This is a genomic window from Nostoc sp. PCC 9305, from assembly GCF_963920915.1.
In the GTDB taxonomy this organism is placed as follows: domain Bacteria; phylum Cyanobacteriota; class Cyanobacteriia; order Cyanobacteriales; family Nostocaceae; genus Nostoc.
Genome location: NZ_CAWUDN010000031.1, coordinates 1 through 57,671 on the forward strand (window position 1 = coordinate 1; position 57,671 = coordinate 57,671).

Sequence of the window (57,671 nt, forward strand, 5' to 3'; positions counted from 1 at the left end):
GGGGGATCTTCAACGATTTTGGTTTTATACAAAGATGTGTGTACACCGTAGCCTTGTAGGAGAGAGGCTTTGAATTTTACTCCCTAGCGCTAGTAGGAAAGAAGGTTGGGGTTAGGTCTGTATTAGACTCAACGGAGAAACGCTATAATGCCCAATGCCCAATGCCCAATGCACCATGACTACCATTCATCCTGCCCGAATTACCAAGGTTCTTCCAGACTCAATAGCCGCAGAGATTGGTTTTGAAGCTGGGGATGCGATCGTTGCAATCAATGGTACACGTCCCCGTGACTTAATTGATTATCAGTTTTTGTGTGCTGATGAAGTCTTGGAATTAGAAGTTTTAGACGCTACTGGTAAAACTCATAGCCTAGAAATCGAAAAAGATTACGATCAAGACTTGGGGCTAGAATTTGAAACTGCCCTATTTGATGGCTTAATTCAGTGCAATAACCGCTGTCCTTTTTGCTTTATCGACCAACAGCCACCAGGTAAGCGCACCAGTTTGTACTTTAAAGACGACGATTACCGCCTAAGCTTTTTGTACGGCTCTTATCTTACCCTGACCAATTTGCCAGAAAGAGAATGGCAGCGAATTGAACAAATGCGCTTGTCTCCGTTGTATGTTTCTGTTCATGCCACGGAGCCGGAAGTTAGAATTAGACTACTGAAAAATCCCCGTGCGGGACAAATCTTGCAGCAACTCAAGTGGTTTCAAGAAAGACGGCTACAAATTCATGCTCAAGTAGTTGTTTGTCCTGGTATAAATGATGGCGAACACCTGGAGCAAACCTTAAAAGACTTAGCATCCTTTCATACTGGTGAAGTGCCTACGGTGGCATCAGTGGCAGTTGTGCCAGTCGGATTGACAAGATTTCGGCCTCCAGAAGACGAACTCATACCCGTAACCAGAGAAAAAGCGAAAGAAGTGATTTCTCAAGTGCGAATACTCTCGCAACAATTTCGCCAAAAGTTTTCCTCTAACGTCGCTTGGTTAGCTGATGAGTGGTTTTTGATTGCAGGTGAGGAATTACCGAGCGAATCTGAATATGAAGAGTATCCCCAAATTGATAATGGTGTTGGTTCAATTCAGTTGTTTATCAAGCAATTTGCAGCCGCGGCAACAGAATTACTACCGCCAAAAGTTTATCCTCAGAGAAAATTAACTTGGGTAGTCGGCAACGCAGTAGAAAACGCCTTTAAACCTATCTTGAAACGGTTAAATTCTGTTGAAGGATTAAAAGTAAATATGCGTGCTTTATGTAGTGATTATTGGGGACAAAGTATCACTGTCACGGGATTACTAACAGGTCATGATTTGCTGTTGAACTTACAAGGGCAAGATTTGGGAGACGGAATTTTACTACCAAATGTAATGCTCAAACATGGTGAATTAGTATTTTTAGATGATATGAGTATTGAAGAATTAGCCTGTAAATTGGAGACAAAAATTTTACCAGTAGGAGGAGTTGAAGATTTAATCAACACCTGTATTATTTAAGCTGTTTTTGTTAGCTCTTTAGTCTATAGCGGTTCCCCGGTAGATGAAGTATATATCAAAATATCACCCCCAACCCGTATTCTTGTCAAGAAAAGGATTTAGGGGTGGATTTATCTGTCGTAAACATTTTTTGAATTGGTATAACTTCAAGCCTTCCAACTCAAACTAATTTTTTTGTATTCAAACATTTGGATGTTAAATCAAAATTGATAAACTTTAATTAAATATAAATAAAAATTTTACTTACTTTTACATCAATACGATTGATTTAAGGGTTATTGATGTAGATAATTGGTCTTTCTAGACTCGATAAATTGCGTCTCTACATCAGGAGTTTCGGTTTATCTGAACTGGATTGACTTTTACATTTTGGTGGTTGTAATTGCCACTGTTTAAATTATTATCTTCTCCCTATCTAGAAGTTTCTAGACAAACTAATGAGAAATTATTGTTTGTTAGTTTAATTCTGGCGCTCGTCAAGAATACTAATTAAACTTATTGCACAAATACAAAATTTGCCTTCATCCGCCAACCCCTTCTCACAATTTTGGGAGAAAGGAAGCCGAGCCAATTTCAAAGTCCCTCTTCCAAGCTTGGGAGAGGGATTTAGGGTGAGGGCTTTAAGATGCACTAGTATTACTTTTTTAACTTACAAAAACCCCGAAAAACAGATAATTAGAATAAGAGTGGCATTTTTTATTTTAGGTTTAAGTGAAAACTCTCTGCAATTGCCCAAAAGCCTATGGAAATTGGTAAACACAAAATTTTCTAAAAAGCTAGTCACCAATGGAATGAAATTCACAATGTAATAGCTAACAATTTCTATAGAATCGCCTGGGCAATTTGAGTATCCATCTTGGCATTTTTTACTGCTTTTGATAGGCTAGATTGATGAAAGTCATTCACTAAGTACTTCTACGAAAAGCTTATAGAAATCTACTTGATTTTTGGAAAGCCAAAGATTAGGTTTACTTAATTCAAGTGAGAATATCAGTAAACTTACTAGAATAAAGCTAGAGTCCTATATTGTGTACTAATGAATTCTGACTAATAACTAAATTAATTAATAATCAAGTGAGGAGTCACTGGTGAAGTATCAGGAAAGCCAAAAAGATATAAGTTTAAAAATTAAAAAAGCTAGAAAATTATTTATTTTAAGTTGTGAAATTGTAGTTTTAAGTTTTTTGAGTATTTTGCCAGTAACGGCGGCGACTGAAGAACCCATATTGAGCGTAGTGTATGGGCAAGAAAATGCAAATCAATGGAGAGGGATAAGCGATCGCTTACAGACAATAGGGGTGAAATATTGTGTAATTTCCCTAAATGATGTCAAGAGTGGGGCAGATTGGGGCGATCGCCGGGTATTATTTTTGCCAAATGTTGAGACATTAACACCAACTCAAGCGATCGCGCTAGAAGACTGGATGAGTAAGGGAGGGCGTTTGATTGCTAGTGGGCCTGTCGGTAGTCTGTCATCCCCAGGAGTACGGCAATTATTGCGATCGCTCTTGGGAGGTTATTGGGGATTCAGCCTTAGTGACACAGAACAGATTCAAGCTGCAAAAACCAAGATCCCAGAATGGACAAACCAAACTGGACTCTTTGGTAAAGTGCGCGGCGGCGTTGTGATTCCTAATGATATGGGCGCTGAATCTCCTGCTGTTTGGAATTCTAAAGATAATCCGGCCGCAGTCGTGACAACTGAGCGTTCTACCTTTTTGGGCTGGCGTTGGGGAACAGATACAGCCTCCGCAGCCGAGTTGGATAATGCCTGGTTAAAAACTACTATCAATCACTATTTGACCGCACTAGCGCCATCAAATCGCACCAAAAAAATACCAGGAGGTTCCCAAAGCTGCTCTACGACTGTGGCGGCTGCGCCCTCAGTGCAGGGGAGCAGAGGGGCGGAGGGGCAGGGGGGCGCTTCATCTCTCTCATCTCCTCCTAAAACTGCTACTGCTCCCATACCTAGATCGCTGCCTATGGTCAAACCCCCAAGTTCTCAGGAGGCTATTGACCAATTAGAACAAGCAGTACGTTTGGATGTTGCACCCAACTCCAATGAGCCGATTGATAACAACCAAGCGATCGCTCTCCAGCAAGAGTTAGAAAATCTGATTGGTCGAGTGGAAAGCGCTCATTTAGCGGTGTTAGCTGATGCAGCTAATGTTGGCGAAACAATATCTGAGGGTGAGGGGAAACAGTTTTCTAGGCATTTGAATACTCCCCAGTCTGTCAAAGAACAGCCAACACAATTGGCCTCAACCAAACTGGGGGCGCTAGCCATAAGTAAAGACCAAGCATTAGCACAAGCAAGGCTAATTGCCAAAAATTTACCCCAATTGATTGCTCAAAAAAACTATGCTTTGGCTCGTCAGCAATGGCTGGTGGCTAAAACGACTTTGTGGCAGCAATTTCCTGTCGATCGGAAACTAGCTCAACCAGAAATTCGCGCAGTTTGGCTAGATAGGGGAACGATTGTTCGCGCTGGTAGTAAGGCGGGACTGGCACAGATTTTCGATCGCCTCGCCCAAGCCGGGATTAATACTGTCTTTTTTGAAACTGTTAACGCTGGCTATCCAATTTATCCTAGCCAAGTCGCAAAAGAGCAAAACCCATTAATTCGTGGGTGGAACCCACTGGAAGAAGCGGTGAAATTAGCCCATGAGCGAGATATGGAATTACACGCTTGGGTTTGGACTTTTGCTGCTGGCAATCAACGCCATAATGAAATTCTCAACCTTAATCCTAATTATCCAGGGCCAGTACTGGCGGCTCATCCCGATTGGGCAAACTACGATAACCTGGGCAACATGATTCCCGTTGGTCAAAGCAAGCCATTCTTCGATCCAGCCAACCCCGAAGTGCGGCAATACTTGCTCAAGCTGTATGAGGAAATTGTCACTAAATATAAGGTGGATGGTCTACAGCTAGACTACATTCGCTACCCTTTCCAAGATCCATCAGCAGGTCGAACTTATGGCTATGGGAAAGCTGCAAGAGCGCAATTTCAGCAACTTACTGGTGTAGATCCAGTGAATATTTCTCCTAGCCAAGCAGACTTGTGGCAAAAATGGACAAAATTTCGCACCGAGCAAGTTGATAGCTTTGTCGCTCAAGTATCACAGCAGTTGCGACAAAAGCAACCAAATTTGATTTTGTCGGTTGCAGTATTTCCTTTGCCAGAACAAGAACGGATTCAGAAAATTCAACAAAATTGGGAAACTTGGGCAAGACGGGGAGATGTAGATTTAATTGTTCCCATGACTTATGCTCTCGATACTTCTCGGTTTCAACGACTGGCCCAACCTTGGATTGCCTCTAAACAATTAGGAGCTACCTTGTTGGTGCCGGGAATTCGCTTACTTTCTTTGCCAACAATTGGGGCATTCGATCAACTCCAGTTGGTAAGGGACTTGCCAGTTAGTGGTTATGCACTATTTGCCGCAGAAAATTTTAGCAACGATCTCCAAAAAATCTTTAGTAGCACCCAAGGTAGGATTCAATCCACAACAAGTGAACCGATTCCTCACCGCCAGCCTTTTCAAACTGCCGCCATCCGTTACACCGCGCTACAACGGGAATGGAAATTTGTTTTCCAAAATGACCAACGACAAAGGTCATCTCAGAAACTTTCAGATTTTAACAACCAGGCAGAAGTTTTACGCAGTGCTTTAAATCAGCTTGCCGCTTCACCTTCTGCTAATAAGTTAGTCGTTGCGAGAGCCTCTCTAACTCGGTTCCAGTCTCAATTCCGGGTATTGATGAGCCAAGAAATTAAGTCGAATTCCTATCAAGTCAAAGTTTGGGAAAATCGACTCGTAACTATAGAAAGGCTATTACGTTATGGCGAACGGCGGGTGCAGTTGCGTCCTTTGTGAAGAGTCAGAGGCGGGGAGCAGGGGGGACAAGGGGACAAAAGAAAACTCCTAACTCAACACGGGCTAAACGCCCCGCTTCCGCTAACAGCACTCGGAACTGTTTTGCCCAGTGCTCAATACCCAACTAGCTGGATATAAGCTAGTTTGTAATTCTTAACACACTTTTTGTAGTGTTTGTATCCCAAATATTACTACTTGTTTAGCGTCAAAATATTGGAAAATACTTAGATAAGCAGCTTTAGATAACTATTATTTGATGATAGCTATCGTGAAAATCTATGCAAGCTTTACCTCAGCTCATCAGGCTACAAAGCTTAGAGTTAAGAATTGACTGTTTGCTCCTGATGGTTGTGTTAAAAACATCACTATTAGAGTAGATGCTATTTCTACAACGGGCTACGCTTACGCACTGATGTAGCACGGCGTAAAAGTATCTTGTCTTTTCATCTTCGCAGGTAGTAGGGTACTTCACCAAGCATGATATGGTACTGTTTGTAGCTTCTGAAACTAGCTTTAAAACAGCCAATACTTTTGAAGTTATGCATACCTTAGTCATGACATTGAACATGTCAGAATTTTCGGAAGTAGCCTCAGTGCTATCACGGTTGTGCCAGCAGCAGTTGGAACTACTTCTAGTTGTAAGTAAGCAAAGTAATATTGTCGGTAATATTACTCCTGAAAGTATCTGTATCTGTCAAGCACTGGCACAAAAAACAGAGACAACTAGAGGTAATGCTAGTATTGTTTCCTTTGAGGTAGAACATCAGATTTTCATTGAGAGACAATTACTCAAGTCCCAATGGTTACTAGCACGCGCTATAGTACGTAAAGCTACGACAGGCAAATACACTCACTTCATTGAAGTTTATGAGGAAGATTTGGACTTGTACCATAAGTCTAATAGGATAATGCAGACCAATACGCCCAAATATCACATAATCATGACTGAAATGTTGAATGATGTGTTGATTATCGGCCAATTAGAAGTAGGAAAATTAGAGTGTAGAGCAACATCCTTCAATTTAGTTGAACATAGCCAACAATCGCCAGAACAAATACAGATGAATCTGGGCTATCGGCGCTTGATTTTTTTCACCAGTCAATATAAATTTGTAACCTGCTGCATTGATGAAAAACTGCTGGCACACATTTTGACTAACTTGTTTTCAAATGCGATTAAATATTTCTCCTCTGATGGCATTTTTAAGTTTAATCTTCTTATGAGGGATAGACAAACTGCATTTGAAGTTAAAAATTTGCAGAATTGGGATTTTCCAAGCATGTATAATGTATCTTCTTTAATCATTTTATCACACTATAAATGGTGTTAATATACTAGTTAGTGTATTAGAAATGGCATTTTTAAAAAGTGTGTAAATATCTAAAAAGGTAAAATGTTTATTATAAATACAATGACATTTGTAATAAATATTTCTGGATGTTGCCATTAAATAAAAAAATATACGTATGAGGTAATTTATGCCCAAAATCTTAATAATAGAAGATGAAGAAGCAGTACGTGAAAACATTTTAGATTTGTTAGAAGCTGAGGACTTTGAAACTATTGCTGCGGCTAATGGCAGAATCGGGGTACATTTGGCTATCTCCGAAGCTCCTGATTTAATTCTTTGTGATATGATGATGCCAGAAATTGACGGTTATGGCGTGCTAACAGCATTACGTCAAGATCCATCAACAGCAACAATTCCCTTCATATTTCTCACTGCCAAATCTGCCAAATCTGACTTCCGTCAAGGTATGGATATGGGTGCAGATGACTATATAACTAAGCCATTCACTCGAGCTGAGTTATTAAGCGCCATCATGAACAGGTTGGAAAAATACGCTACTTTAAAAAAGTATTTATCTCCTCAGAGTGTCATTAATAACTTGTCTCCAAAAATGCAGTTGTTAGAAATTAGCTTACACCGAGCTATAAAACAACATAATTTTCAAGAATTTGAAATTTATTATCAACCAATAGTCGATATTGCCTCTGGAAAAATAGTAGGTGCTGAAAGTTTATTGCGCTGGCAAAGTCCAGAATTAGGAATGATTTATCCAACAGAATTTATTCCGTTAGCAGAGTCTACAGGTTTAATTATTCCGATTGGAAAATGGGTATTAAAAAGGGTATGTAAACAAATTAAAAGCTGGCGTAATGCTGGAATTAATTCACTGATGGTTGCTGTAAATTTGTCAGTAATTGAATTTAATCAGCCAGATTTCATTCATAATGTAGTTAATTTTATATCTGTGAATAATCTAGAACCACATGACCTAGAAATAGAACTCACTGAAAGTATGATTATGCAAGATGTAAATAGTGCGATCGCTACTATGAGCAAATTGCAATCTTTGGGTGTAAAAATTGCGATCGATGATTTTGGTACGGGTTACTCTTCTTTGATTTATCTGAAAAACTTACCAATTAATACATTAAAAATAGACCGTTATTTTATCCATAATGTTGCTAACGATTCGCAAAAGTCAGCCATCGCTAAGGCATTAATTCAGATGGCTCATAATCTTAATCTAGATGTAGTAGCTGAAGGTGTAGAGACAGAAGCAGAACTAGGTTTTTTACGCCAACACAAATGTAACTCTATGCAAGGTTTTTTATTTAGTCGTCCCTTACCAGCAGCAGAATTTGAAAATTTTTTGTTCACTAACAAATGCTTGTATGTGTAAATATTGGTCATTGGGCATTGGGCATTGGGCATTGGGAATAGAATCTAGTTACTAGTGCTTTATTTTGGAATTATTAATAGGTTGACTAACTAAGAAAAATCAAACTTTTGACTGGCGACAATTATTAAGCCTAAAGTCTAGAGTAGGAACATTGTGTATAGTGTCTACCACCATGAAAGTTCCTGCGCGTTTTTTGCTGCCAGTTTTTTTAATGACTTTGGCAGCAGCCTGTAACCAGACTCGCGCTAACTCAGATAATCCTACACCTCAAAAATCTGTACCTTCTACCCAGCTGACACAGAATCCTACACAGGCAAAAAATATTGTCCGTACTGAAGCACTTTCACCTACACCCATCCGCATCAATCTGAAGAATTTACCAGCACCCTTCGCAACAGACAGCGCCTCCAAGCGGCCTGAAGTTGTGCCCATTCCCCAAAATCCGGTGCTGCGCGTACCACCAGGCTTTACAGTAAACGTCTTTGCCGAAGGTTTAGATGCCCCACGCTGGCTAGCTTTAACTCCCAGTGGTGATGTATTAGTGACTGAAACCGGGCAAAATCGCATTCGTCTGTTGCGTGACAGCAATGCTGATGGTGTAGCTGACGTTCGAGAAACATTTGCTAGTAGTGACAACGGACTCAATAGACCCTTTGGAATGGCTTTTGCAGGTAATTCCTTTTTTCTGGGAAATACAGATGCTGTGGTGCGTTTTCCCTATACTCAAGATCAAAACAAGATTACAGGTAAGGGAGAAAAAATTGCCGATTTGCCAGCTCAAGGTTATAACAACCATTGGACGCGTAATGTCGTTGTCTCGCCCGATCGCAATAAATTATATATTTCAGTTGGATCGGGAACCAATGTAGATGAGGAACCCCTACCACGGGCTTCGATACAGGTGATGAATTTAGATGGTTCCCAGCAGCAAACTTTCGCTTCCGGCTTGCGTAACCCTGTTGGTTTAGACTTTCATCCTATAACTAAGGAACTTTATACCACTGTCAACGAACGGGATGGAATTGGCGATGATTTGGTTCCAGACTATCTAACACGCGTTAAACAGGGGGCATTTTACGGCTGGCCCTATGCTTATCTAACACCAAACAACCTCGATCCACGCCAAAAGACGGATGATAAAAGTAAACGTCCTGATTTAGTAGCCCGTACTCAAACACCAGACGTACTGTTCCAGGCACACTCCGCAGCATTGGGTTTGCAGTTTTATGATGGTAAAACATTTCCGAAAAAATACCAGAACGGTGCTTTTGCCGCTTTTCGTGGTTCTTGGAATCGCGATCGCGGCACTGGTTATAAAATTGTATTTGTTCCCTTCGATGCTAAAGGGCGATCGCTTGGCTACTACGAAGATTTTCTCACAGGATTTTTGTTAAATCCTTCTGTACCCAGCACTTGGGGACGGCCTGTAGGTTTACTCGTGTTGCCAGATGGCAGTTTACTACTAACAGAAGAAGCTAATAATCGGATTTATCGGATTCAGTATACGGGTGGTTAACCAATTCACGCATTCAAACATTTAGAAATTTACGGATAGGATCTGTTGCCTAAAGTAAAGTTAGAGCAGTTGTCATCAATAAAGACGTTGTGACTGCATCTCCCTACACAGGTTTATCTCGTTTACGGTAAATTACTGATAAATACTAATACTTATCTGGTTGAGAAATAAATTATGACTCCCAATGAAAATAATACTCAGTCAAGTATCAACGAATTGTCTCCACATTCAGGTACACGATATTGGGGTGAGGTAGAGGTAATCGAAGAGGGAGAAACCTATAGAATTAGTCGTGTGGAAATCAAGCCCAGGCATGGAATTAAACCACAAATTCATTATCATCGCAATGAACATTGGGTTGTAGTTTCCGGTGTGGCAAAGGTGACTTGTGGCGATGCGGAAATATTACTGAATCGAAACGAATCAACTTATGTCCCCGCAGCAACACTACATAAAGTAGAAAATCCTGGACATATTCCGCTAATTATTCTGGAAATTCAAAATGGTGAATATTTAGGTGAGGATGATACTGAACGCCCTTATGACTTAAATTTGGTCAAACCTGTAGCTGAAGCACAGTAAGGGCAGGAGGCAGGGGAGCAGGGGAGCAGGGGAGCAGGGGAGCAGGGGACAAAAGAAAACTCCTAACTCTAGCCCTTTCAAGGTGGTGAAATTTGGAACGAAGATTGGTTATTTCAACTTTCAGAAAGCCCAAAATCTGAGCGGAGAATTCAAGATGTAGCGCTGAAACAACATATGTTCATTTGTCACCTTGAAAAGGCTACTCCTAACTCCTAACTCTTAACTCTTAACTCCTAACTCCTAACTCCTAACTCAGCACTCAGAACTGTTTTGCCCAATCAAAACCACCCTTCTTGTTCCAAGGTTTCAATTAGCTGTAAGCCACGGGGATCGCCCACTCCTAACAGTGAGGCTTTGGCGTCTTCCCGGACTCCCAAATCTTGGTCTTCGGCAAAGGCTTGAATTAGGGCATCGATCGCTGTGGCATAAACTACATTAGAAGGCAATTCGCGGCACAGTTGACCAATTGCCCAAGCACTGTTACTTCGCACCGCTGCTACGGGATCTTGGACTAAGGCTTCAATTAATGGTGGTGTTGCTCCTATAACTGCTTCATAACCTACTTCTGCCATCTGTGCTAAGGCACTAGCAGCCCACAAACGCACTGCGGAAATGTCGGTTTTGAGGGCGTTTGCTAAAGGTGCTAAAGAACGGCGATCGCGACAGTTTCCTAAAGCCCAAACTACACCTTTACGCACATAGCCATTCCAATCACTGTTTAGTTGAGCAATTAACGGACTCACTGCTTCTAAACTGGGATTGCGTCCGATGCCATAAGCTGCACTTACCCGCACTAAGGGACAGGTATCAGTTAACAGGCGAATCAGATGGGGGGTAGCACGGGCATCTTCTATATCACAAAAAGCGCGTGCCGCTAACATTCTTTGCTGGGCCTGAGGATTTTCCAGCAAGGCTAGCATCACTTCTGGATCGGGCTTGGCCACAACTGATTCGGCAGTTAGCGGCTCTATTTTATCTAAGGGGCTTTCTAGCTCCTCCTCAATATCGAGTAGGCTTAGATCGTCTTCGTCATACATAATTTGATTTCAATCCCGAAAAGGGATTAACACATAATCCCCCGCGCCAATAAGTTAAAGCTTTATATATATTAGTTGGGTTCTTATACATTTTCCTTTCTTCCTCGTTGAGTTTTATCCAAACGAGAACCTCCATAACTCAGATGCAACAGTAGATTATCGCTATTCTTGAGTTTATTTTTCTGCACTCAGGAATTTTACCATCCATAGGGATTGGGTTTGATAACCTAACTGATTATAAAGATTCAATGCAGGTTTGTTTGATTGAAAAACTTGCAGGCCAATTTGGCGATCGCCTCTTTGAATAGCCCAATTTTCCACATATTGCATCAAGGCTGTACCAATACCCCGTCGCCGATGTTCTGGTACAACGTAGAGGATAAAGATGTGAGCATGACGGTTCCCATGTACTTGATCTATTGCATTACCCACCCAGAGGCAGGCGATAGGAGGATGGGGGGCAGAGGGGCAGAGAGGCAGAGGGGCAGAGGAGAGAGATTCTTTATTGCTCCCCTGCTCCCCTGCTCCCCTGCTCCCCTGCTCCCCCTCCTCCCCTACCCACCATAAGGGCGTATCGCTAGAAAAGTATTGCTTAACTGTTTGCTCTAGGTGGGAAAAATCCTCATTTGGAAAAATATCCTGGTAAGTTCGCTGCATGAATTTAAGCAACAGCGATCGCTCCAAAAGGGAGCCACGGCGAATAATATATCCAGGTAATAGTTGCTCAGACACTGCTGATATTTATTGACTTAGCTAGCTAAGTTATGTGCTGCTGGGGGTAAATCAATTGAAGTAGGTTGAGAAGTTACCTCTACCTGTTCAATTGGTGCGGGTGCTGCCATATCGGACGGTAAAAAGATCCGGGCGCTGACTGCCACTAGGGCAAAAACAAATACCAGTACTACAAGCAGTGGAGCGATGTATTGACGAAAAATAGCCATATTTTAATTGCAAGAAGCTAGGAACTTTTATGAGAACCTAGCTAAAGATTTGTGAAGTATTCTTGATTTATTTTAGCAATTTTCTGTGCATGGGAATTGGGGATTGGGGATTAATTATTCTTCTCTGCTCCCCTGCTCCCCTGCTTCCCACTCCCCACACCCCTACTCCCGCTGGCGATCGCTCTCCAAGTCATCAAGTACTCTTTCGCAATACCAGTTCTCCGGCATCCCAGGATAAGTTTCCTTTGCCTGTTCAATTAACCGTTCGGCTGCGGCAGTGTCACCAGATAATTTAGCGATTAGCCTGTTTTTGAGATAGCTATCAGATGAACCCTCTTCTACCTGGGTTGGTATCCCTTGATTTATGGTTGATGGAGTTGATGGTCGGGATTGTTCTCTTCGCAATTGCCAAAATAAAACGTAATAAAGTGTACCAAAAATTAAAATTAGGCTGAGTGTTCCAAAAAAAGTTAGGAGGTTAAATGCTAGAAATCCCAGAACTAACTGCGAGAGAACATAGCCAAGTAATAAACCAGTCAGTAAGAGAATAAATGTGCCGACAGCAATAACTACTTGATTCCCCATATATCCTCTTCTTCGTCGTCAAGTCCTGGTCTGGATAATACTACCACTGGCTTTGGATTCCAAGGGGCAAAGAATGGCAATAATAATAATCCCGGCAAAGCAGCTATTGCTGTAATTAGAAAGAATGTAGACCAGCCTGTAGTTTGTGCCCATGTACCTGCTGGAGCCGTGAGAATATCTCTACTAAAAGCCTGCAAACTCGAAAGTAAGGCGTACTGTGTAGCTGAAAAGCTTTGGTTACAAAGACTCATCAAAAATGCTACAAAAGCAGCAGTTTCTAAACCAGCACAGAATTGTTCTATATTAACGGCAGCTAACATTAGATAGAAGTTTTTACCGACTACTGCCAACGCAAAGAAAGCCAAGTTGCCGACAGCTTGCAAGATGGCGAATATCCACAGCGATCGATTAACACCAATTTTGGTCATTATTGCTCCTGCTGCCAAGGTGCCAATAATGGTGGCGAAAATTCCCAGCGCACCAGGAAATGCGATGTCGGTTTGAGTGAAATGTAAACCTTTATCTAACAAAAATGGGGTAGATACATTCTTTAGCAAAGAATCCCCCAATTTGTAGATCGCAATGAATACCAAGACTAAAAGTCCTTGTAGCCACCCATGACGCTGGAAAAATTCAATGAAGGGTAATTTGACGGCGGCGGATAAAGTCTGAGGCGGGCGATCGCGCAGGACTGGTTCTGGTGCAAAAATAGAACTTACCAGTCCCACGAGCATCAACAGCGACATCAATAAGTAAACAGCTTGCCAAGGCATCCTATCTGCCAAAAATAGGGTTACATAACCGGTTACTAGAATGGCAATGCGATAACCCAATAAGTAAATAGATGCTCCAGCACCTCTTTCTTCTACTTCCACGACATCAGTGCGGTAAGCATCAACTAAAATGTCTTGGCTGGCGCTAAAAAAGGCAACGGCTACAGCAGCAATTATTAAAGGTTGTAGCCCTTGGGATGGGTGTTGTAGAGCCATTACAGCTATACTTAACAGTAATGCTACTTGTGTAATTACCAGCCAACCTCTACGTCGCCCCAAAAAAGGCGGTACAAATCTATCTAGTAAAGGCGACCAGAGAAATTTTAAAGAATAGGGCAGCTTTACTAAACTAAAAGCGGCGATCGCTGCCAAGCTAATCCCTTCTTTGGTCAACCAGGCTTGTAATGTCTGACTGGTTAAATATAACGGCAACCCTGATGAGAAGCCAAGAAATAACAAAGCTCCCATCTTCTGGCTGCCAAAAATTCGTAGCAGCGATTTATTTACTTGCACAATCTTGAAGATTCCTTGTTATTTAGTTGAATTGCAGTTATCTTGCCATAACTGCTGTCTAATTTCGTGTAAGCACACAAACCTGCTAAGATTTTCTTTATTTAAGATACATATCAGCAATGCTCTAACATTGTGATTATTCCTTAATTTTCCTTAATCGAATAAACCTGATGCCCTCTGATTTCGACTCTGTGGGCAGCAAGGCATTTTTTCCAACCTTCACGAGTGCCGATGTCGCTTTTGTCCTTGAGCAATCCTAATTCCTGTTCTTGTTGGGTGAGTTTAGCAAATTCTTCGTAGCGTGGGTAGTTGCTGGTAACAAATGTTTCCTTACGGTGCAAAATCGGCGGATTTGCCCTAGTTTCATAATCTCGGTGAGTGACGAATAGGGTTTTTAAATCAATACCGATGCTGGCTTTTAACGCTGGATGGGGATCGGTATCGAATTCGGGGTAAGACAGATAGGATATTTGCGGCTTATCGGTGTGATATTTGATTAATGTAGCTTCATCGACACGCCCAATGGTACGACTAGCGCAACCTTCACAAATTCGTAGTACGGGGTCAAGGGCTGCAAGTGCCGAAACATGGACGTAAAGCGCACCGCGTGTATGTTTACCAATTTTACTTTTTTCGCACGCAGTTTGAATCACCCCAGATTTACCTAAGCTGAAAAGCTTTTGGTCAGCTACTTGACAAGCTTCCTCATAGCTACTAAAAAAGGCTTTGATATCGTGACGCATTTCTGGCGCTAACTTTTGCCATGCAGGACGTTTATCAAAGTGAGTCAGGGCAAGATAAACTTGGATATCTAGAGAACGACGATAAGCGATCGCATCCCATTCAGCCTCATCAGTAGCTTGCAAAACTACACCAAAGGCGCGGCGGAAGTTACCAAATTCGCTCAGTAATTCCTGTTCATTTTCCAATTCGCCTTTCACAGGTAGTCTACCGCGCTTGGTAAAGAAAGCCATGAGTGGTTGCAGCTGTTCTTGATAGTCTTCAAACCGCTTAACGGGAATGCGGACTCGCGGTGTAGAAGTCGCAGAAAAGAAGCGGATAGCTTTGTAACTTTCTTTTTCAGCTTCATCTCGAAAAACAAAATAAACGCCTAGTGCGATCGGTACTGCATCAACATTTAGGACTTCATCAATATAAGTTTTGAGTTCTTGTTGTTCGTAATATTTCTGAAAAGTATTGCGGCGCGTCACAATGCCATCATTGTAAGCAAGTTGGGTTTTGCTGGGAGCGTTAATCAGGATTTGAGCCGCGACAATTAAAACTTTTCCGGTGAGTTCCCAAGCTTTGATCAGGCTTTGACGGCGTTCCTCTGAGTCTTCAATAACGTTGAGGACATAACCCAGGTTAACTACATCGGCGGGAGTGTGTGGGACATCAGGGTAGTAGTAAGGATCCCAGCCTGCGCTGGTGTAACCTAAGTTTTTTACTCGCTGGACATCACCACCGTAGCCGCAACCGTAGTCAAAAAAAGTGGTGTCTTGATTGAGGATTGACCCTTCTATAGCCAATCGTACAGGGCGAGAGATGTCGGGGCGAGCGATCGCAGCTCTATGACGCTCAATTTCTAGCGCTTCAGGCATAATACTAATTCGTAATTCGTAATTCGTAATTCGTAATTAAGACAGTTAGCAGCTAATATTCTTTCAAGGTTTAACAGCCAGTTCAATTAAATCTTCAATTTTCTTGATATTTGGATCGCCTGCTAAGTAGCCAATACCGCGATGTAAATGTAAGCGGAATTGGGTGGCGAGGGTTTCTTTATCGGTGGGATAGCCATCGTTGTGACAGCGTTGCTTGAGGGCGAGAAGGAGCATATCGGACATTTCGCCGCCAAAGACGCGCCAAGTCATTTCGACGTTGCTATCTTGGGGAATTGGGACAGGGGAGGGTGTGGTTGATTCTGCGAGGGAACGACAAAATGCCCAACGGCATAAGATATTCCATTGGTCGATTTTGGTGCTGCGCTTAAGTTTGGTAAGTTGGTCTTTGGCTGTTTGGGAGAGTTTTATTCTTTCGATTGGGGATTCCATAATAATTCGTAATTCGTAATTCGTAATTCGTAATTGATTTAAACTGAGACTGTAATTTTTATTTTAGATGGGGGAAACATAGATATTAAGATTTAAAAGACAAATATGGTAACTAATAGTAGCATTACTGACCGGACAAGAAGTTTTGCGGTAAGAATTGTTAAAGCTTGTTGCTTTTTAGATGAAAAACCTGGAGTTTATCGAATTCTCTCTAAACAATTACTTCGTTCCGGTACTTCGATTGGTGCAAATGTTCGAGAAGCACAGTCTGCCCAATCTAATAGAGATTTTATCAATAAATTAGAAATTGCTTTGAAAGAAGCAAGAGAAACACAATATTGGTTGGAAATATTAATTGAATCCGAATTAGTGGATAGACAAAAATTTCAACTACTTCTCCAAGAGGCAAATGAAATTGGCAAAATTCTAGTTGCCTCCACCAAACGACTCAAAGGTAAATAATTACGAATTACGAATTACGAATTACGAATTACCAAAAGTAGCCTTGTTGTATAGTTGTTTGGCGGGTGGAGGAGTCGTATTTGAGAAGGTATTCGCGTGCGATCGCTTCATTTTCTCGCAGTGTTGCTACTTCTTTCTTGCCAATCTCAGTATCCGTAGATAACAAAATCACTTGATGGCTGGCGGATGGAAAGTAACGTTCAACTAAGTTACTGCGGTGAGAGGAGTCTAGTCTACCTAGTGGCGTATCGATTGCTACTGGTAGGCGATGTCCAGAGACTTTCGCTAAACCCCAGAGGAATGCGATCGCAAGTAGTTGTTTTTCGCCTGCTGATAAACGATGTTTAGGAACAGGTTTACCATTTAAATCATAAAGCAAAACGCTAAAAGTCTTAGTATCAATAGTGATGCGATGCACTAAATCTGATTTATGGAGAAGATAAAGAAAGCAGTTTTTAACTTCCTCCTCTAATTTATTGAGTTTTCGCAGAGTTAATTTTTCACGAAAAATCTTAATTGTGTTTTGAACTTTCGCTGCTGAGGTAATAATATGTTCGCTATTTTTATGCTTAATATTTTCTACAGTATAATCACTTAATTCTCTTTTTGACTTAGTAATAATAGTTTCTAATTCAGCTAAACGACGGCGGATTGTTTCGTAATTTGCTTTAGCTTCAACAACTTGATTTTGTGCCGCTTCTAGTGCTTGACGCAGCTTTGTATAATCTTCTGGTGCTGCTGCTGTTTGCACTTGCCTTTCTAGAGTATGAATTTCTTCTTCTTTATTTTTGAGAATAGCTAATTTCTCTTTTGCAGAAAGTTTAGAATTTTGTAAGTGATATATCAGATTATCTAGCTGACTTAAAGTTTCATCATCAGCTAATAGCCAAGGTGCTTCTGTCTGGAAAGTCTTTGCGTATAGACTATCTACATCTTGGATTAAAAAGGATTGGATTTTTTCAACTTGTATCGGAGAAATTTCTACTTGATTGAGCCAAGCAAGTAAACGCTGATCTCGTTCAATTAACAAATCTTTAGAAATTTGCACCTGTTGATGGCGAAATTCCTTTTCTCCCTGTGCTTGCGCCTGAGTAAGCAAATTGGGAATTAATGCCAGAGGTAAAACATCAGCTGCTAATTCACACATCGACTGACGTACTTGTTCGATTTCCGCAGTTTTTGTATGCTGTTGTAGTTCTAGTTGATTGCGTTCGGCTGCAATCTTCCCACCTTCAGAAATAAATTTATCAAAGGCTTCTTGCTGCTTTTGTTCTAATTCTTCTACCTGATTTTTGAGAATTTCTACTTTCTCTTCTGTGGTTTGATAATCTTCTTGCTGTTGGGTTAACCTAGTTTCAATTTCCTCTAGATTTGCTAAATCCTTACTATTACCAACTTCTTTAAGTTTACGGTTAACTAAAATATCTAAATCAACTGCTAAACGATCTGCTAACTCTAAACCTAAAAGTCCACGAATTGCGTCTACTACAACTGGTGGTGGTGTTTCTTGTTCTGCGAGTTCTTTAACTTGTTCACCATCAAAGAGAAATAAGTTAGAAATACCTAATGGCAAAAGATTTTCAATATATTCATCCCAGATATTAACTAAAGCATCAGGCCATGTATCACTGTCGCCTAAAATACCTAATGTATCTTTACCGTCTTTAGGATTTTTTGTCCAACTACGGACAACACGGTATTTTATTGGTTTATCGTTTTCAATATGTTCAAAAAGCAACTCAATCCGGGTGTCTGCAACCGGATCAATTTTGTTGTTAACACATTGATTGAGGAAATCGTTATAACTTAAATTACCACGGGTAGAACATTGGGCACGAGCGCCATAAAGAGCGAGACGAATGGCATCCATCAGCGTGGTTTTTCCGCCGCCATTCATGCCACCTAATAGGATAATTGGACGCGAGTTTTCCTCATCAGTTTTTGGGTTAAGATTGATTACCTGTTTCCCACTGTAAGGGCCAAAGTTTTGTAATACGAGTTCAAGAAATATCATTTATCTGATTGTGGGTTTATGTAAGATCATGGGCGAATGGAATTCGCGGTTACGCAAGCAAAGTTTATCAAATACCGGGCGAATGGGATTCGCGGTTACGCAGGTAAAGTTTATCAAATACCGGGCGAATGGGATTCGCGGTTACGCAGGTAAAGTTTATCAAATACCGGGCGAATGGAATTCGCGGCTACACAGGCAAAGTCCACCTTCGTGGACTAAATCCGTATATAATTTTTGGTTTATTTGGGAGTTAGTTCCCAGGTGGGAATGATTGATTTTTGGCTATGGTGGGTAGCTTGGTTTCTGATGTAATTGGCTATATTATCAATGGCATCATAGGCAATCTATCCCACGTCGCCCAAACATAATGCACATACAATTGTGTAAAACTTGATCTCATTTCTCTTTAACCCACGAAGGTGGGTTTCGTCTGTGTAGCCGCGATTTCCAATCGCCGGGAAATCTTATTGAATTATTACGTAAAACTTGCTCTCATTTTTCTTCAACCCACGAAGGTGGGTTTCGTCTGTGTAGCCGCGAATTCCATTCGCCCGGTATTCACCCGGTATTCTATTATTCTTCTGAGTTTTCCTTTTTAAATTTCATACTTGCCCAAGTTACCTGTTCATCACTTTCACCTACCTCATTGATTGCAGCAACATCGCCCAAAGTCATCTGCTTGACTTTTGCAACATCACCTTGACTAACTGCTTCGCTTAATTCACGTTTCAAACGAGCATTTTTAATCGCATCTTCTGGAGAACGGGAACTCGTATTAAAACATTTTTCTAGGGTGTCGTATATCCCCACACGACGAGTTTTTTTGCGATACTGGCGTTCTGTGTCTAACAATTTCGCCATGAGTTCCAAGTGCATCGCGTCACCTTCACAGATTTCTTCTAATACTATCCATTCATCACGACCTAGTAGGCTATAGTCTGCACCAGGACGGGGATCTTGAAATTCTTCGCCTGTCACTTCTTGATAAATCCGGGGTAAGCTATCATCAAATTCGTGCTTTTCTTCTAGCCAAATGCGGCGGATTTCGCTCATTTCTTCTAGAGTAATTAGGGTGATGTCGCGCATACTTTCTGGCGCTGTAAGACGGGTTTTTGTTTGCGCTTCTAATAATCGTCTGAGCCAATGTTCCCGCCAATATTTGGTATAGGGGCCAGGGATTGGTTCAATGGAAGTTTCCCCGTTTTTATTGCGTTCAAATAGTTGGACATCTCCCCAAATTCTTCTAAAATCTCTTTTTTCTCGGTCATCTTTGATATCTAGTTCATTACGAATATCTAATAATGGCTGCATCCATTCTTTTTCTTCATCATTTTGGATCATCGCCTCCATTGATTTATCCTTATTCACTAATGTGCAAACCCAACAGCCAAATCGGGAATCACCACAGCTAGGAGTAGAAGTATCAACAACTAGTGGACATTCATTATCGGCTGTTGCACCTCGATACATAGCAAATAATTCTTTATTACTTTGTCCCCAAGGATTATCCCACTGATTCAGGTATATCCAAACATCGTTATTACTCCAATCTTCAATAGGGGTATAGATTAAGGAGTTGGGTAGGCTGGCATTAGGACTCAGGCGATCGCGTACTCTATCAATTTGATGCTTTTTCATTGTGGCAGCACGTTTGACGCTTTCTGCTTTGCGAGTACCCAATACAATACAATTCTTGAATTTCAATGTTGAGAGCTTGGATGTAATCCACTAACTCTGCTACAGTACGTGTTTGCTGACCTTTATTTTCTGCTTGTTGTGCTGTAGTCATTTCTCCTTCTCTCTGGAAACACTGGCGTAATATCTGGGCGAATAGAATTCACGTCTAGATAGACAAAACCCATCTCCGTGGGTTTAAGAAAAGTTTTTAAAAACTTTACTACTAATATCCAAATTTTTGGATAATTAAACGACATAATCCTATTCTGTTTTTAAAATTTAACATGAAAGATAGTGCATCTGACCCAACGGCTGACATCGCTAGAGAGTACCTGGAACGAGAAAACAAGGAAAAACAGGTACTAGCTTTACTCCTGGAGAAGTTTTTAGGGAGAAAAGATCAGATTCTCGTTCAAAAAACCGAGATGGGTGGTACGGAGGCTTATGTTAGTTCTGTTACCTTGGAATGGTTTGCAGGTCGGGTTCACTTCGCCTCTGGCTTACCTTTGTTTCAAAAAAAGTATAATCCAGAGACTGATAATGTCGAGATTGACGCGGATAGTATTGATGAAATTCAGCAGCGTCCCCTTGATTGGTCACGTCAAGCGCCGCTAGTACAGTATTTAGCGGCTCGACAAAATCACAAGTTTCCGCCAGTGCTAGTAGTAATTAATCAACCGTGGGTGGATAATCCTAAAGCTGCTGAGTGGGATAGCGAAGGACGCGCCACAAAGTCTACTACTGATTTTATACCCTTAGATAAAGACGCTAAAGTAGGTCTACTAAGTATTTCTGAAGATGATGTAACTATTTATGCACTAGATGGTCAACACCGATTAATGGGTGTACAGGGGTTGATGGAGTTAATTAAAACTCGCAAACTCCAGCGCTATAAAAAAGATAAAGGTGCTGATGACAGTTTTATTACAGTCAATGATTTGATAGAAAAATACCAAGTAGACCTTGCTTACTTGCAAAATTTACCCAAGGAAAAAATTGGTATTGAGTTCATCTGTGCGGTAGCGGCTGGGGAAACTCGCACCGAGGCGAGGCGGAGAGTGAGATCGATTTTTGTTCATGTCAACCTGATGGCTGCACCCTTGACTAAAGGGCAACTAACACAGTTGAATGAAGATGATGGTTTTGCGATCGTTGCTAGAAAAATTGCAGTTACACATCCACTATTAGAACAACGACAAGAGCGTAATCCTCGTGTTAATTGGAATAGTGCAACAGTCGCTTCCAATTCTACAGTTTTGACCACTTTGCAAGCTCTCCAAGATATGTCTGAGCGATATTTGGCTCAAAAGTTTCCTCACTGGAAACCCTTGGAGAAAGGTTTAATTCCCATGCGTCCAGAGGATGAAGAAATTGAGCAGGGAATTGAGGAATTTAAAAAGCTATTTGATTCTTTGGCTAGTCTTTCTAGTTATAAAATTTTAGAACACGAGGATACACCAGCTTTACGGCGCTTCAGCTTTGAGAAAGATGGAGGTGAAGGAAATATGCTTTTTCGCCCAGTTGCTCAAGTTGCATTAGCGCAAGCTTTAGGAATTTTGGTTTTTAAAAAAGGTTTTTCCCTAGCAGATATTTTTAAGAAACTGCGGAAGTTTGACCAGCAAGGTGGTTTTAGTGGTATGGAATATCCCCAATCTCTCTGGTATGGGATTTTGTATGACCCAAATAAAAAGCGAGTGCAGGTTGCTGGACGAGATTTAGCGGCGAAGTTATTGGTTTATATTCTGGGTGGAATTCAGGAACAGATGGAACGTGCTGAACTTCGTAAGGCTTTAGCGGATGCTAGAACTGTTGAAAATAAAACTATAGGTTTTGATGGCGAGTTTGTTGAACCGAAAGCCGTAGGACTTCCACATATTCTCAACTAGCAAAGTTAAGTAGGGATTTTGCAGTGTGGTTTTTACCGATGCTACAGTCCATAAGGGTTGCATATCATGTTTGCTAACATCTACTAATTTATATTAGGTATTTATATGGCTCAACCGATTGAGGACGACAATAATAGCATTTCTCCTCAGACAAAAGCTCAGTTTAGCTCCTTTATTGAGCCATTCTTCTCACAATATCATCGCGATCGCTGCTATCCGGGGCTGATTTTTCAGCAGGGAAAGCGGACAATGCTGCAAATTAATGTACCTGCGAGTGACTTTTCTGGTCTTCTCCAAGCTAAACCATCCACTGGGAATGATCCTGATTCTGGTAAAAATCGCCCAGTGGTTAAAGGTCATGCTGATGAAATTAAAAAATATATTGTTGAGCGTTCCCGAAAAGAAAAACCTTGGATTGTAGGAACGCTGACTGCTAATGTAGCCCCAAAAGACATAACAATTCTTGAATTGGGGAGGGGCATTTGTCTGGTTGTAATTCCTCGTGGAGTCAAGTTAGATATAACTGATGGACAACATCGTAAACATGCAATTCACCAATTAATAGAAAGTGGTGAAAGCAACTTAATCAGCGATGATGATTTTGGGATCACTCTAGTTTTAGAGGGTGACTTTCAACAGTGTCAGGCAGATTTCAGAGACATGGCTCAAACAAAACAACTAGATAAATCATTATTATTATCATTTGGTGAGTTCTCTGGTCGAGTTGGCATTACTAAAGAGTTAATAAAACGAGTGCCAATGTTTGAGGGTAAGACAGAGAAAATTAAATTGAGTCCTGCTACTAAAGATAAGTTAATCTACACAATTAATTACATAGCTAGGTTTGTAAGTTGCGTTTTTACTAACGATCCAAGTAATCAGCTTCGAGATTATGATGTTTATCAAGCATCTGATGCTTTGGTTATTTGTCTTAATAAATTTTTCTCCGAATGCAGTAATACTGAATATATTTCTGATACGACTGTTGAAGAACTAACACAAGATGAAGTAGGCACATTTAAAGAAGATTGTATTCTAGGTATAAGTGTAGGGCTGGAAGTTTTAGGGCGTTTATTGCACTATATATATGATGCAGAAAACAATTATTTTAATGAAGAAAAAATTTCACAACTCGCACAGCTAGATTGGTCAAGAGAAAACCAACTTTGGAAGGATAACGTAATTAGAATAGATGCCCAACCTAAAAATCCAGACAAGCCATATAGAATATCTGCTACTGTTAGTGCAGTAACAAATGCAGTCAAAACAGTAAAAAGTACACTGGGGTGGATGTAAAGTTATTGCTTTTAACTATTATTTAAAAATCAAGATAGGAATTTGGTTAGATCAAATTCCTCATCTTGCTGCTCTGCATTCGTTCTTTCATAACTAAGAATCAATAAAAGTCGCTCTGAATAGTCTACTGCTCCACGCAGTTCATTTTGTATAATCTCTAAACCAGCATTAGCATACTCTTCAAAAATGTGAATGCGTTGCTCATCAGCTACATTATCATCACTTATAACCTTAATATTTTCTGTTTCGGTGATAGCTAACAAATTAATTAATAGAGTAAAGCTGCTAGTAAAATAATCTTGTCGCAGTGGGGATAAATCTTTAGAAATTATGTCTAAAGGAACACGCTTTTTATTTTTAACGCCCAATGCTGCTGCAAACACCATGACTTCTACATAAGTTTGAAAAGGCCCAGTTGTGTCTTTTGATGCGACTAGAGATTTCACTAACTCAGCCTTATCTTTAGCAACCCTGATTCTGTTTGCAGCCATTGTTTTAATATCTACATTGTTGCTATTTTAACCGAAAGTTGGAAGTGATAGTAATTATTAACGCATTATTTTATACTAGTATGTGGGCGATCGCTAAACAAACAAATTATCCACTAACATAGTCCATCCTGGCACTGCGGGTTCAGCTTCAGCCACTTCATCACGGCGATAAACTTGCGGTTCTCCAGGATTACTAGCACGATATACTCTAATAACTTCCTCTTTCAGTACATCCACATCCCAAACTACCAATGTACCAGCCGCAAAATAATCACGGCGTTTACTAGCCATTTCTTCCTCAGCCTTATCACCGTAATCATTTTCGCTTCTTACCTCAGCAGCAAATATAGGCGCACCATTAAGAAACTTCCCGCCTGTAGGTTTGCCAGTATAAAACGCAGCATCAGGACTTAAAGAACGGCGATTAGGGAGATTGACAATAAAACCGACATTATCAGGCAAAGCGTAACCACTTTTTGTCAGACGTTCATAATCCCGTAGACTTGCATAAATTTCACCACCTGCACGTCCTGGTAAAAATCCAGTTGGAGACATCAGCACCAATTTCCCATTGACAATCTCTGCTTTACAATTGTCAGGTAAATGGTACAAATCTTCAATAGTTGCTTCAGTTTTAATACTCATATAATAATATCTTCTAATTAGTTAGCGATAATCTCAATTTCACATCTTTTATTCTCTCCGTGCCCTCTGCGCCTCTGCGGTTCGTTTCTCCAAAACTTATATTGGAAACTGAACATCCTCATAAACCAAAGAAATCGGAAAGCGGAAATCAACGCTAGTTAAATTAACCTCATCCCCTTCTTCATAAGGATGTAATTCCCAAATCCCTTTGTCATTTATACGAAAGCAATCTAAACTGATTTTTTCAGCATCAACGAGGACATATTCTTGTAAAGTCTGAATCCGCCGATACTGAATAAATTTACGACCTCTATCGTAAGCTTCTGTACTAGGGGAAAGAACCTCAATAATTAAACAAGGATACTGAATAAATTTAATAGCTTGTTTATCTCTTGGATGACAACTCACCACAACATCCGGGTAGTGAAAAGACCCTTTCTCTGATACACCTACTTTTGCATCTGCTATATTGACACGACACGCACCCCCTCGAAGGTGGCTTTTTAATGCCGAAGCCAAGTTGAAGGCTATATCATTATGGGGAATAGTGCCTCCAGTCATAGCGAAGACTTCACCATTGATATATTCGTATTTAATCTCTTGGTGTTCTTCCCATTTTAAGTATTCCTGTGGAGTCATATACTTTCCGTCTGGACTCGCAACCATAACTTTATCCTTTAAACATTACGTTCAACTGCGATAATTTCAGTATACTCAAACTCATTCGGACTTTGTTTCACCAAAGGATATCTTTCTCCACCCAACTCAATATCATCTTGTTCGCAATCCGGCTTAGAAGAATAATACGTCAGCACATATTCTCTACCAATTCTCTCTGTCATTTCTGCTTCAACTTCACCCCGCCACTGAGTCTTAGTAACTAAAACTATCAACTGATTCGCTAATTGGGGAATTGTCTTCGCAACGTGTCGCCGCGAACTTTCATCCAAACTACCAAACGGCGAATCCATGACAATTGGGAAAGTGCTACTATCGGGAATCATCATCATTTTTCGTTTCTTACTCCATTCCCGTACTTTATCTATAATGCTGGCAATAAATGATAAACTGAGGATTTGATTCTGCCCGGTGGATGCTGCCACTAGTGCTTCTATACCTGTGGTATTTTCTACTAATGTCAGTTCATATTTTTCGCTAATTTTAGGAATGTATGGAGTTACAGAAATTTCTGTGAATATCTCTTGTACTCGCTTTTCTAGTTGCAAACGAAATTGTTGTTCTTGACGATTTTTAACTTCTGTTAACCGTTCGATTGCATCTTGAGTGGCATTAATTCGTCGCTGCGCTAAAGTTTGATTGTCTTCATTCAGCTTTTGTTTGGCAATTTGTTTGTTTAAACCTTCAATTTCAGTTGTGAATTGAGCAATTTGCTGCTGATTTGCACCTTGTTCTCGATTTAATTCATCAATTTTACTTTCAATTTCATCTAACCGTTTTTGCAAGCTGCTAATTTCTTCATTAGCATCTTTTCGCAATCGTTCTTGAATATTGTCTAAATCGCCTTCAATTTGAGATATGTTTTGTCTTAACTGATTAATCCTAGTTTGTTCTCTATCAACTTCTTCCCAAAATCCTATAGCTTGCTTATCAATTTCATCTACTTGAGCTATCATCCGAATTGCAGTTTCTTCCACCACCGAGGAACCTGCTCTATTTAACCAAGTACTCACATGAGTATGAGAATGATTACCCTCGTGTAATTCTGCACCACAAATACAGCGTTGAGAATTGAGTAAATCACTGACGAATTCCCGCGAAATTCCTGATGTTAACTCGCCTCGCTGTTTTAAATCATTGATGATTCCTCGAAACTGTGCTGTAGTTTGTGACAATAAAACTGTATAACCTCGCGCCGAAATAACTTTTTTCAGCGCTTCTTTCGCTTTTTTATATTCTTCTTGATTCGCCGCTTTTTGCGATTCTAAATTCTGACATCTTTCTTGCAATTCTTTAGCAGCGCTCAGTTCTCGCAAACGGTTACTTGTTTCTTTTTTAAAAGTTTGTTGATATTCTAACTCTTCTTTAATTTCAGTTTGCCGTTTGCTAATCCGTTCCCGCTCTTGCTCTATCTTTTCTTGCTTTCGTAATAGCTGTTTAGTTTGGGAATCACCAATGGCTTTTAACTCATTTTCTAGAGTTTTTTTAGCATCTCCCAAATGTCTGATAGAACGGTTGATTACCTCCACACCCAAGAAAATTTTTATCGCTTCGGCAATTTCAGCTTTTTTGTCAGAACGGACTATTTGTTCAATTCGTTCGCCGTCAAAGAAAAAATATTGATGTAAAGTGGCGGGTAAAATTTGATTAATTATATCTTCTAGTTGCTGTTCTTGGATCTTCCATTTGCCATCGTCATCGCCAACCCATATAGATAATTGGGTTTTCCCAGCATCAAAATCACCTTCGTTTTTATAACCCCGACAGGCGCGTTTAACTCGATAGCGTTTTCCTTCATGTTCCCAGCCAATCTCTACCCAACATTCTACAGCTTGGCCTTTTGGAGTTTCTGCGATCGCTCTTTTATTAACTAACTGTTCTATCGATGCAAAGGCTGCACTAAATTTCTCATATAATACCCAAGTAAAGGCATTTAGTAAACTAGTTTTTCCAGAGCCATTATTCCCATAAATAATCGTTGTGTTGTGAACATCTCCTCCAGCTAGAAGCATCTCTGGTGTCTTACCATAAAAGGAGCGAAAGTTGCATAGCTTAATTGAAGTTAGCTTCATCGCACCTCTTCCTTGATAATTCTCAAAATATTCTCATTTATATGGGTGTTAGTTTTTTTATCTAACCTACCTTTTTCCTCCTTCCATACTCGCTCAATAATTTGTCGTACTTCCGGCGGAGCGCTGTTTATTGGCTCTTGCACGTCATCGATATTCGCCTCTTGTGACATATGGGATTTGGAAAGATAGTTTCTCTATATTTTAACTTTCTCTAGTGCTGTATTTACCTCCGTAAAGCCACTGTTAGCGTTATCTTTAATTTTGCCAAAACTATTTTTTTAAATTTATAATTTTCTTTGAAAAAAGACTTTATTATTGAATCGTCTTCTGTTACTATTAATATTAGAATCTAGATCATAATGGGATGTAAGTGAAATTTTTAAAGCCACTTACATCCCATTATGATCTAACTCATAATTTTATTATTTCATACTTAATGCTTCTTTTTTCAAAACTCGAAAATTTTTACAAAATAATACAACTATATAGTTCATCATCAAATATCTAATAAACCATATCGCTTTTGTAAATCAAGTAACTTCATTCTGGCAACGCCTGCGTTATCAGCTAAATCAGCAAATTCTACAAAGCGACGTAATTCCTTTTTCAACAGATTGCGTTCAACTTCTATAGTTTCTCTATCTAAATCTGGTGGTAAAACAATCATGTCGAATATAGTGGCACGTTCTTTAGCTGGATGAGGACGTAAAACTCGTCCCCGTCGTTGAATAAATTGGCGAGGATTACCAGAACTTGATAAAATCACCGCAGTTTGAATTGCTGGAATATCGACACCTTCATCTAAGCAACGAATTGCCACCAAACCCTGCAATTCTCCACTTTCAAATTGATGGCGCAATATTTCCCTTTCTTGTAAAGATGTTTGAGCCGTATAGGTGCTTACCTTATACCCCAAATCTACTCCGAGAATTTTAGCAACAGCTTTGAGTTGGCGAAGGGATGAACGTTGTCCCGCATCTTGGGAACCATCACTACAATAAAAAAGAGTGTGGCTGGTTTCGCGGCGAGTAATCATTAAATCCCGCAAAGCATTTAATTTATTTTCCGCCGCCCCAATTAATCTTGCTCTTTGCATCAATAAGGGCTTTAAATCTTCATTGTCTTCAAAATCTCCGTTATTTTCTCGTTCTCGATATAAGAGCGATCGCCCGATTCTTTTAGTTAACTTTAAATAGGCAATACTTTCGGCTTCAGTTAACTCCACCAGCACGGGATAATACAAATAATGTACCAAAGCGCCTTGAGCGATCGCATCCCTCAAAGTAAACTCTGGCTGGAGAACTGGGCCAAAATAATCCAATAAAGATTGCGTACCAAAATCATCAAAATATCTTTCCGGTGTGGCAGATAAAGCTAGTCTCAACCCAACAGTGCGCGGCAAACTTTCTTCTAACTTGGGTGCGCCTAAATTATGCGCCTCATCCCCAATAATTAAAGTTTTGGCGGGAAAATATTTGAGTTGAGACTGAAACCCATCTCCAATTAAAGTGGAGTTTGTAGTAATTACAGTAACAAACCGTTGAGAACCAGAACGCAGATTATAAATTTGCGTAGAAAGTTGACTTTGCCAAGTGCGTAAATTCTCAAAGGCTAAAATGGGTTGCAAATTAAATTTTTCACACTCTCGCGCCCATTGGGTAACAAGATGACGATAGGGACATACCACCACCAAAACTTGTAAATTAATCTGTTGATATAATTCACAAGCGATCGCTAATGCGGTAATGGTTTTACCACTACCAGTAGCCATTTTCAGCGTCCCTCTACCATTGTTAGTAAACCAGCTTGCGATCGCTTGGCGCTGATATTGCCGCAATTGCAGAGACACAGGCATTCTTGGGCATCCTGGTAATGGTTGCGTATAATAACTGCCCTTACTTTCCCTTGCATAAGGTAATTTCAACCGGAAAGTGGGCAGTTGTTGCACTGGATTTTGCGTCAGGTACATAGTGGGAGTTGGGAGTTAGGAGTTGGGAGTTGAGAGTTAGGAGTTAGGAGTTAGTAAGTAATTTAAAACTCATCACGGGCTAAACGCCCCGCTATCGCTAACATCACTCATAACTCATCACTTTCTTACTACTCAGTTGTAACCACGCCAAACACCAATGAGTGAACCTTGCACCTGTACTTGCATAGCGCTGACTTCTATGGGATTGTACTTGGGATTTGCTGGTTTAAGGGTAACGCGATCGCCTTGGCGATAAAAACGTTTTAATGTCGTACCAAATCCATCAACTCTGGCGGCGACGATAGTACCATTTTTTAAATGATTTGGTTCTGCTACTGGACGCAGAAATACCACATCGCCATCAGTAATTAAATCTTCAATCATGCTATCGCCAGCTACGCGTAAAGCATAGGTTTGAGGAGGTAAATCGAAATTAGAAAAGTCTAAATGATCTACAGCATCAGTAAACGGTTCTATTAAACCACCAGCAGCGATCGTGCCCAAAATTGGTACACCTTGTTTAACAGGACGCAAAATCCGAATCGTTCGCGCTTGTCCTTCAGTCCATTCGATATATCCTTTAGTGCGTAAATGTTCTAAACGACTTTGAATTGGTGCTGGTGACTTCAGGTTCATCGCTTGCATCATTTGCCGAATAGAAGGCGAATGCTGATGCGATCTGATGTATTCTGCTAACCATTCGTAAAGTTCTTGTTGAGCTTCTGTTAGACGTTCCATAAATTTCCGAGAAGTAATTATAAATGTCTCTAGAACATTAGTACTACAAAAAACTCCCTATAACAAGAGAAAAGTAAAAATATGAAAGGCAAAAGCAAAATTATTTTCTTCTCTTTTGCCTTTTGACAAATAAAGAATATTACAGGTTACAGGTTAGAGCTTACAGGTTATAAGGAAGAAAACTATACCCTATCCCCTGTGCCCTATTCCCTTACTCTGCCCCTAAAAGAGTTGCAAGTAAAGCTTTTTGAGCGTGGAGACGATTTTCTGCCTGTTCCCAAACTCGTGATTGGGAACCTTCAATAACTGCCTCGGTAATTTCTTCACCGCGATGAGCTGGTAAGCAGTGTAAAACAATTGCCTCTGGCTCGGCAAGACTCAATAGCTGTTCCGAAATTTGGTAAGGCTGGAAAATTGGCATCCGGTTATCGGCTTCTGCCTCTTGCCCCATACTCGCCCAAACATCAGTGTAAAGTACAGCAGCTCCCTTAGCGGCTAATTCTGGATCGTGAGTGAGGAGGACTTCAGTTTTGTGATTAGCGATCGCTCTTGCTTGCTCTACAATCTTAGAATCTGGCTCATATCCGCTAGGAGTAGCAATTCTGACATTCATCCCTACCAAAGCACAGCCCAACATCAGAGAATTAGCCACATTATTCCCATCGCCCACGTAGGTTAAAGTTAACCCAGCTAGAGTGCCAAAGCTTTCTTGAATCGTCAATAAATCAGCTAATACCTGACAAGGATGTTCTGCATCGGTAAGTGCATTAATCACCGGAATCTTGGCATAGCGAGCAAAAGTTTCCAAATCCTGCTGGGCAAAAGTGCGAATTGCCAAAATATCCAGATATCGATCTAACACCCGCGCCGTATCCTGCAAAGGTTCCCCGCGACTAACTTGAGTGACATTAGGGTTAAGATCGATTACCTGTCCACCAAGTTGGTACATCGCTACTGTAAAACTTACCCGTGTACGAGTTGAAGCTTTGGAGAACAACAACCCCAAAACTTTATTACACTGCAACTTCAACTGCTGTGATTTAAGTTGAGTTGCCAATTGCAGGAGTTCTTGAAGTTCCGTAGAACTGATGTCCGCTAGACTTAATAAATCTCGTCCGAGCAATGCTGCCATGCTTGTAATCTGTAAAAAATAATTATATATTTCTGTTCCTTTATTCAGCCGTGCCAAGAAAATATAGTTTTAGAACTGACTAGATATTTTTTAGAATTTACAGCTAGACAAATAAATGGATTATGGTACAATGATGAATCGTGGTTGCTAATTAAGAGTAACCGTCAAATTTGCCAGCATAGCACAGTGGTAGTGCATCCGACTTGTAATCGGAAGGTCGCGAGTTCAAATCCCGCTGCTGGCTTTTATACATTCGCAAATTAGTGTAGCCGAATTGTTTGGAATTAAGTATTAACATCATATTAACCCAAGTTGCGGGTTATAAAATTCTGGATGCTTCGTAACCGTTGATTTAAATAAATCCACTTGAAAAAGAATTCAGAAGTCAGAATGGGCTAAACCTTAGCTATCCGCTAACAAGAGTCACAATCAAGACGCTCTCTACGAGACGCTAAAAGCGTAGCTTGCTTCTCTGTAAGAGTACGAAGACTCGCTATCCGCCAGTCATACAGAATACCCAACTGAATTCTGACTTCTGATTCCTGAATTCTGTTCGATAAATGCTTGTGGGAGAGTAAATGCAATCAATTCATGCTTGCAGTTTCAGTAAAAACCCTTTTCAGCTATAAGCATGAATTGATTGCGATCGCTCGGTACTGATATTAATTAAGTGGACGCAGAAGTGTAATTTTGCCCATGCCCGTCTCTTGACTGAGTTGCGCCACGTAGAGATTTCCATTCGTGGGATTCTCAACCAAATCCAATGGACTTGGGTTAAAACCAGTGAAGCCACTAATACCCGTTTGGGAATTTACAATATCCAAGTTTGCGCCACCTGGTGTTAGCACAATGATGTCTTTCCCTAAACTGAAGCGTGTCACCAGCAGTTTGCCTTGCAGCTGACCACCTAAAGCATTACTACGATATTCAATGACGCCATTAGGTGAAAAATGCTCTCCGAAATCGAAGGCAATACCCTTCCAATTGCGGTCAGGTAGAGTACCAATGGGATATTCATTGATCTGAACTGGGTCTGTACCATCTGTGGGATTTCCTCCCCCCAACACCCACTCACAACGCTTCGGATTGGGATGGCCATAATAACCATTTTTAACAACGCGAAACAGAAAGTCTCGCTGCGTGCCTAGACTGCTAAGAGCAGGCACCGATGGAGTAGTATAAGCCCCATTAGTAGTTTTATCAATCCGGTTTTGGCAGGCAAGAGGTAAAGGGATAGGTGTCTTTGGCGTATTGCCACCAGCCGCCGAACCATTCGTTGGCACATACAACTGACCATTGGTATGCCAAACTAGATCGTAGCCATTACGTATACCACTAGCAAAGATAGTTACAGCAGCTCCCAGATTAAAGGGGTTATAAGTACCTCCATCTTCTGTCTTAACGCTTAAAGGAGGTGAGGTGATTTTGGACAGGTCAACTCGTAATACAGCAGCAGTTAACAACTGCTCAGGACGATTACTCCAGGCAGTGTTTGGTGCGCCCGTACTATTATTACTACCCTGCAACACATACAGCACATTTGGCTCGTTGGGCTTGAACTCAATGCTATTGGTTAGATGATCCCGACTCGATCGCGGTAAATCAACCACATAGTCTTTTACTATCTCTAGATTGGTGCCGCTTAAACGAGTAATCTTGCCACTCCATTCTGGTGCATCAATAGTTCCATTCCAGTAGTAGTTATTTGTTACCCAGAGAATTAGGTTGCTGGCATTGGTTGATGAGGGATCGAAGTGCATACCAACGATCGTTCGATTACCACCATTTGCAGTCTGCAATGAGGAAATCGTTTGTGGCGTACCCAGAGTACCATCAGCATTGATCGGGAAACGCAAAATCTCACCTAGTAGGGTGGCAGCATATAGTTTATTGTCAGGCCCAATCAAGACTGTGGTGTAAGATTTGGTAGGTACATTCGCTAGTGAGATTTGCTCGAAAGTAATATTGCTTACTGGGTTTACAAAAGTGCCTGTTGTGAAACTGATGCTATAGGGTAAGAATGCAGCACCATTGCTATCTTTAACCCCGTCGGTGATTTGTAACAAATATTTGGTATTGTTCTTGAGACGATTGATCGGAGACACTACAATCACATCTCCACCACCGGAAGTGTTGTAAGTGGTATTGACTTGCGTGTTAGTGCTGCAATCAATCAGCTTGATAGTGGAGGCAGAAATAGTATTGACCGCAATCCCACTATTGGGAAGATTTAGGTCTGCTGTAATCGAAATATCTGGCGAGAGATTTGTCTGACCATCATTGGGATTGGTCGTTCTGATCGAGGGACGATTACCTGGTGCGATCGCAATATAATTGAGTTTGGTATTCTTACCACCTTTAGCATCAATTGTGAGCTTGCCATCGGCAACATTAACAATCCGGGTAATTGCGGCAAACTTTTTGGTTGCCGTTGGTACAAAGCCAGAAATAGCAGCCGTCCCCTCTATATTAATCTGGTGCTTACTATTTACAGTATTACTAGCATCACCGACGCTAACAGTCACATTGTAGGAACCATTAGATAGGGCATATTCCCAAGCAGCAGGTATCCTGACTGCTGTTCCCGCACTGCTAAGAGGATATTGCAGATGAATCAGTCTATTTAGTCGCCGATCGATGCCACTTTGGTTGCGATCGCGTGTATTGAGTTGGATATCAAGGGGAGTGTGTGTACTATTGCCTAAGCTATCTTCACGCACCCAACCAAAGCCTCTAGTATCATTGTAGGCTTGACCGATATCTTTAATATACCCAGATGGTACAGGCGCGTCATTTGGTTGGAAAGCAATCCCTTGAACAATTGCTAATACCAGTATTTTGGGTTTGATCTTGTAAATCATAGTATGCCTTGCCGTTGTGTTCGTAGTTGATACGTGAGTAGTCCATTAACATTGGCCAGGTATCTGCAATGATGATTTCTGGTAATCCTTCACTGACTAGAAACGAACGTAATGACCGCAAGTCTCAGGGAAGCATTTCTCCAAAATGTATAAAAATTATTTAGTAAATACTTGAAATTACATAAATACTGAACTTCTTTTTAAGAGAATTATAAAGGAACTTTCTAATTCCTCAACTTGCCACAGTATGATTACGTAAAAAGCAATAAATCTTCAAAATTATTACCGTAAACCAATCTTTAATTGGTACGGGCAGAGTTCATTTCTAAATGTACTGTTAATATGCAGTTAATATCATGTTTTTATAATTAGCTATGATTTCCACGGTTATTCTACCTCAACGAGCCAAAGTTAGGCTTTGGCTCGTTGGGGGTAGTAATTTACGATGTCTACGACGGGCTACGCCCAATACGGTTCGGATAAGCATTTTTCACTTTCCTCCGGCCTGGGAAAAGGGGAAGGGGTAAAGGGTAAAGGATGTATTCAAAACCTTTCCCTTTTCCCTTTCCCCTTTAACCGAACCGTATTGGGGCTACGCCTACGCATAACGATCACATAATATTTAATGGGTCTACATCAATAGTTAAACTTACAGACGAAGGACAAAGCGATCGCACTTCTTCCCAATCTGGTAATCGCGGTAAGGCATCCGGGGCAAATTTAATCAATATCTGCCAACGATAACGATTAGCTACCCGTAAAATACTCGCTGGTGCTGGGCCCAATATCTCGAATTCTTCTTCCGTACTCAAGGCTGTGGCAATAACTTGCGCCGTATTTTGCACTTGAATGGGATCGAGACTACTTAAGCGCAACAAAATTAACCGCCCATAAGGAGGATAATTGAGTGCTTGGCGTTGTTCTAATTCCGCTTGAGAGAAAGACTGATAATCGTGCGATCGCACTGCTGCAATTACCTGATGCTCTGTAGTATAAGTCTGCACAATCACTCTACCTGGATCTTCACCTCTACCAGCACGTCCAGCGACTTGAGTCAAGGTTTGAAAGGCTCGTTCGCTGGCACGATAATCTGATAAATTTAGTAATCCATCGGCGGCGACAACACCCACAAGTGTCACCTGTGGTAAATCCAAACCTTTGGTGAGCATTTGCGTACCGACTAATAAATCTGCTTCGCCGTTGGCAAATTGAGTAAGTAAGGTACGATGGGAGCCTTTGTTACGGGTGGTATCGCTATCAAAACGAATCAAGCGCAACTCTGGGAACTGTCGCGCTAGTTCCTGTGTTACCCGTTGAGTACCGCTACCGAAAAATTTCAGATAAGGGGAACTACAATCAGGGCAAAATTTGGGGTGCGATCGCGCATAATTACAATAATGACACCGCAATAATTCCGGCGCTTTTTCTTCGGTATGGTGATACGCCAGCGATACATCACAGTGCGGACATTCCAACACATATCCACAACTGCGGCAAGAGACAAAAGTACTGTGTCCCCGGCGATGGATAAATAAAATTCCCTGTTGTTTTCTTTCTTGCAACTCTTGTAAAGCTGCTTGCAGCGATCTACTAAATATAGAACGATTTCCCTGTTGCAACTCTTGCCGCATATCAACAATTTCCACCGGCGGTAAAGGGCGGGAGTTGATGCGCTCAGGCAAACTTAAGTAATGAGTGCTGAGTGCTGAGTGCTGAGTGCTGAGTGAGGAGTGAGGAGTTGGGAGTGAGGAGTGAGGAGTTATAAATTCTTCCTCTACCTCCTGCCTCCTGCCCCCTGCCTCCTGCCTCCTGACGCTTACCCAAGTTTCCAACGAAGGCGTAGCGGAACCCAACACCAAGGGGCAATTCTCTAATTCGGCTCGCCACAGGGCAACGGTGCGGGCGTGGTAGGTGGGTATAGGGGAATCTTGTTTAAAACTGCTATCGTGTTCTTCATCTAAAATAATTAAACTCAAGTTGGGCAAAGGGGCGAAAACGGCGCTACGAGTACCAATGACAACTTGAGGTTCTCCCATGAGCATTTGCCGCCAAGTGTCGTAACGTTCACCATCGGAAAGGGCGCTGTGATAAACGCTGACTTTATTACCAAAACGGGCGCGAAAACGATCGGTTAGCTGGGGTGTGAGTCCAATTTCTGGGACTAAAACCAGGGCAGATTTACCTTGATTGAGGAGAGGTGCGATCGCTTGCAAATATACTTCGGTTTTTCCTGAACCTGTCACCCCATGCAATAAAACTTGAGCAAATTCATCTAGTGTCTGGATTGTCGCTAAGGCGCTAGCTTGAGCTGTATTTAATGACTTTGGTTGATCTTTGGCTAATACTGGGCCTTGTTCCCTTCGCAATACTTCCCGTTCTTCGATGACGATACAGCCCTTTTGTTCTAACCCTTTTAGGGTAGGGGTAGTTGTCTTACAAATCTGTAGAAACTCATTTAGCCACAACTCGCCACCACAATCGCGTAGAACTTTTAAAATCTCCCGCTGACGCTTATTTAAATCAATGTAAGATCCATCGGCAACTAACGTGACTACTGGTTTTGTCTGGGGTTGAGAATATCTAAGTAATTCCACATAACTTTCTGCCCAATTGCGTTCGAGTAATTGCTTCTTTCCATAGTCAAATCCTTGAACCTGGCGCTTGAGGAATTTGAAACTGTAGTCCCCATCAACTTGAGATTGCAGAATTTGGAGAATTTGACGAGCTGCCTTTAAACCAAGGAATTCTACTGCACCATTGGGAATGTTTTCTCGCTTGAGCCGAATGCGATGCTGTGATCGCCTCAATAATCCAGGCGGCAACGCCATACGTATCACCTGAATCAGTTGTGTGTAATAATACTGTGATACTCGTTCCAGCAGAGTAAAGTAACTATCTCCGATGAAATCCCTCTGAATGACATCTTCTACTTCCTTGATTTTTTCTGCTGCTAAATCTGCTGGGGGTTTTGCCAATATACGAATAGCTACCCCTCCCAGTCGTTGTAAACCAAATGGCACACTCAAAATATCCCCTGGTTTTACTTCTAACTTGGCAGGTAATCGATACGTATACAGTTTTTCCCCTTTCTCTAATTCCGTTGAGGCTCCTGGACAGTCTACCAATACTTCAACCCACCGATTAACAGTTTCACCTGACTTATATGATTCACTCGGCTCACTCACCACTAAAGGAGATAAATTTATGTCATTAATATACATACTTGCTAATTTTATAATTAATTCAATATTTATTTCCCTCACATAGCTGGTCAAAATCAACCTAGCTAACTAAACTTTAGTTTTTCGCTTTCTTCAATTTAAATGGTATTTCTCAATACTGTTATTCTTCATAATACTTGATAATTTTCCTCTTATGTAATCTACTAGACAAATTCGTATCAACTATATATGCAATAAATATTTGGTGCCCACTATACAAATAAAAGCATGTCGGCTATTGCTGCAACAGTTACTCTATCTACTAAATATGGAGTAGCCTTTTTCCGCCTATCGGTAGATATTCAACCCTTTCTGTATATGAGATGCTTTTATACATAGTAAGATCGTTCCAAAATTAAACTCCTACTCTTGTAATTTGGATCGTGTAGGTAACTTGAAATCAAATCGGGAATGCGTAACCTATTAGTAGGTCTTCCTTTTATACAGTGGTATCCAGCGCCTAAAACATTATAAATATTTAGAAAAATATATGAAAGTTTAAGAAATTTGGATGGTTAGCTGGAATTTTTATATTTGTTAAGGTTGAGAAAGTTTGAGGGGGTTTGACATATTTGATAATTCAGAAAAAAATGAAGAATATACCTGTTGGGAATCTAAGAAAAAAGTTTTGCTGGGTGCTAAGGTAAGTTTCGTTATAGGTTGTATATAACTGTAACCTATAGATACTAGGTAGATGCCGATTTTTATTTCTATAGACAAATTAGCATCAGCCTACATTTCGCTATTCTTTACGGGTGCATCGTCCATTAGGGAAAACTACCAAGCCTCAAACGAGTAGGTGTAAATAAATTATGTACCAAACAAAGCAACAATCCCTAAAGGAAAATATGAATATTGTTGAATTGGGAAAGATGGAAATACTGGAGAATGCTGCTGATATCGAAGAACCATCACTCGATAGTTTAAATGCAGTGGCAGAAGAAGAATCTCCAATTGTAGTAGAAAATCTGGAATCAGACGAACGCGATGGCGATAACATGGCGGCGGCTCGTCCTTCGGGATACAACAAAACCGAACATGATGATGCTGTCGGCGCATTTTTTAAAGAAATGGCGCGTTATCCGCTTTTAAAAGCTGATGAAGAAGTAGAGTTAGCGCGGCGAGTCAGGTTTCTAGAAGAATTTAGAGAAATACAAGCGGTTTTAGGGTTAAAACTGGAACATGAAGCCAGCAAATTAGAAGTGGCTTCCGAGTTAGGAATGACGGAAAAGCAACTAGAAAGTCGCTTGTATCAAGGGAGAGTAGCGAAACGCAAAATGATTCGCTCGAACTTGAGATTGGTAGTTTCTATTGCTAAACGATACTTGAATCGGGGAGTGCCTTTTCTGGATTTAATTCAGGAAGGAGCAATGGGTTTAAATCGCGCTACAGAAAAATTCGATCCCGATAAAGGATATAAGTTTTCTACTTACGCCTATTGGTGGATTAGACAAGCGATTACTAGAGCGATAGCTAACGATGCGCGAACAATTCGACTACCGATTCATATTGTTGAAAAGCTTAACAAGCTAAAAAAAGCCCAACGGGAACTCAAACAAAAACTCTGTCGTAATCCTACCGAAGGTGAAATGGCAGAATATTTAGAGATTAGCGTGCAACAACTACGCCAGCTACAGCAGCTACGGCGACAAGCACTTTCTCTCAACCACCGCGTCGGTAAAGAAGAAGACACGGAATTGATGGATTTGCTAGAAGATGAAGATAACTTGTCTCCAGAAGCAAAAATGAATGAAAACATGATGCGTCAGGAGATTTGGGAAGTCTTGGGTGATGTGTTAACTCCACGAGAAAAAGATGTGATTTCTCTGCGTTATGGTTTGACAAGTAGCGAACCATGCACCTTAGAAGAGGTTGGCAATATGTTCAATCTTTCTCGCGAGCGAGTGCGTCAAATTCAAAGCAAAGCCATGCGGAAATTACGTCGTCCTCACATAGCCAAACGCTTAAAAGGTTGGTTGATTTAATTACATTGCTCAAGATAGAGATGCAATCTGGAACTTAATTAGCTTTGCAATTCGCAAAAATCGGGCGTTTTGTAGCTTTTTTCGGCTCTTGTTTAGTGAATACTCAAAATAAATTGCCCAGTTACCTATAGACTATGGACTATAAACTATGGACTATAGACTAATGACTTCGGGTAGCAATTTGATTGTGCGTTTTGCCCAAGCAGACGATTGCAGCGTACTGTTTAAATTAATTGAAGGGCTTGCAGAATATGAAAAATTATCTCACGCGATCGCTGGCAATGCTCTAGCACTTCAGGAGCATTTATTTGGTTCGCGGAAGTATATAGAGGCAATATTAGCGGAATCTGCTGGTCAAGCTGTTGGTTTTGCGCTATTTTTTCATAATTATTCAACATTTCTGACTAAGCCGGGAATTTATCTGGAAGATTTATTTGTTTTACCAGAATATCGCAGGCAAGGTATTGGCAAGGCTCTCCTAACTAAAGTAGCTCAGATAGCTGTAGAACGGGATTGTGGGCGATTAGAGTGGAGTGTCTTAGATTGGAATGAGTCAGCCCAAGCATTCTACCGTAGCATGGGAGCATCTATATTAGATGATTGGCGGATTTGTCGCGTCACAGAAGATATGCTTACTCGATTAGGTTCCGTAAAATAAAAAATACAGGATGAAGTATAAAGAATGAATCAGGAAGATTTTCATTTTTAATATTTCATCCTTAAATTTTAATCATTTTTTTATAAAATATTCAGAATTATATAAATTGGGATTTTAATCATCAGCATAAATGCACATTTTTGCAAATAAGCAAGCTAGGGTATTTTGGAGAGAAGCATATTCTATTTACATATTGCTTTGGGCTAATAAACCTAAATCTAAAATCACCAAGATTCAAAATCCAAAAACTTTATTTAATAAAGCAAAGTTTGACAGCTTGTCATTTGACTATGGCAACAGGTCAACTCACAATTATGGAGGATATTGCACCGAATAAGCCGTTATTGCAGAGAGAACACGAAATGAAAAAAATGATTACAGTCATGCTGTTAGGCATAGCAATCTTCACCTTTGCCTTCAGTCGTCCAGCTTTGGCAGCAGATGCTGCTGGTGGAGCTAAAGTATTTAGTGCTAATTGTGCCTCTTGTCACGCAGGAGGAAAAAATCTGGTTAATGCTGCCAAAAGCCTGAAGAAGGCGGATTTGGAAAAGTATGGTTTGTACTCAGCAGAGGCGATTATTGCCCAGGTTACAAACGGTAAAGGTGCTATGCCCGCCTTCGGCAAACGTTTGAAGTCTGAACAAATTGAAAATGTAGCTGCTTATGTACTTTCACAAGCAGATAAAGAATGGAAGTAGATTAAAATCTAACTTCAAAAATTAATAATTAGCGGGACAAAAGCCCCGCTAATTTTAGAGTTGCCGAAATTATAAAACAGAATGCTTATCAATACTGTTCGGTTAAGCATTTTTAACTTGAAATTGGGTTAAATGGTAAAGGTTAAAGGTTTTTCTTTTCCCTTTTCCCCTTCCCCTTTTCCCCTTAACCGAAAGGTATTAGGATGCATATACCAATTTGGGATTAAGAGTCTTTACAAAAAGACTGTTCCAAGAATATCAAACAATACTACCTATCCTAATTTGGTATTATGAGTAATTTATGGCGATTATTTTTCAGTATAATTATTGCTTTACCCCTCACTTTTTTGACTTTACCCGCACATTCCTCACCCATTTTAATTACCCAAATTACAGCGAGTGATTTCTTAGAGTTGGGTGTAGATAAGATGCGACGCGGTGATTATCAGGAAGCAATAAAGAATTTCAACCAGGCTATTGAACTTGAGAAAGATTTGGCTGTAGCTTATAGCGATCGCTGTCTTGCTTATCTCCAATTACAAGATTACCATCAAGCGATCGCAGATTGTACTCAAGCCATAAATTTTGCACCAGATAACTTCGAGGCTTATCTAAACCGGGGAGTAGCACACTACAGACAAGGGGATTATCCTGCTGCCATTGTCGATCATAATCGAGCGATCGCACTTAAACCATCCGATTTTCGAGCTTACTACAACCGAGCGCTAGCCCGTGCTGGGGATGGGAAAGACTCGGAGGCAATTCTTGACTTTAATTTAGCCCTAACTCAAATTCCCCGAATCAGTAGCTTACTGCTTGCAGATATCTATAATGACCGAGGTTTAGCGCATTTTGTCTTGCAAGATATCCAAGCTGCCATGCTCGACTTTAATCTAGCAATTCGCCTCAATGCTAATGATTATAGAGCGTACTTTAACCGGGGTTGTGCTTGTGGACGAAACGGAGATGACTTTGGTGCAGTGCGTGATTTTTCTCAAGTCATCAGACTTAACCCCAGTAATGCCCAGGCTTACGTTAATCGGGGAGTAGCTCAGTATCGCTTAGGATATCATTTAGGAGCGATCGCTGATTTACAAAAAGCATCTGAGTATTATGGACAGCAAGGAAAAAAAGTTGCTTACGAAAAAACTCTAGATTTACTGAAGAGTTTGCGAGAACAAATTTCATTTGCAACGGAAATCGCTCTTTTCTAACACTGTCAGGGCTATACAGGGTATGCGCCAGCTTGAAAAATCTGTTCGACGGTTAAGTTTAATTCGGGGAAAGTAGGTGAGATAATGCGATCGCTACCTTGAAACTGGCTAACTTGGTATTCTCCCTCAATTAAAGTGTAGAGCGAGACAGTTGGTTGTTTGGGGTTGCCAATAAATCGCCTACCGCCTAAAGCAGTATAGTCTACAATCCAGTATTCCGGGATGCCTACAGCCTCATAGTCAGCAGCTTTTTTTAAATAATCATCACGCCAATTGCTACTCACTACCTCAACTACTAAAGGTATTGATTCCGCAAGGCTTACAGTAGATTCTTTTTTCCACAGAGGTTCGTTTATCAAATTGGGACGATTTAATATCAGCACATCTGGTGAGTAAGCAGATTCATTTTCAGGCGGTTTGACTAATACTGTTTTGGGTATGAAGTAGGGCAGATTTAAACGAATACATTCTCTAGTAACTTCAAAAGCTAAAAATCCAACTACCTCTTCATGGTTGCCTGTAGGTTGCGGCATCTCTACAATTACTCCATCATGCAATTCATAACGTTTTCCTGTATTGTCAGGATATTTAGCAACGAATTCATCGAATGTAACTACTTTGCGTAAGGCTTGAATCATAAATTATTGCTTTCTATTGTGTTTGTGAAGCGTCTATGTTTATCAATATTAACGTAATTCGTAATTGCTACAAGAGAAGAGGCTTTGAAGCTTATTCTCCTTCGCCTTTCAAAGGTTAGCTTGCTTATTAAGCGCAATATCTCTAGCCCTTCGAGATTGCACGTTTGGGAATTTGAGCGTTTGAAGCAGACTAAAAGATATATAGCGTTTTTTGTACACCATAGCCCCCTCCTCGCTTGCGGGGAGGGGGTTGGGGGTGGGGTTCTTGTACCTCACTCAACTGAGAACCGCTATATCAACCCAGAGTCAGATCATATTACTAATAGAACCGAGATCACACTTCAATGAGTTCATCTCGGCTAAACTAAATTTTTATATTTAAATATCACGAATACTCACATAGTAACTTAAATTATCGCAATGAAAAATCTAGGGCGCAAACCTCCTATTCATATTCACTCAAAGCAGCATATAGAACCACCTTCTCTTCATGAGCTTAAACAGCTATTGATGACTGTTCGTGCCCAACGCGATGAATGGCAACAACGTGCGAAAGAAAATGAGGAAGCTGTATCTCAACGCGATGAAGCAGAACAACGTGCAAACGAAGCTGCATCACAACTGGTTCATGTTCAGCAAGAAATTCAAACTTATCAAATTGAGGCTAATGAGCTAAAACTCGAAGCTAATGAGCTAAAAGAGCGATTTACTCAAAATTATCTCTTCTATCTTGATGAGCAAGAAAATCATCAAAAGACGCTCTACCTTTATAACGAAGAAAAAGCGAAAATATTTCAGCTAGTTCATGTTCATCAGCAAAAGATTCAAACTTACCAAATCAAAACTAATGAGCTAAAAGAGCAAGTAACTCAAAATTATCGCTTCTATATTGATGAACAACAAAGTCATCAACAAACACTCTGTCTCTATAACGAAGAAAAAGCGAGAGCAACTGACTTGCTTACCAAATATGATGCAGCCAACTCTGAACGAGAAATGTATTTGACTTTATACAATGAGGCTAAAGCAGAACTCAAACATGAGCGTCGTTCCAAAGCTAGTATTAAGGGATGGGAAACTCGCCGGAAAGCCGAGAATGAAAAACTAAAACGAGAAATTGCCCAGATGGTTGTGCTACTGCGTGACTCTTTAGCAAGTAAGGATGAAGCAGTAAACAGTCTTTACCTTGTAGCAGAGCGTATGGATCGGATTCAATCTTTAGTTGATTCGGTGGAAGAAGAAACAACTAACAATCCTATGAGTTTGGTACAAAAATTTAAACGCATCTGGCTGGCAATTAAAGACATACTTTCTGAATAAACAAGCATACTCATGAGCAAAAAATCACTACTAACCACGCAAAAACAAGGTAAAGCGAGGCTGGGAGATCAAATTCGCAATATTGCCGATCGCCTTAAACAAGAGACAGATGTACAAATAACAGCAACTTCTCGGATTTTAGGGGCTGCTGCTCAAATTGCCGAAAATCATGACCGACTTATTAATGAAGTAGTTGATATGGTTGAGTCAGACCTAAATGCAGAGAAACACGTATCTAATAAGTATACTTATACTGTTGATATTCTGAAGCAACAGTTTAAAACATTACGGGATGCAAAGGTTCACTTTAATCTGAAAGTTACTAGTTGGGAATCACTAGTTAATAAATTAAATGCTGCATCTTCCCAAACAAGCATCATACAGAACCAACCTCAATCAAATCAGGGTTTGGCAGACACCAATATAATAAATGGTGAAGATAATTTTAATAATATTGAAAAATTGACAGTTTTTTTAGAACCTGATGTTGCCAAAATGTTTCCCAATTCGGAAGCTGTAAATGAAGCTCTGCGTTTTCTAATTAGAGTTACGAGTAAAAATCGTTGAAGCATTTTATCAAGTTTATAGAAAAATATATTTTTCTATAAACTTGAGTATCTTTTTCTTCTTTTATTGCTAACCGATCAGGCGTAACACCATCAAAGAGCGATCTGTAACTGGTAAAGTTTGAGAACCTGAAACTAATTTTCCTCGGTCTAAAAAGCGAGGTTCATTAGTGTCAATTACTATCTCCCATACCTTCTCTTTAAATTCATTAGGCAAAGCAAAGTTAATTAACTCATAGTGAGCGTTAAAAAATATTAGAAAACTTTCATCAATAATCCGCTCACCACGATCGCCTGGAGTAGCAATTCCCTGCCCATTCAAAAAAATCTCCATTACTTTGGCATAACTAACTAGCCACTGCTGCTCAGTCATTTCACTGCCATCAGAATTAAACCAAGCAATATCATTAATACCTAAACCGTGAATGGGGCGACCTTGAAACCACTTACGTCGTCGGAATACTGGATGCTGATGGCGAAAATTAATTAGTTCGCGTGTAAAGTCTAGTAAATCCGAGTTCGCTTTATGCAAATCCCAATGCCGCCAAGAAATTTCATTGTCTTGGCAGTAGACATTATTATTTCCATTTTGACTACAGCCAATTTCATCCCCCTCTAATAGCATTGGGACACCTTGAGATAGCATTAGGGTTGCTAAAAAGTTTCGTCGTTGCCGTTCGCGCAAACGCATTACTTCTGGATCGTCGGTTTCGCCTTCTACACCACAATTCCAGGATCTATTATGGCTTTCACCATCTCTACTGTCTTCCCCGTTTGCCTCGTTATGCTTTTCGTTATAGCTGACCAAATCATTTAACGTGAAACCATCATGAGCAGTTATGAAATTAATACTTGCATTTGGGTTGCGCCCGTTGGTTTGATATAGGTCAGGGCTACCGGTAAAACAGTAAGCAAATTGTCCCAAACTATCATCTACACCACGCCAAAAATCTCGTACTGTATCCCGATATCTACCATTCCATTCAGACCAACGCAGGGGAAAATTCCCAACTTGATAGCCGCCTTCTCCTAAGTCCCAAGGTTCAGCAATCAGCTTCACATCTGCCAAAATTGGGTCTTGATGAATAATATCAAAGAAAGCTGATAGGTTATCTACCTCATATAATTCCCGTGCCAGCGCCGAGGCCAAATCAAACCGGAAACCATCTACATGCATTTCTGTTACCCAATAGCGCAGGCTATCCATGATTAACTTCAGAACTTGAGCATGACGCACATTCAGAGAGTTACCGCAGCCTGTAAAGTCCATGTAGTAGCGAGGATCGTCCTTTACTAAACGGTAATATACAGAATTATCAATACCTCGCAAAGATAGCGTTGGCCCGAAATGATTTCCTTCGCCGGTGTGGTTATAGACTACATCTAAGATCACTTCAATTCCAGCAAAATGTAGTGCTTTGACCATTTGCTTGAATTCATTGACTTGTTCTCCCCCAGTCCCACTAGCACTGTAACTAGAATAGGGAGCAAAATAATTGATGGAATCGTAGCCCCAGTAATTGCTTAATCCTTTATCTTCTAAATGTCCCGGATGAGATAGAAAGTGATGTACTGGCATCAACTCAACTGCTGTAATTCCTAATTGCAGTAGGTGTTGAATTGCAGCCGGATGCGCCAACCCGGCATAAGTACCGCGCAACTCTTCTGGAATAGCTGGGTGTAGTTTAGTAAAACCTTTGACGTGAGTTTCATAAATAACAGTTTTATACCAAGGTGTAGCAAGCAGTTGATCGCCTTCCCAATCAAAAGATTGATCGACCACAACACACTTGGGCATTATTTTGGCATCATCTAGTTCGGAAAAAACTAGGTCTTTTTCCTCAGCGTCTAGAGAGTAGCCAAATACAGAGGGATCGTTACTAAACTCACCATCAATTGCTTTAGCGTAGGGGTCAATTAATAGTTTGTTGGGATTAAATCTATGACCTACCTCCGGTGCCCACATGCCATGCACTCTAAACCCATACTTTTGACCTGGGCCAACTCCTGGTAAATAACCATGCCAAACAAAATTGTTTTTCTCTGTCAAAGGTATGCGAATTTCTTCGTCATCGTTATCAAATAAACAAAGCTCTACCCCTGTTGCATTTTCCGAAAATAAAGCAAAGTTTGTTCCTTTTCCATCCCAAGTTGCACCTAAAGGATATACATTCCCCGGCCATAAAGCTACATACATAAGTAAATCTTGAATAATTAGTTTTTCTGTAAATAATTGACTTTGACTTTTTTGAATAATTAGTTAATAGTGAAAGTTACTAATAATTCTTTAAAATCACTAATATTAAAATGTAACTTATAGATAATGTTCTTTGATCTATCATTAGTAATAGAAATTTCTATTCCTTAAGTCTGAAAAATTAATGTAGAGGGCAACAGACTGAAGGAAAACTTACCTGTGTGCGACACGCTGCGCGATCTGCTTTAGTAAAGCGATTAGAGGGAGTAAGGGTTTTAAACCCAAGGACTTATATTTGCGGGAAACTCTGCAACAAAATATACCGTCTGAATTAGAAATCGCTTTAATGGAATTTTTCTACTTACGTATAATAAAACACAGTTAAAAAACTAGGATTTTTTTTGTAGTTGTGAGTAGTTTTGAATTATGCTATACATAATAGCACTATAAAAATTACTATGTTATTTGCTGCCAATTATAAGCAAGTTGTGCTTACACTGGTGGGGAATTTAAAACAGTTAAGAAATTTTTCTGAAAAACTACATTTAGAAAATAATTGTCAACTAATTGACAATGCTATAAATCGGCTAGAAACAAATTCATTTTCTATTGCAGTTGTCGGAGAATTTAAACGAGGCAAAAGTACATTTATCAACGCTTTACTAGGACAGGAAATCCTGCCCTCTGATGTCTTGCCTACAACTGCTACTCTCAACCGCGTGACTTATGGATCGCAACCATTGGTCAAAATAATATTTAAAGATGATGAACAGCGTGAGATAGCGATTAATAAACTGCCTAGTTTTGTGACAAAACTAACACCAGAATGTGAAGCTGTTGCCATGACTGTGAAAGAAGCAGTCATTTATTATCCAGTAAACTGTTGTCGAAATAATGTAGAAATTATCGATACACCAGGCTTGAGTGACGATGAAAATATGACGGCAGTAACCCTTTCAATTATTCAAAAGGTTGACGCTGCTATTATGGTAACATCAGCTTTAGCACCTTTCGCTGAATCTGAAGGAAATTTTATCACTCAAAAGTTATTAACAAATAGCCTTGGTTGTATCATATTTATAGCCACAGGAATTGACCACTTCAAACGCTCACAGGATGCAGATAAAGTAGTTAAAACTATTGAAAAACGGATCGCATCTTTTGTAGAAGATTGGGCGAAACAACAGTTTGATGCAAATTCTCAAGAATATAAATTTTATTTAAATAAGATTGGTAAACCAAAGGTTTTTGGTCTTTCTGCTTACCAAGCATTGTCAGCTAAAGTTAATAACAATGATGCACTTTTAAACCAGAGCCATTTTGGAAAATTTGAATTGGCGCTACAGAAGCTTCTGCGAGAAGATCGGGAAAAAATTATTTTACAAGTGGTTGTTAATAACGTAAGCGCTATAGCTACAGAAATTATCCAAATAATTAATAATCAGCAATATGAATTAGAACTACAACAACAAAATCTCAGTAATAAATGTTATCAACTTCAAAATATAATTTTAAATTTCAACAAAATAAAAACAAAAAAAATATTGCTGGTTAATCCTAATAATGACAAAATTAAAAGCCAAGTAAATTTATTAATACAACAGTTAGAAAATCGCTTAAAACAGACTGTTGAGCGAGTTATTGAATCAATAGAGGTAAATTCTACGGATGGCATAAAATTACAGCAACAATGTGCTACATACATCTCAAGTGCTGTGCAAAGCGCTAGCCAAATAATAGTAGAGCAAATTCAAAATGTCATCAAGCAAGAGTTATCAGCAGCAGTATGGCAAATGCAGAGTTTGCTAGAAATAGCGCCTGAAGTGATGCATAGTGTTGAAATACATTTAACTCAAATTGATGATGATTTAGGTTTTCAAACCTCGTCACTGCAAAGAAGTAACTCGCTTAATCAAGCTTTTGAGCAATTCAATCGAGAGCAATCTAGTAATTTACTAATTTTATTTACTTGCAGTTCAGAAACATTTATTTTTAAATCTGAATTGAGTGGTTTATCTAGTGTCATCGGTGATGTAGCTGGTTCTTTATTTGATTCTTTAGGAAAAGCTGTAGGTGTGGGATTTGGCAATTTGCAAAAAGCCAAGAACTTGAAAACTAATTATAAATCTAAGGTAATTGCAGAGATTGAAAACCAATTGCGATCGCACCAAACTAAACAAGCAGTTGATGAGTACATTTATCAAGTATACAAAAATTTAGAAGTCCTAAAAGTTAAAGTAGATCGAGAAATTAATTCCTGGATTGAAAACGTTCAGAATACACTTGCTAAAGTCCAAGGAAAACAACAAGCTTTGGCTGAAAATCAGCGGAAAATACTCGATACAATGCGTAACGAAACGCAAACTATTCTAAATAATGCTTTGATTTTATCTGAGCAACTTTACCAAAATATCAATCTGGATAAGCACGATAATTTTGAGAAAAAAACTTGTATAAATTGCGGTTATGCGAATGAATCCACTTGTAGGTTTTGTATTAAATGTGGTACTCGTTTAACTACAAACAAGTAATATTATCAAACTGCACGACCTTTGTAAAGTAGTCTGTAAAATTATCATTTTTGCTGAACAGCAGCAAGCCTTCAATAACATAGGCTTTGGCATCTCTAATAAGATAAAACTGCCAACTATATCAAGAAATACTGACAATAATCCAAAACCTCATCCGAAAACAGTGCATCGCAAGATGTATTACTCATCAGACTGCTTGCAAAGGTAGCTAGCGAATAAACTTCGGGTAGGTAAAGCCCGCCGTATCGCACCAACCAAACAGTGACCAGCAAGCTAAGAGATGTTAAGCCCAAGCTACAGCAAATTTTGTTTATTTTGCTCCAGATTTTGAGTCTCTTGGGCATTAACAGACTTAGCGACAAAGACTGAAATTTGATGATTTAAAACCTAAATATTTATTCAATAAATCACCTAGAGAGGATTGAAAATGGAAGCTGGAAATAATCATAATGCTCCTCTAGCATCACTCACAGATTACAACAAACTAGCGAATAACTTAGTCGTTGATTTGAAGAGACTGCGATCATTTTCGGAAAAACTTAATCTCCACCAGTCAATTTCATCAATTGATGATGTTTTACAACGAATTGAGGAGAAGACTTTCTGGGTTGCAGTTGTTGGAGAGTTTAAACGCGGCAAGAGTACATTTATTAATGCTCTACTAGGTCAGGAAATTTTACCATCAGATATTGAACCATGTTCCGCTACTCTCAATCGCGTTACTTATAGTTTAAATTCCTATGTGGAAGTGGAATTTATAGATGGCGAAAAAGAGAAGATAGCTATTGACGAACTTGCTAATTATGTGACGAAGTTAACACCAGAAGCTGAAGCAAAGGCGGCAACGGTGAAAGAGGCTGTTGTATATTATCCAGCTACTTATTGTAAAAACAATGTAGATATTATTGACACACCAGGATTGAATGACGACCCTAGCATGACTGGTGTAACACTTTCAGTGTTACCTAGAGTTGATGCTGCTATTTTAGTAATCATGGCTCAATCACCTGTTTCAGAAGTCGAACGGGACTTTTTAGAGAACAAACTATTAACAAATGACTTGGGTCGTGTGATTTTTGTAGTTACTGGAATTGACCGCTGCAATCGACCTGGAGATGCTGACAAAGTAATTGCCAGTGTGAAAAAGCGTATTAGAGAATATGTGTTAGAGCGAGCGGCACAACAGTGGGGTGAAAACTCGGCAGAATATGAAGTTTACTTGAAAAAGATTGGAGACCCAAAAGTTTTTGGTCTTTCTGCTTACCAAGCTTTAGAAGCGAAGCATAGCAAAGATGATGAATTGCTTGCTGAAAGCCGTTTTGTTGAATTTGAAAAGGCTTTAGAGCAATTTCTGGTTAGAGAGCGAGGAGCAATTGAGTTGCAAGTACCTTTAAATAGAGCGATCGCTACATCTGGAGAAATTTTATCAACAATTAACATTCAAGAAAGTGCCCTCAAAATGAAGTTAGAAGATTTTGAGAAAACCTACGAAACCTCTATTGCAGAAATTGCAGAGTTGCGAAGCCGAAAAAAAGACGAAATGCAGCTCATTGATAAAGCGGCTGAAAATGTCAGATATAATGTCAGACCTTTACTCAATAAGCTAGAAGATGATTTGAAGCAAACAGCCCTGCAAGTCATTGATTCAACAACAATAACTTCCAAGGACTTGAATAACAAGAAAGCTTTGGCTGAAAAACTGGGTCGCAAAGTTTCTACTAGCTTGCAAAATGCAGGGCAAAAGTTGGCAGATAAAATTCAGATAGAGATTCAACGGGGGTTGGTAGAAGAAGTAGACCGATTAAAAGATTTTGCTAACTCTGTAGTTACAGTCTTAAATCGCATTGAAATGCAATTTATTGATGTTGAAGCTAATTCTAATCGCAAAAGAAATGCAGGTGGAGAAGCGATTGCTGCTGCTTTAGCTGTATTCACTGGATTTGGTGGTATCTGGTCAGGTTTTCGGACGGCTGGTGTTAAAGGTGCAGCAGTTGGTGCGGCTGGTAGCGTTGGTACAGCAATTGGTGCTGGGGTATTAGCTGGGTTAATCGGGTTCCCAATTACCTGGCCTGCACTTATTGCTATTAGTGTTGTGTCCGTTTTTACAGGAGGTTGGCTCACCAAATTGGTGTTTGGTGGTGAGCAATTGGAAACCTTTAAGGAAAATTACAAGGAAGCTATTATCAAGGAAATTGAAAAACAACTGAAATCAAATCCGATTAATCATAAAGTTGAGGATCACATTTCTACAAGTTTTGAGCATCTCAAACAAACACTAAGTCAAGAGGTCGAGGCTTTACTGGATAATACTCAGAGTACTCTTTATGAACTCAACCGAAAACGGCAGCAAAATGAAACTCAAACCGAAGCAGAACATAAAGAACTTGATGAAATTCGGGCAGAAACAGAGAGAATTCTTGGTAGCGCCCAAAGACGCTCTCAAGAACTTGTCGAAATCATGAGTGTTTAAAAATTTGCAAGGCTGTGAGGTTTGAGATTTGATCGTACCTCACACTCCATACAACGAATTTTACAGTTTTAGATATGAATTATGGAAAATCCATCAGTTCCCAATCCGACTGCGGCTGTTGACCTCAATTTTGGTCATTATTTGGAAATACGCGATCGCCAAATATCTGCTCACTTAGTAGGTGGAATTCCCGACTATGCCTTTTCTCTAGATCAAAAACTACGCCAGCAATTGATGGCTATGGGGCCAGTTAGAGCAATGGTGCAAACCTTAGTTGGTTGGGCGGTTCCTGTTGTCCAGCAACTACATCTGATGGAAAGTATTGCTGTTGGCCCGCAGCAGTATCCTAAAATCCACGCCCTTGGTGAAGATTGCGCTCATAGATTGGGTATTGGTGTTCCGCAGATTTTTATTTACCGAGATTCTACTTCTAATGCATACACGATCGCCACTGATGACGTTGCACCAATTATTGTTCTTTCAAGTGATATTGTCGAATCTTTTACACCTGAAGAACTCAAGTTTGTTATTGGTCATGAATGCGGTCATATTCACAATTTGCATGGTGTTTATAACACTGTTTGTGAAATTATGACAAACCAATTAGCACAAGGAGTTTTACAAGTAGTTCCAACTCACGGAATGTTGGAACCAATTATTCAAGGCGGACTGACGATATTTTTTAAACGCTGGAGTCGATGTGCAGAAATTACTTGCGATCGCGCCGGATTGATTTGTTCTGGTGATATCAATACGGCGGAAAGTGCCCTGATAAAATTGATAACTGGTGGTGGCGATTACTTGGGAAAAATCAATATTGAGGAATTTCGTAAACAATTGAATAAAGTTCAATCTACTCCCCTCCATCTGATAGAGCTTTTCAATACTCACCCGTTGATTTCCAAACGAATTGCTGCACTCCACCTGTTTGCTGAGTGTGATATTTTCCATTCCTGGCGGTCGGAATCGTCTTTACAAGATGCACGCAGCAAAGAAGAAACTGATAATTTGTGCGAGCGGGTTGTTCGCGTACTACCTAAAGGATATTAAGGCTTTTTATGGAATCACCAACTAAATATATCAGCTATGACTTCAGCTATTTGCACCAAGAGTTTCTAGAAATTATCAATGATTTTTCCGAAGGATTGCGCCTAGAAAAAGTTCAAAATACTATAGGTAAAAGGCTACTCAAACAGATACAGAGTCAAATTTCCCAAATTCTCACTCGTTTGGAAGCAGACTTTGTTCTCGTTGTTATAGGTGACTTCAAACGAGGTAAATCAACATTAATTAATGCTTTATTAGGGCAATCTGTTGTTACCACAGACGTGACAACAGAAACAGTGACAATTAATCACATTCAGTATGGTTCAGAACCGAAGATTCATGTTTGTTTGAGTGATGGTGGGCAAATTCAGATAGAAACAGAGGAACTAAAGTCAGAGCAACTTAGTTCAATTTTAGAAACTCTTCCTCAGACAGCTAGCCATTTAAAAATTGAGACGCCCGTTGAATGGTTGCGAGGGGTACGTCTTGTGGATACTCCTGGAACTGGGGATGTTTTTAAGCGTTTTGATCGTCAAGTTCATACTTATCTTTTACAAGCTGATGCAGTAGTATTCGTAGTATCAGCCCTCTCTCCGTTTGCAGAATCAGAACAAAAATTTTTGCAAATGTCTGTCTTACCTCAAGATTTTCCCAAAGTCTTTTTTACTCTGAATATGATGGATAATATTCAGACAGAACAAGAGGTAGAAAGATTATTAAAAAGCACCCAAAAAAAGATTAGCCGCTTGTTTCCTAATCCTCAACTTTTTGGAATCAGTGCTTTCGATGAGTTTTGTCGTCTTGAATCTCTTCCCAGGCCAAATCCTGCTTCTGCACCAAAATTAGAAAAATCCTTCAATGAATTTCGCAAATCTTTGGAAGAAAGTATTCATTTGCAGCGTGATTTAATTCAACTCGACCGAGCCACCGATCATCTAGAACAGATGTTACAAGAATTTAGCGATAGCTTGTTGCTTCTGCGTAATGCTATGCAAACAGACCGAGAGCGTTTAAGTCGAGCCATTGACCAATGCGAAGATCCAACCTCGGAATTATCCGCTAAGATTGCACAGCATATAAAGGTGATGAAAGATGATATTAATCAAATGTGCGATCAAGCTTGTCAGTGGATGAATGAGTTTATGAACCGCTTAGAAACTGAAGCAATTGCTGCCATTGCTAACTTTAAAGTTGAGGAGATTAAACGACATTTCCAGTTATTTTTGACAAATTCACTCAGGGAAGCGATTAATAACTGTCTGAGTGTTCATAAACCCATTCTTTTTGAAACTATTAAGAAAGTTCAGAAAGCAATTCTCAGGGATTTACAACTTTTAACTGATGTCAGTAGCAATATAGTAGATGGTAAAAGTTCGGGAGAGAAAGTAACTTCTCATGAACATCCGTGGATAAACTTTGATGCTTTAGAAATATTGGCAGAGTGCGAACCATCTACTTTTGTTGCTGACCTCATCATCAGGAAAACGCAAGAGTTAGGGCCATCAAGGCAAGCGGTTAGTTACCAACAAAAACTACAAATCGCCTTGCCAGATTTTAAGCTAGCTATTATTCAAGAAATTCGTTCTTTGTATAATAGTATTGCCAGTAAACTTGAGCAGCAAATCGAAAGTGCTTATCATCAAGATATTGAAATATCAGTCTCAGCAATGCGACAAGCGCAAGAAGTTAGCGCTAAAGAAGTACTGACAGTAAGTGCAGCTAATGAAACGTTGCAAGATACATTATTGCTCTTAAATGACATCCATAGTCGACTCAAGAAGCTCAAGCAAAAACTTTGCTCTGAAGATATGCTTTAAAAGCTCTAGAATTCAGAAATGGCACAAGTTTTCGGAGAGTGACAGAGGGAGCTATATCTAACCATATAAGGGTTTTCTTGATTATCTCTGGAGTGCGTAGGCGTAGCCCGTCGTAGACATCGCTTAAAATTACGAGCAACTTAAGAAATAATATTAATCCAAAAGCGGGTAAAAATAACCAGGAGTATCTGGGACTTGCCCGTTAATAATTTCTGGTAGTGGGAATTTATGAGCTTTTTTCCCACTACAAGTTTCCCAATATTGGGAATGATTCACCAAGCATCTGGGGAATTCTGGATGTAGAAATAGAAAATCAAATTAAAACTTCTTCTTTTTTTGAATTATTCATTAATTTTTGCAATCTCTGAATATTCTCTGGTATGACATTAAAAACTTTTGTTTCATTTATGCAACTTGTAAACGGTTGTTTCCCCATTCAAGTATGCTGTTGATTAGCGGTTGTAACCAGCTTTTTAACATATATCAATCATGAAAGAAAATGCACTAGCACTCCCAAAAAGTTGTTCATTATCCATAATTGCAAAAGAATTACCAGAAGAGGAAATGGAAATTTGAGGAGGTGTCACAAAAGAATAAAAAGTGTAGTTTGCTGCCAACTCTTGGAGACGCACTCGTGTTCGGCATCGCACTGGCGCATGATTTTTTTTAAATATTTTTTAGTCTCTGTATTTTTATTCTTTTTTTTAATCCATTCTCCAGAAATATTAGTTATTGTTCCCCCCCCATTGCTTCAATTCCTCTGAGAGCAAGCTTTCTGGCTTTTGTTTGCCGTCGAACTTACATTAAATAAACTTAATTCTGCACTGAACCATAGTTTGACAAGGAGCGATGGACATGGCATTTATTAACGGTACTTTTGGTAACGACAATCTGACTGGGACTTCAGAAACTGATTCCATCTTCGGCGATTTAGGTGATGACACTCTTGATGGTTTTGGTGGTGGTGATGAGTTTGTCTTCAACAATGTAATTGATGTCCTCGTTTTTGATTCTGGCTTGTACGTGTATAGTACTGATGGTTTTGACATCATTAGAAACTTCTCTCAAAATGGTAATAGTTTTAGTGATGATAGCGTTATCAGTATTGATCCTATAAATCACAACTATAACCATGTAAATATAAATGCATCTGTTGTTGTCCCTGATGTCGCGCAAATGAGGTCAGGAAAAACCGAATTCATCTACGGCACCACAGGTTCTGACACAATCCAAGGTACCTCGGTAGACGATAATATTTATGGTTTGGAAGGCAACGATGTACTGTATGGCAACGATGGTTACGATACGCTGTATGGCGATCCGGGCAATGACAGCCTTTACGGTGGTGCAAATGGTGACGAACTGTACGGTGGTTTGGGCAATGATTATTTGAATAGTGGAAAAGACAACGGTGGCAATGTATTGTATGGCGAGGAAGGCGATGACATCCTTGATGCCAGTAATGGGGTTAATACCCTAATTGGTGGAACTGGCAACGACACTTATATTACTTATGTATACGGGAAGCAGAATTTTGCGGACAATGTACTCAATGTAGTCAGCAATCCGCTTATCGATAAGATTATAGAATACTTAAATCAAGGAACCGATACGGTTGAGTCTTCGTTCAGCTACACATTGGGTGACAACCTAGAGAACTTGATTCTCACAGGTAGCAGCGATATGAATGGCATAGGCAACGCCCTGGACAATCGAATTGAGGGGAATGCCGCTCACAACTTTTTGATTGGCGACGATGGCAATGACCACTTGCTTGGCTATGGGGACTACGATATTTTGGTTGGTGGGGTTGGTAATGACACGCTCGAAGGCGGTGCTGGTAACGACTTCTTAAATGGGGGTTCTGGTAGCGACACACTCGTTGGCGATGCTGGGAACAACACACTTACAGGCGATGCAGGTGCTGATACATTTGTCTTCAACTTTAGGTCTGAAGGCATTGACATCATCAAGGACTTCAGCAACTTGGAGAGCGACAAAATTCAGACTTCCACATTTGGGTTTGGCACTACTTCCACTAACGAGTTCAGTTACAACAGCAACACTGGTGCTTTGTCCTTCCAGGGAACCCAATTTGCCACTCTTGAGAACAAGCCTAATTTCATACCCAGTCTCGATATTGAGCTTTTTTCTGAGGGTCTAACCTCTTCGATTAGCTTGGTCTTGTAGTGCCTAAGCAAACCCAAATTTTAGACACTACATTCCAAAAACAATGACCCCACTTAAAGAATTTCTCGGCGGGGTATGAATTGAGTATGGCTACTATTCTTCTTCGCTGTCCAAAATTTCCTCAGTTTCATCAATAATCATCAAGTAACTTGATAAAAAATTTACAAATATTCTTTAAGGAGACTTTCCCCGTGTTCTCTCAAAGCCTATTTTATCAGTGGTGGCAGTTGAGGTTGGCAAGCTTATTAACTTTAGTTGCAGCGATCGCAGGAGCCAACGAGTGTGCTTTAGCCCAGATAGTACCCGATAATACATTAGGTCAGGAAAGTTCTGTTGTTACACCTTTAGCTCCTAACTTTGACCTGATAAACGGTGGAGCAATTCGGGGGGGCAATCTATTCCACAGTTTTGAGCAGTTCAACGTTAAAGAAGGAGGACGAGTCGTTTTCATTAATCCGAATGGGATTGAGAATATTATTAGTCGGGTGACAGGGGAGAACCGCTCCGAGATTTTCGGCAGACTCGGTGTCTTAGGTAGTGCTAACTTATTTCTGATTAATCCATCGGGGATTATCTTTGGGCCGAATGCCCAACTTAATATAGGAGGTTCGTTTGTAGCAACAACAGCAAATGCCATTGGGTTTGGTGAGCAAGGCTTGTTTAGTGCCTCAGTTCCTAATTCTCCCCCACTCCTAACAGTCAATCCTTCAGCTTTGCTATTCAATCAAATTGCCAAATCGATTACCAATCAATCTACAACAGGTCTGCGACTTCCTGCCAATCAAAGTTTGTTGTTGGTAGGTGGTGATGTGAACTTAGAAGGGGGGAAATTGTCCGTTCTCAATGGTCGAGTCGAATTGGGAGGATTAGCAGGAGAAGGAACGGTAGGGCTGAATATAGATGACAAAAATCTGCGTTTGAGTTTTCCTGATAATGTAGCGCTAGCAGACGTATCCCTCACCAAAGGAGCTACAATCCAAACCAGTTTTGAACGAGGTGTCGGTTCTCAACTAGGCACCGGCAATATCCAGGTGCAGGGTAGACGTGTCACAATCGCTGATGGTTCAGAGATTGTAGCTAATAACACAGGAGCAAAAGCGGGAGGGACACTTACCGTCCGCGCCTCT

At 40.2% G+C, this 57,671-nt stretch carries 41 protein-coding genes, 1 tRNA gene and 1 pseudogene (1 of these 43 running past the window's edge); 22 read left to right on the top strand and 21 right to left on the bottom strand.

Annotated elements, in window-relative coordinates; all coding sequences use genetic code 11:
- The first annotated feature begins 175 nt into the window (after nt 1–175).
- The 6 genes from ACM0OX_RS13790 (at nt 176) to ACM0OX_RS13815 (ending at nt 10,171) form a co-directional block, all read left to right on the top strand.
- Complete coding sequence (locus ACM0OX_RS13790) at nt 176–1,501, top strand: TIGR03279 family radical SAM protein (protein WP_414515475.1); 1,326 nt, start codon at nt 176–178, stop codon at nt 1,499–1,501.
- 1,088 nt (nt 1,502–2,589) lie between these two features.
- Entirely contained in the window at nt 2,590–5,382 is a 2,793-nt protein-coding gene (locus ACM0OX_RS13795) for a family 10 glycosylhydrolase (RefSeq protein WP_414515476.1), read from the top strand.
- 482 nt (nt 5,383–5,864) lie between these two features.
- Complete coding sequence (locus ACM0OX_RS13800) at nt 5,865–6,713, top strand: hypothetical protein (RefSeq protein ID WP_414515477.1); 849 nt, start codon at nt 5,865–5,867, stop codon at nt 6,711–6,713.
- A gap of 148 nt (nt 6,714–6,861) precedes the next feature.
- Nucleotides 6,862–8,073 (top strand): EAL domain-containing protein, encoded by a 1,212-nt coding sequence (locus ACM0OX_RS13805; protein WP_414515479.1) that lies wholly within the window; start codon nt 6,862–6,864, stop codon nt 8,071–8,073.
- A 172-nt stretch (nt 8,074–8,245) separates the two neighbouring features.
- Complete coding sequence (locus ACM0OX_RS13810; RefSeq protein WP_414515480.1) at nt 8,246–9,589, top strand: PQQ-dependent sugar dehydrogenase; 1,344 nt, start codon at nt 8,246–8,248, stop codon at nt 9,587–9,589.
- 174 nt (nt 9,590–9,763) lie between these two features.
- On the top strand, nt 9,764–10,171 hold the full coding sequence (locus ACM0OX_RS13815; protein WP_414515482.1) for a phosphomannose isomerase type II C-terminal cupin domain: 408 nt from the start codon (nt 9,764–9,766) through the stop codon (nt 10,169–10,171).
- Between the two features lie 278 nt (nt 10,172–10,449).
- On the opposite strand, the gene ACM0OX_RS13820 is transcribed toward ACM0OX_RS13815, so the two are convergent.
- The 7 genes from ACM0OX_RS13820 to dndE form a co-directional block, all read right to left on the bottom strand.
- Nucleotides 10,450–11,208: a HEAT repeat domain-containing protein gene (locus ACM0OX_RS13820; RefSeq protein ID WP_414515483.1), complete on the bottom strand. Its 759-nt coding sequence runs from the start codon at nt 11,206–11,208 to the stop codon at nt 10,450–10,452.
- 174 nt (nt 11,209–11,382) lie between these two features.
- Nucleotides 11,383–11,940 (bottom strand): GNAT family N-acetyltransferase, encoded by a 558-nt coding sequence (locus ACM0OX_RS13825; RefSeq protein WP_414515485.1) that lies wholly within the window; start codon nt 11,938–11,940, stop codon nt 11,383–11,385.
- A 17-nt stretch (nt 11,941–11,957) separates the two neighbouring features.
- On the bottom strand, nt 11,958–12,149 hold the full coding sequence (locus ACM0OX_RS13830) for a hypothetical protein (protein WP_414515487.1): 192 nt from the start codon (nt 12,147–12,149) through the stop codon (nt 11,958–11,960).
- Between the two features lie 162 nt (nt 12,150–12,311).
- Nucleotides 12,312–12,734 carry an ABC transporter permease gene (locus ACM0OX_RS13835; RefSeq protein ID WP_094353027.1) on the bottom strand — a complete coding sequence of 141 codons (423 nt, stop codon included), beginning with the start codon at nt 12,732–12,734 and terminating at the stop codon, nt 12,312–12,314.
- Nucleotides 12,719–14,020, bottom strand: a complete 1,302-nt coding sequence (locus ACM0OX_RS13840; protein WP_414515488.1) for an AmpG family muropeptide MFS transporter — start codon at nt 14,018–14,020, stop codon at nt 12,719–12,721. The genes ACM0OX_RS13835 and ACM0OX_RS13840 overlap by 16 nt, the downstream gene beginning before the upstream one ends.
- 143 nt (nt 14,021–14,163) lie before the next feature.
- A complete protein-coding gene (locus ACM0OX_RS13845) occupies nt 14,164–15,621 on the bottom strand; it encodes a DNA phosphorothioation-associated putative methyltransferase (protein WP_414515490.1) in 1,458 nt (485 codons plus the stop codon).
- 63 nt (nt 15,622–15,684) lie between these two features.
- Nucleotides 15,685–16,071: a DNA sulfur modification protein DndE gene (gene dndE / locus ACM0OX_RS13850; protein ID WP_414515492.1), complete on the bottom strand. Its 387-nt coding sequence runs from the start codon at nt 16,069–16,071 to the stop codon at nt 15,685–15,687.
- 105 nt (nt 16,072–16,176) lie between these two features.
- Between dndE and ACM0OX_RS13855 the strand changes: the two genes are divergently transcribed.
- Entirely contained in the window at nt 16,177–16,533 is a 357-nt protein-coding gene (locus ACM0OX_RS13855; RefSeq protein ID WP_334778430.1) for a four helix bundle protein, read from the top strand.
- A gap of 28 nt (nt 16,534–16,561) precedes the next feature.
- On the opposite strand, the gene dndD is transcribed toward ACM0OX_RS13855, so the two are convergent.
- From dndD to ACM0OX_RS13870, 3 genes and pseudogenes are all read right to left on the bottom strand, one after another.
- Nucleotides 16,562–18,547, bottom strand: coding sequence for a DNA sulfur modification protein DndD (dndD, locus tag ACM0OX_RS13860; protein WP_414515493.1), 1,986 nt, complete (start codon nt 18,545–18,547; stop codon nt 16,562–16,564).
- 573 nt (nt 18,548–19,120) lie between these two features.
- A pseudogene (gene dndC / locus ACM0OX_RS13865) lies at nt 19,121–20,233 on the bottom strand (DNA phosphorothioation system sulfurtransferase DndC); the annotation flags it as partial.
- Entirely contained in the window at nt 20,166–20,336 is a 171-nt protein-coding gene (locus ACM0OX_RS13870) for a hypothetical protein (RefSeq protein WP_414515538.1), read from the bottom strand. The pseudogene dndC and the gene ACM0OX_RS13870, both read right to left, overlap by 68 nt.
- Nucleotides 20,337–20,508: 172 nt before the next feature.
- On the opposite strand from ACM0OX_RS13870, the gene ACM0OX_RS13875 reads away from it, so the two are divergent.
- Entirely contained in the window at nt 20,509–22,110 is a 1,602-nt protein-coding gene (locus tag ACM0OX_RS13875; protein ID WP_414515495.1) for a DGQHR domain-containing protein, read from the top strand.
- A gap of 105 nt (nt 22,111–22,215) precedes the next feature.
- Nucleotides 22,216–23,406: a DNA sulfur modification protein DndB gene (locus ACM0OX_RS13880; protein WP_414515496.1), complete on the top strand. Its 1,191-nt coding sequence runs from the start codon at nt 22,216–22,218 to the stop codon at nt 23,404–23,406.
- A 29-nt stretch (nt 23,407–23,435) separates the two neighbouring features.
- On the opposite strand, the gene ACM0OX_RS13885 is transcribed toward ACM0OX_RS13880, so the two are convergent.
- The 7 genes from ACM0OX_RS13885 to argF form a co-directional block, all read right to left on the bottom strand.
- Nucleotides 23,436–23,897: a DNA phosphorothioation-associated protein 4 gene (locus tag ACM0OX_RS13885; protein ID WP_414515497.1), complete on the bottom strand. Its 462-nt coding sequence runs from the start codon at nt 23,895–23,897 to the stop codon at nt 23,436–23,438.
- A gap of 93 nt (nt 23,898–23,990) precedes the next feature.
- On the bottom strand, nt 23,991–24,542 hold the full coding sequence (locus ACM0OX_RS13890; RefSeq protein ID WP_414515499.1) for a Uma2 family endonuclease: 552 nt from the start codon (nt 24,540–24,542) through the stop codon (nt 23,991–23,993).
- Nucleotides 24,543–24,638: 96 nt separating this feature from the next.
- On the bottom strand, nt 24,639–25,208 hold the full coding sequence (locus tag ACM0OX_RS13895; RefSeq protein ID WP_414515500.1) for a Uma2 family endonuclease: 570 nt from the start codon (nt 25,206–25,208) through the stop codon (nt 24,639–24,641).
- A gap of 11 nt (nt 25,209–25,219) precedes the next feature.
- A complete protein-coding gene (locus ACM0OX_RS13900; RefSeq protein WP_414515501.1) occupies nt 25,220–27,292 on the bottom strand; it encodes an AAA family ATPase in 2,073 nt (690 codons plus the stop codon).
- 496 nt (nt 27,293–27,788) lie between these two features.
- Nucleotides 27,789–29,261, bottom strand: coding sequence for a DNA phosphorothioation system restriction enzyme (locus tag ACM0OX_RS13905; protein WP_414515503.1), 1,473 nt, complete (start codon nt 29,259–29,261; stop codon nt 27,789–27,791).
- Nucleotides 29,262–29,393: 132 nt separating this feature from the next.
- Nucleotides 29,394–29,999 (bottom strand): transcriptional repressor LexA, encoded by a 606-nt coding sequence (gene lexA, locus ACM0OX_RS13910; protein WP_163929533.1) that lies wholly within the window; start codon nt 29,997–29,999, stop codon nt 29,394–29,396.
- A 211-nt stretch (nt 30,000–30,210) separates the two neighbouring features.
- Nucleotides 30,211–31,131, bottom strand: coding sequence for an ornithine carbamoyltransferase (argF, locus tag ACM0OX_RS13915; protein WP_414515504.1), 921 nt, complete (start codon nt 31,129–31,131; stop codon nt 30,211–30,213).
- Nucleotides 31,132–31,303: 172 nt separating this feature from the next.
- On the opposite strand from argF, the gene ACM0OX_RS13920 reads away from it, so the two are divergent.
- Nucleotides 31,304–31,375: transfer RNA gene (locus ACM0OX_RS13920), tRNA-Thr, on the top strand.
- Nucleotides 31,376–31,793: 418 nt separating this feature from the next.
- Here the strand turns inward: ACM0OX_RS13920 and ACM0OX_RS13925 are convergent.
- Nucleotides 31,794–33,992 (bottom strand): Ig-like domain-containing protein, encoded by a 2,199-nt coding sequence (locus ACM0OX_RS13925; protein ID WP_414515506.1) that lies wholly within the window; start codon nt 33,990–33,992, stop codon nt 31,794–31,796.
- 611 nt (nt 33,993–34,603) lie between these two features.
- A complete protein-coding gene (gene priA / locus ACM0OX_RS13930; RefSeq protein ID WP_414515507.1) occupies nt 34,604–37,213 on the bottom strand; it encodes a primosomal protein N' in 2,610 nt (869 codons plus the stop codon).
- An 812-nt stretch (nt 37,214–38,025) separates the two neighbouring features.
- Here priA and ACM0OX_RS13935 point away from each other — a divergent pair.
- The 4 genes from ACM0OX_RS13935 (at nt 38,026) to ACM0OX_RS13950 (ending at nt 41,768) form a co-directional block, all read left to right on the top strand.
- The gene (locus ACM0OX_RS13935) at nt 38,026–39,198 is read left to right on the top strand and encodes an RpoD/SigA family RNA polymerase sigma factor (protein WP_414515508.1); all 1,173 of its coding nucleotides are present in this window, start codon (nt 38,026–38,028) and stop codon (nt 39,196–39,198) included.
- Nucleotides 39,199–39,361: 163 nt separating this feature from the next.
- Nucleotides 39,362–39,856, top strand: coding sequence for an N-acetyltransferase family protein (locus tag ACM0OX_RS13940; RefSeq protein WP_414515509.1), 495 nt, complete (start codon nt 39,362–39,364; stop codon nt 39,854–39,856).
- Between the two features lie 362 nt (nt 39,857–40,218).
- Entirely contained in the window at nt 40,219–40,554 is a 336-nt protein-coding gene (gene petJ, locus ACM0OX_RS13945; protein ID WP_335198940.1) for a cytochrome c6 PetJ, read from the top strand.
- Between the two features lie 290 nt (nt 40,555–40,844).
- Nucleotides 40,845–41,768, top strand: a complete 924-nt coding sequence (locus ACM0OX_RS13950; RefSeq protein ID WP_414515510.1) for a tetratricopeptide repeat protein — start codon at nt 40,845–40,847, stop codon at nt 41,766–41,768.
- An 11-nt stretch (nt 41,769–41,779) separates the two neighbouring features.
- Here ACM0OX_RS13950 and ACM0OX_RS13955 read toward each other — a convergent pair whose 3' ends face one another.
- The gene (locus ACM0OX_RS13955; RefSeq protein ID WP_414515511.1) at nt 41,780–42,406 is read right to left on the bottom strand and encodes a Uma2 family endonuclease; all 627 of its coding nucleotides are present in this window, start codon (nt 42,404–42,406) and stop codon (nt 41,780–41,782) included.
- Between the two features lie 420 nt (nt 42,407–42,826).
- On the opposite strand from ACM0OX_RS13955, the gene ACM0OX_RS13960 reads away from it, so the two are divergent.
- Together ACM0OX_RS13960 and ACM0OX_RS13965 are read left to right on the top strand one after the other, a co-directional pair.
- On the top strand, nt 42,827–43,726 hold the full coding sequence (locus ACM0OX_RS13960; protein ID WP_414515513.1) for a hypothetical protein: 900 nt from the start codon (nt 42,827–42,829) through the stop codon (nt 43,724–43,726).
- 12 nt (nt 43,727–43,738) lie between these two features.
- A complete protein-coding gene (locus ACM0OX_RS13965) occupies nt 43,739–44,293 on the top strand; it encodes a hypothetical protein (protein WP_414515514.1) in 555 nt (184 codons plus the stop codon).
- 69 nt (nt 44,294–44,362) lie between these two features.
- On the opposite strand, the gene glgX is transcribed toward ACM0OX_RS13965, so the two are convergent.
- Nucleotides 44,363–46,489: a glycogen debranching protein GlgX gene (gene glgX, locus ACM0OX_RS13970; protein WP_414515515.1), complete on the bottom strand. Its 2,127-nt coding sequence runs from the start codon at nt 46,487–46,489 to the stop codon at nt 44,363–44,365.
- A 458-nt stretch (nt 46,490–46,947) separates the two neighbouring features.
- Between glgX and ACM0OX_RS13975 the strand changes: the two genes are divergently transcribed.
- From ACM0OX_RS13975 to ACM0OX_RS14000, 6 genes are all read left to right on the top strand, one after another.
- Complete coding sequence (locus ACM0OX_RS13975; RefSeq protein ID WP_414515517.1) at nt 46,948–49,020, top strand: dynamin family protein; 2,073 nt, start codon at nt 46,948–46,950, stop codon at nt 49,018–49,020.
- Between the two features lie 427 nt (nt 49,021–49,447).
- Nucleotides 49,448–51,490, top strand: a complete 2,043-nt coding sequence (locus ACM0OX_RS13980) for a dynamin family protein (protein WP_414515519.1) — start codon at nt 49,448–49,450, stop codon at nt 51,488–51,490.
- An 81-nt stretch (nt 51,491–51,571) separates the two neighbouring features.
- A complete protein-coding gene (locus ACM0OX_RS13985; protein ID WP_414515521.1) occupies nt 51,572–52,540 on the top strand; it encodes a M48 family metallopeptidase in 969 nt (322 codons plus the stop codon).
- An 8-nt stretch (nt 52,541–52,548) separates the two neighbouring features.
- Nucleotides 52,549–54,354, top strand: a complete 1,806-nt coding sequence (locus ACM0OX_RS13990) for a dynamin family protein (RefSeq protein ID WP_414515523.1) — start codon at nt 52,549–52,551, stop codon at nt 54,352–54,354.
- 855 nt (nt 54,355–55,209) lie between these two features.
- On the top strand, nt 55,210–56,544 hold the full coding sequence (locus ACM0OX_RS13995) for a calcium-binding protein (RefSeq protein ID WP_414515524.1): 1,335 nt from the start codon (nt 55,210–55,212) through the stop codon (nt 56,542–56,544).
- Between the two features lie 191 nt (nt 56,545–56,735).
- On the top strand, nt 56,736–57,671 hold the beginning of the coding sequence (locus ACM0OX_RS14000) for a filamentous hemagglutinin N-terminal domain-containing protein (RefSeq protein WP_414515526.1). The gene runs 1,689 nt beyond the window's last position; the window shows 936 of its 2,625 coding nt (coding positions 1–936); its start codon is at nt 56,736–56,738; the stop codon falls past the right edge of the window.

Excerpts from the sequence above, each read along its gene's own strand:
- ACM0OX_RS13790 (WP_414515475.1), top strand. The coding sequence starts at position 176 with ATGACTACCATTCATCCTGCCCGAATTACCAAGGTTCTTCCAGACTCA.
- ACM0OX_RS13800 (WP_414515477.1), top strand. The coding sequence starts at position 5,865 with ATGGTACTGTTTGTAGCTTCTGAAACTAGCTTTAAAACAGCCAATACT.
- ACM0OX_RS13805 (WP_414515479.1), top strand. The coding sequence starts at position 6,862 with ATGCCCAAAATCTTAATAATAGAAGATGAAGAAGCAGTACGTGAAAAC.
- ACM0OX_RS13810 (WP_414515480.1), top strand. The coding sequence starts at position 8,246 with ATGAAAGTTCCTGCGCGTTTTTTGCTGCCAGTTTTTTTAATGACTTTG.
- ACM0OX_RS13815 (WP_414515482.1), top strand. The coding sequence starts at position 9,764 with ATGACTCCCAATGAAAATAATACTCAGTCAAGTATCAACGAATTGTCT.
- ACM0OX_RS13820 (WP_414515483.1), bottom strand. The coding sequence starts at position 11,208 with ATGTATGACGAAGACGATCTAAGCCTACTCGATATTGAGGAGGAGCTA.
- ACM0OX_RS13830 (WP_414515487.1), bottom strand. The coding sequence starts at position 12,149 with ATGGCTATTTTTCGTCAATACATCGCTCCACTGCTTGTAGTACTGGTA.
- ACM0OX_RS13835 (WP_094353027.1), bottom strand. The coding sequence starts at position 12,734 with ATGGGGAATCAAGTAGTTATTGCTGTCGGCACATTTATTCTCTTACTG.
- ACM0OX_RS13845 (WP_414515490.1), bottom strand. The coding sequence starts at position 15,621 with ATGCCTGAAGCGCTAGAAATTGAGCGTCATAGAGCTGCGATCGCTCGC.
- dndE (WP_414515492.1), bottom strand. The coding sequence starts at position 16,071 with ATGGAATCCCCAATCGAAAGAATAAAACTCTCCCAAACAGCCAAAGAC.
- ACM0OX_RS13855 (WP_334778430.1), top strand. The coding sequence starts at position 16,177 with ATGGTAACTAATAGTAGCATTACTGACCGGACAAGAAGTTTTGCGGTA.
- dndD (WP_414515493.1), bottom strand. The coding sequence starts at position 18,547 with ATGATATTTCTTGAACTCGTATTACAAAACTTTGGCCCTTACAGTGGG.
- ACM0OX_RS13870 (WP_414515538.1), bottom strand. The coding sequence starts at position 20,336 with ATGACTACAGCACAACAAGCAGAAAATAAAGGTCAGCAAACACGTACT.
- ACM0OX_RS13875 (WP_414515495.1), top strand. The coding sequence starts at position 20,509 with ATGAAAGATAGTGCATCTGACCCAACGGCTGACATCGCTAGAGAGTAC.
- ACM0OX_RS13880 (WP_414515496.1), top strand. The coding sequence starts at position 22,216 with ATGGCTCAACCGATTGAGGACGACAATAATAGCATTTCTCCTCAGACA.
- ACM0OX_RS13885 (WP_414515497.1), bottom strand. The coding sequence starts at position 23,897 with ATGGCTGCAAACAGAATCAGGGTTGCTAAAGATAAGGCTGAGTTAGTG.
- ACM0OX_RS13890 (WP_414515499.1), bottom strand. The coding sequence starts at position 24,542 with ATGAGTATTAAAACTGAAGCAACTATTGAAGATTTGTACCATTTACCT.
- ACM0OX_RS13895 (WP_414515500.1), bottom strand. The coding sequence starts at position 25,208 with ATGGTTGCGAGTCCAGACGGAAAGTATATGACTCCACAGGAATACTTA.
- ACM0OX_RS13900 (WP_414515501.1), bottom strand. The coding sequence starts at position 27,292 with ATGAAGCTAACTTCAATTAAGCTATGCAACTTTCGCTCCTTTTATGGT.
- ACM0OX_RS13905 (WP_414515503.1), bottom strand. The coding sequence starts at position 29,261 with ATGTACCTGACGCAAAATCCAGTGCAACAACTGCCCACTTTCCGGTTG.
- lexA (WP_163929533.1), bottom strand. The coding sequence starts at position 29,999 with ATGGAACGTCTAACAGAAGCTCAACAAGAACTTTACGAATGGTTAGCA.
- argF (WP_414515504.1), bottom strand. The coding sequence starts at position 31,131 with ATGGCAGCATTGCTCGGACGAGATTTATTAAGTCTAGCGGACATCAGT.
- ACM0OX_RS13925 (WP_414515506.1), bottom strand. The coding sequence starts at position 33,992 with ATGATTTACAAGATCAAACCCAAAATACTGGTATTAGCAATTGTTCAA.
- priA (WP_414515507.1), bottom strand. The coding sequence starts at position 37,213 with ATGTATATTAATGACATAAATTTATCTCCTTTAGTGGTGAGTGAGCCG.
- ACM0OX_RS13935 (WP_414515508.1), top strand. The coding sequence starts at position 38,026 with ATGTACCAAACAAAGCAACAATCCCTAAAGGAAAATATGAATATTGTT.
- ACM0OX_RS13940 (WP_414515509.1), top strand. The coding sequence starts at position 39,362 with ATGACTTCGGGTAGCAATTTGATTGTGCGTTTTGCCCAAGCAGACGAT.
- petJ (WP_335198940.1), top strand. The coding sequence starts at position 40,219 with ATGAAAAAAATGATTACAGTCATGCTGTTAGGCATAGCAATCTTCACC.
- ACM0OX_RS13950 (WP_414515510.1), top strand. The coding sequence starts at position 40,845 with ATGAGTAATTTATGGCGATTATTTTTCAGTATAATTATTGCTTTACCC.
- ACM0OX_RS13955 (WP_414515511.1), bottom strand. The coding sequence starts at position 42,406 with ATGATTCAAGCCTTACGCAAAGTAGTTACATTCGATGAATTCGTTGCT.
- ACM0OX_RS13960 (WP_414515513.1), top strand. The coding sequence starts at position 42,827 with ATGAAAAATCTAGGGCGCAAACCTCCTATTCATATTCACTCAAAGCAG.
- ACM0OX_RS13965 (WP_414515514.1), top strand. The coding sequence starts at position 43,739 with ATGAGCAAAAAATCACTACTAACCACGCAAAAACAAGGTAAAGCGAGG.
- glgX (WP_414515515.1), bottom strand. The coding sequence starts at position 46,489 with ATGTATGTAGCTTTATGGCCGGGGAATGTATATCCTTTAGGTGCAACT.
- ACM0OX_RS13975 (WP_414515517.1), top strand. The coding sequence starts at position 46,948 with ATGTTATTTGCTGCCAATTATAAGCAAGTTGTGCTTACACTGGTGGGG.
- ACM0OX_RS13980 (WP_414515519.1), top strand. The coding sequence starts at position 49,448 with ATGGAAGCTGGAAATAATCATAATGCTCCTCTAGCATCACTCACAGAT.
- ACM0OX_RS13985 (WP_414515521.1), top strand. The coding sequence starts at position 51,572 with ATGGAAAATCCATCAGTTCCCAATCCGACTGCGGCTGTTGACCTCAAT.
- ACM0OX_RS13990 (WP_414515523.1), top strand. The coding sequence starts at position 52,549 with ATGGAATCACCAACTAAATATATCAGCTATGACTTCAGCTATTTGCAC.
- ACM0OX_RS13995 (WP_414515524.1), top strand. The coding sequence starts at position 55,210 with ATGGCATTTATTAACGGTACTTTTGGTAACGACAATCTGACTGGGACT.